This window comes from Paenibacillus sp. FSL K6-2524, assembly GCF_038005525.1.
In the GTDB taxonomy this organism is placed as follows: domain Bacteria; phylum Bacillota; class Bacilli; order Paenibacillales; family Paenibacillaceae; genus Fontibacillus; species Fontibacillus anaericanus.
In genome coordinates this window covers 408,186-465,856 of record NZ_JBBOSP010000001.1, presented here as the reverse complement: position 1 = coordinate 465,856, position 57,671 = coordinate 408,186, and the positions used below count along the sequence as shown (strand labels likewise).

Genomic DNA, 57,671 nt, shown 5'->3' with positions numbered 1-57,671 from the left:
CGCTGACATCCCTTCTACGAGAAATGTCAGCCGCACCAGCACCTTATGTTACCCGAAAGAAAAAGCTACCCTTTGAAACGGTTATGCAACTCTTGATCTCCATGGGTGGGAACAGCATGTATAAGGAACTCTTAGAATCGCAGGGCTATGACGTAAACACCGCGACCACTTCTGCTTTTGTCCAGCAGAGAAATAAAATCCTGCCTTCAGCTCTGGAATTCTTGTTTCACAAATTTACGCAAACCTATACGGATATCAAGCACTACCGAGGGTATCGATTACTTGCTGTTGACGGTTCCGATTTGCATATCGCAACAGACTCTGCGGATACGGACACCTATTTTCAAAGTCAGCCGAACACGAAAGGCTATAACCTTCTGCATTTGAATGCAGCCTATGATTTGTGCAGCAGACTTTACGTGGATGCCATTGTTCAGCCACGAAGGTTGTGTAACGAGAGAAGAGCACTAGCAGATATGGTTGACCGTTCCTCCATTAAAGACAAAACCATTGTTACTGCCGATAGAGGTTATGAAAGTTACAACAATTTTGCGCATATTGAACGCAAAGGGTGGAACTATGTTATTCGGGTAAAGGATTTAGATTCTAATGGTATTCTTTCAGGCTTGCGTTTGCCCTCTGGTGGAACGTTTGATATGGACGTTTATCTGACACTCACCAAAAAACAAACCAAAGAGATCAAGGCTCATCCCGAAATTTACAAGTTCGTCCCTTCCACGTCTACTTTTGATTTTTTGGATTTGCATGAGAACTTGTTTTATCCCATTTTTTTTCGGGTTGTTCGTTTCGTCCTGCCGAGTGGCGCTTATGAAACCGTCATTACGAATCTTTCTAGCACTGATTTCCCACCCGATGAACTCAGGTCTATTTATAACATGCGATGGGGTATAGAAACCTCTTTCAGGGCATTAAAATACACAGTCGGTCTGACGAGTTTTCACGCAAAGAAGCGAGAGTCCATCACCCAAGAGATTTTCGCAAGAATGATCATGTACAATTTCACTGAAATGATTACCTCGCACGTAGTCATTTCTCAAATGAATAAACGGCATCAATACCAAGTCAACTTCACGGTCGCCGTTCACGTTTGTAGACATTTCCTGCACTCAAGAGACAATGGATCCCCGCCCGATGTTGAAGGACTGATTCGCAAAAACATTTTGCCGATTCGACCCATTCGCCCAGGGCAGAAGAATACGCGCAAAATTCGCTATAAATCAGCTGTTAGCTTCGTTTACAGAGTAGCATAATTCGTTTCACATGAACATTTTTTAAGCGGGTATTTCATCCGCTTTGTTTGCTGTACGCTTTTTTTCTTGCTTGCGCAAAAAAAAACGGCACAGTTCTTTTACCCATGCCGTTTCGGATTTCATTTTTATTCTCGGTTTTGTTTTGAGCTTATCTTAATGACATTGCCACGAAGGTGGTCTGTTTTCACTATGAAGCAACCTTTGCCATCAAAGAACGATATCTGCCGCACAACGAAAGCCAATATTTCCTGATGAGCTATCCGGTGTATTCTTGCTTCTGGCCGCCACCCGATAACGATTACAATAGGATTTATGGCATAAATATGAGCCTCCGCGCATGGACCGTGCCATTCCACTTGATGGCCCTCTTGGGTCTATGGATTCGGCTGACAAGCGATAACTCGGTGTAAACCAGTCCTGACACCATTCCCATACATTTCCTGACATATTGTAGAGGCCATACCCGTTTGGTAGATAAGACTTTACGGGAGCAGTACCTGAATAACCGTCACTAGCATGATCTTTGTCAGGAAATTTCCCTTGCCAAATGTTACATTGATGCTGCCCACCCAGTTTTAATTCATCTCCCCAGGGATATCGTTTCTGGATAAGACCGCCTCGTGCGGCATACTCCCATTCCGCTTCCGTCGGAAGACGTTTACTGGCCCAGCGACAATATGTGTCAGCATCATGCCAAGACATATGGATAACTGGATGATCAAGGCGTTCGTCCACATGAGAATCTGGACCTTCAGGATGACGCCAATTTGATCCCTCTACCACCCACCACCATGGAGTTTGAGAGGCCACTTGTGTCACCTTCTTGCCTGTCTCTTCAGAAATAAAGGAATGAAAAACGTAAGACCAGCCGAACCGTTCCGCATCTGTAACATAGTTTGTTGCCTCAATAAAAGCAGCGAACTGCTCATTTGTAACCGCCGTTGTATCCAGCAGAAAAGGAGAGACCGTCACGTTTCTAACGGGTCCTTCTCCATCGGATGGGAACCCTTCCTTGTCATCCGTCCCCATAAGAAAAGTGCCTCTAGGAATAAGGATCATCCCTGATAAATCTTTCTCACCTGTCAACCCTTGTACAGACTTACTATCTCTACATCCATCGATGTACCCTTTTCCCAGAACTTGATTACGGCTGGCTGAGCAGCAAGCATGTATATTCTCTGTCATGTGCAAATCTCCAATCTGGGGATAGTTCCTGCTCTGTTTAAAAAAATGCTACACCAAGAAATCCTGAAGCAACAATGATCGTAAGTGGATGCAGTTTATTTTTGATGAGACCATATAGAGAAGCGAATACAATGATTAGCGTACCTAGTGTCTGCCAAGTAAGGAAAGCGTGCTCCTTGCCCATAAATCCAAAACGAATCGCAGCATAAGCAATCAACCCCGTAATTACTGGACGCAAACCATAGAACAAAGTTTTAATCCACTTGCTGTCCCTCACCCGGTAAAAGAATATGGAAATAATAATGATGAGAATAAATGAAGGTAGAACCATGCCTAACGTCGAAGCCATCGCTCCTTCAATTCCGGCTACACGATATCCGATCAAAGTTGCACTGTTGGTCGCAACAGGACCAGGTGCCATCCCTGCGATCGATACAACCTCCTGAAATTCCATTTCAGATAACCACTCGCCAGTCATGGCTTCATGCTGAATCATCGGGATTATCGCGTACCCTCCTCCAAAGGAGAGAAATCCTATTTTCATAAAGGTCAACAGTAAATTCCAAATCACGACGTGTCCTCCCTAGATGTAATACTCCGGATACTTTGACTCTTCATCAGAGTAATCCAAGCACTCCTTTTCCGTCCGTACCTGGAGCCCTAACAACTGCTTTACTTGCAAATATACAAATCCAATAAGTAAACCAAATGCGATCACATAGATTGGGTTAATACCGGTTACAAGTAACACGACCAGTACGACCATAGCCGTTGCAGCGGTTGTCTTGTCGAATATAGCATTTTTGGCCATTCGATATGCAGCTACCAGGATTAAGGCAATGACCGCACCATGGATACCCTTCATTGCGGCATCGACCTTCGGTTGATCGGCTAATTGCGAGTAGACTGAACTAAGTAAACAAACAATGATGAAGGTTGGAATCGTAATTCCTGCTATAGCTGCAATAGCCCCAAATACTCCCCCGCGCCTATAACCAATAAATGCCGCGGCGTTCACTCCAACACCACCTGGTGCGGAACCGGCCAGAGAGAGGATATCATCCATCTCCGCTTCACTCATCCATTTTCGTTTAACTGTAATTTCTCGCTCTATCATCGGGATCATCGCATAACCTCCCCCGAAGGTAACGGGACCAATTCGTAAAAAGGCCCAAAACAATTGGAACAGTAGGTCAACCCTTGCATGTGCAGTTGTCTTTGCGCTTGTCTTTGAACTTGTCTTTGCAGTCACATTTGTTATCATAAACATTCACCCTTAATTCTGTATTACACTCATTATAACACTTTTTCTCAAAATGGAATTAAGTTTTTTTCACTATAAATTACATTTAATTCAATATGGGTTATACTGGATTTACTCTTAATTATTAAAAATTATTTGGGGGTATATTGTGGACAAGCGCTCGACACTCATTCTATCGCCAAAGAAACTCCTATATGACCGAATCGCAGAACAAGGTACCGTATCCAAATTAGACCTTCTAGAAGCATTTTCACTTACCAAGAGCACCATGACCCGATTATTGGAAGAGATGACCGGCGAAGGATTGCTGATAGAATCCGGCTTTGGGCAATCTAGCGGAGGCAGAAGGCCTATTCTCTACCAGATTAATCCGTCATACGGTTACATATTGGGCTTGGAAATCTCAAGGGTATACTCCTCCATTGGATTATTTGATATGCAAATGAACCCAAAATCAATTGTTCATTGGCGAATGGACGAAGCATTCACACCAGAGAAATTTTTGGAGCATATAAGTAGTCAGATACGTGGCTTCCTCAGGGACCACCAGTTGGTAGCTAGTCAGATTATCGGTATAGGAATTGGGGCTGTTGGTCCCCTTGACCGGGACAACGGCTTGATCCTAAGACCACTACACTTCCCTGCTGCAGGCTGGAACAACCTCCCTATATGCAAGCTTGTGGAGGAGCGGACAGGCTTCAAAGCTTTGCTGGACAACGGTGCTAATACAGCACTTCTTGGAGAGCGATGGTCCATCCGGCATGCCAGCATTCAGCATATGCTCTATGTACATGCTGGAGCAGGCCTCCGCTATGCGATGATGTCGCATGGAAGTATTGTTCATGGCACGATGGATATGGAAGATGCAATTGGTCAAATGATCATTCAGACAGACGGGTCCCGACTAGATAATGAAGGAAATTATGGAGCTCTGGAAGCATTCGTATCCGTGCAGGCGTTGGAACAACGTGCACGTTCTGAAGCAGAAATGGGCAAAGATCATATACTCAAGACGTATAAAGTGTCGGTAGAGAAGCTGACTTACGATGTATTGGTCCAAGCCTTTAGAGATGGCGATTCACATGCCCGTGAATTATTTACCCAAGCCGCTATTCACTTCGGAATTGGCTTGTCCAACGTGATCAACCTATTACATCCTGAGACCATCATCCTAGGCGGTGCGCTCATCCACTCTCACGAATCGTTCTTCCAAACGGCCGTGGAAGTAGCACAGAAAAATACTTACCGCTATCCCGAATACCAACCTCAGTTCTCCCTAGGTCAATTGAAAGAAGAAGCTGTGGTGACGGGTGCGGCAATTATGGTAAGAAATCATATGGCTCTCTAGCCTAGCAAAAAGGTTGTCCCCAAAACATATCCGCGTTTTGGGGACAACCTTTTCTATTAGAAATGAAAGATGCTGCTATAACAGCTGGCAGCAGTTCTTGAATTTCTTCCCGCTCCCGCAAAGGCATGATTCATTTCGACCTGGAAGCGGATGACCCATTCTTCTGTACTCCTGCATCTGCTCTGCTTTGAGCCGATTCGCCAGCACAATCATTCGCTCATAAGCATGTGAATAGAACATTTTATAACTTTGGCAGAAATAATCCACCTCGGTACGGTCGTTAACATCTAACCAATTCCGGTTGCGAGGACACCCCCCATGACAAAAGCTAAGGTATTCACAAGTCCGGCAGGCTTCATTCATATTTGGCTTCATCTGTAGAAAATCATCATACACCGAGCTTGTAAGCAGTGACTCTAAATCCGTTTGACCGATATTCCCTAACCTGTGCTCATCATCAATAAAAAAATCACAAGGGTAAGCATCGCCATTCGTCTCAAGCACCATCATCTTCGGACAGCATGAGCTGTGAATACACTGCTCCACCTGACGATGCATAAATACAAGTAGCATATTCTCAAAAATACGAATGGGCAGCTCGGGATAGCCCTCGTTATACCACAAGTCAAATGTACGACACAGAAATTGCCCATACTGTTCAGGTGTAATACGGAAACGCCCAGGCATATCGCTCTTCTGCGAGACAAAATCCATACAGGGGATAAACTGAATGTAAGGAAATTTCTGTTCTTGGTAAAATGTCATCAACTCGTCTGGCTTCGTCACGTTATCTTCATGAATCACCGACAGTATGTTATACTCCACACCGGCTTCCTGTAAATGGCGAATCCCACGCATGACCAGATCAAAACTGCCTTTCCCCGACCCCGTTACCCGGTGTGCATCATGAATAGGCTTAGGACCGTCCAGACTAATCCCAATCAGAAAGTTATACCGTTTAAAAAATTGTGCCCAATTTTCATTAATAAGAGTTCCATTAGTTTGTAACGCATTACTAATCGTCGTATGTGGTGGTGCATACCTAGCCTGCATCGAAATTACTTGTTCAAAATACGGAAGTCCCGCCAACAGTGGCTCCCCTCCCTGCCAAGAGAAGGTAGCTAAACCTGATGACCTATCCATGTACTGATAGATAAACCGCTCCAGAAGAGCCGTATCCATCACTCGGATCGGTTGATGAGGATGACCCCCAGCTGTACTGTAATAGCAATAATCACAGGCTAGGTTACAATCCTCGGAGACCGTTTTCCACATGACATGAAGGTTTTGTGGACTCGAAGTCTGCACGCATGTGCTCATCGGGCTCTACCCTTCCATTGCAGATAATCCCTTGCATGAAGGAGGCCGTCAGATGTGGCCTCTTCCGCAAATGTACTGACCGATAACGGTGGCAAGGAATCCATATCAAGATATGAAATACACATAATTATTTTCTCCTTTACTTAACTTAAGTGAAGTAAGCATACCCATATGATCAACAGGTTGAATAGTAAGCATGTCACTTCAACCCTCAAGTCTATCGTCAGCAAGATTTAGAGTTGTTTCTAAATGTCTATTTCTGAAACCTAGCTAATATAGATCAAAAAAGGGGACAAACGGTTAGTTTGTCCCCAGGCTGTCGAGAAAGTCTCGACAGCCTTCTTTATGAATTAATTATTTAAGACGACACCGCGTTAATGTTGTATAATATAGGTAACTATTATAGAACGGATGGTGTTCTGTATGCTACGTTCCAACCGAGAAAAACAACAAGTCTACGAGTTTGTTTCCATAGAAGATTTGGTCCCGCAAGATCATTTGCTGCGCAAAGTAGATAAACATATCGACTTTTCCTTTATCAATGAAAAAGTTCGGCCCTTGTACTGTGCGGATAATGGACGACCCGCGATTGACCCTGTTGTTTTGTTTAAGATGATATTTCTCGGATACTTTTATGGCATTCGTTCCGAACGCCAATTAGAACGTGAAATTCAGACCAATTTAGCTTACCGATGGTTTCTAGGCCTCGGATTAACAGATAAAGTGCCCGACCATACAACTATTAGCTGGAATCGGCGAACTCGGTTTAAAGGTACGAACATTTTTCAGGATATTTTCGATGAGATTGTCTTGCAGGGCATTTCCCACCGGATGGTTGGCGGACGTGTTCTGGTGAGTGACTCTACCCACGTGAAAGCAAATGCGAATAAACACCAGTACACAAAACAGCAAGTGCTGCAAAATACCAAAGATTACGTGGACGAGCTAAACGCCGCCGTTGCAGAAGACCGGAAAGAGCACGGAAAAAAGCCCTAAAACCTAGAGAGGAAGTGACTGAGGACAAAGAAATTAAAGTAAGCAAGACGGATCCGGACAGCGGATATATGATTCGGGATGGCAAACCAGAGGGCTTCTTTTATCTGGACCACCGCACGGTGGATACAAAGTACAATTTTATTACGGACGTGCATGTCACACCGGGAAATGTCCATGATTCTGTTCCCTATTTGTCGCGTTTGGACCGTCAGCGAGAACGTTTTAAATTTGAGGTCGAAGCTGTTGCATTAGATTCAGGTTATTTAACTACGCCAATTTGTCGAGGTTTACAAAGCAGAAATATTTTCGCGGTAATTGCTCACCGAAGATTTCATCCGAAGCAAGGTTTGTTTCCGAAATGGAAATTCACGTTTGATGCAGAGCGAAATATTTACGTCTGCCCTGCAAGCCATGAATTGGGTTACCGAACCACAGATCGCAAGGGTTATCGGCAGTACGCGTCCGATCCAGAGCATTGCAAGAACTGTCCCTTGCTGGACCAATGTACGCAATCCCGAAACCACCGGAAGGTGGTAACCCGACATGTTTGGGAAGACAGCAAGGACTGGGTACGGAATAACCGGCTCAGCAAGTCCGGCAAACAGTTATACCGTAAACGAAAAGAAACGATAGAGCGAAGCTTCGCGGATGCTAAAGAGCTCCATGGGTTTCGCTATTGCCGTTTGCGAGGGCTACCAAACGTCAGAGAACAAGCACTGATGACGGCAGCCGTACAGAATATGAAGAAGATGGCGATCCACCTGGATCGCCTGGAGTACCGGGTTTAAACCCCTAGTTTCCCGATTTTATATCTGCCAAAATAAAAAGAGAAACCCGATGTCATGAAAATGACTGGGTTTCTCGACAAGCTGGGGACAAACGGTTAGTTTGTCCCTTTTACGTCCAGCCTTTAAATAAAATACTATTCGGGTCTCATATGAGATAAAACGGCAACTGGTTTGCGACCAACAACTAGACTGTCGTCTTGTACATATCCTTCTTCACGACCCTTAAGCTCATGAACTAGTGCCGAACGCCAATATTGAATACGTTCTTGCAACTCAGAATGATGAATTACATTGTGTAGTTCACTAGGATCCGCTACTAAATCGAAGAATTGCTCCTCACCTGTTTGCGAGTACCAAATATACTTTTCCTCGCCATTCGTTACCCAATGATTAGAATTAATACCTTGCTCATGCTCACCATGTAGATATTCACGCCATGGATTTTCTAGTAATTCCTTATTAGCTCGTGCTAATTTCCATATACTTTCCCCTTCTATTGAACCTGGGATTTCTGTGGAAGCAGCATCTAATAGAGAAGGCATAATATCGCGTAATTCAATAACCTCCGAAACTACAGAACCTTCCGCTAGATCTAGGTGACCTCCCAAATCATTCACAATAAACGGAATATGAGCGCTTCCTTCATAGGGTAATGATTTTCTAAATAAATGATGATCCCCTAGCAATTCGCCATGGTCAGAAGTAAACATAATAATCGTATTCTCTCGTTCACCATATTCATTTAGCACCTGTAGAAAACGACCAATTTGATGATCGATATGTGTAATTAAGGCATAATATGCAGCCATGGCCATTTTCATTCGACGCTTCGGAACAATGCCTCGCGTAGTAACAGGATTAAATCCATTCAACCCTGGGTCTTCCTTCATCGCCCATTCTCCGACAGGGGGATCGGGAAAGTCTACATCTTTATACATATCAAAATAGGTTTGTGGTGGATCAAGTGGAGAATGCGGACGTACGAATGACATCCACAGGAAAAACGGCTTACTCGGATCCCTACGGCGCAAGAAATCGATCGACTGACTAACCGTCCAATTCGTTGGATGCAGGTGTTCTGGAAGTGTCCACGGTCTTGCAACTGTAGATGCATTACAGTCAAGTCCTAGATCAAGTAGGTCTGCTCCTGGTACTTGTCCACGTAGCCATTGCAAGTAATCATCCGTTTCATCATAGTGTTCTTGAACGGCAACATTGTGTTTATTGCGGCTATAGTGTAAATAACCATCGTGCAACACAACATTATGGAATCCAAGCAGACTACGTGCTGGATATACATGCATCTTACCAACACATTGCGTGTGATAACCAGACTTGGCCAATTCTCCTGGTAACGTGGTTTCGTAGTTCCACGGTACACGTTCCTGATAGCCGACACGTCCGTGAGAAGCCTGCTTTAGCCCTGTGAAAATAGCTGCACGAGCCGGTACACATGTTGGCGTTGCAGAATAAGCATGGTCAAATCGCACTCCAGTTCGAGCTAATTCATCCAAATTAGGTGTTTCTACTACGGGATGACCTAAAATACTAAGACAATCAAATCGCATTTGGTCTACTGTTATCAGTAGAATGTTGGGACGCTTAGACTCCGTTGTTGGATTCATATCGTTCGCCTCCTCTTGATGCCATACTAAACTAATCAAACGATAGCTTCAATAATATTCCACTAAGTAATATTATGTTTAGATTTCGTACCACTTGATCTCATTCGCTTCCAGCTTGAGTGAGAAGCTAGAGCCGTCTCCATGATAAACGATAGTTTCCTGTGGCTCATAAGTGTTGTTCACGACGCAGTATTTGCCGTTCTTAACATAGGCATGAACCTCAACGTTGTAGTTTTCACTGAACCAACGGTTTAACTCATGGTCACTGTTAGCGCTCCAGAGAATAGCACGGTAAAGTAGGCGACTGTTCTCGAAGCTGTATGGCAAACCACTTATATATACGCCTCGTCCGCTGCCGAATTCGTTGGTAGCGAGTTGGACTTCTTTGTCGATGTGACGGAGAATGGTGGTGCCTTCTAGTGCAAAGATATTTTTCTTGCCCTCACCAAAGTCGATTTCCTTGTTTCCATCACTGTTTGTTTTGCAGTCTGCAGTAATAAAATGATCATGCTCATCCCAGTTATACTTATCATAACCTAGGGTAAAGCCTCGTTCTTCCTCTACGCCGAGGATATTCGCCAGTTGAAAATATCGGCCATTGGCTTGATGCGCTGTTGGCTCACCAACACCGATGAATCCACCGCCCTCATGAACAAATTTTTTCACTGCGGTAACGATATCTGTATCCAGCCACCATTCTCCGCCTGTATAGGCCGTATCCGCATCACCAATATTCAATATAACGTCAATTCCATCCAGAATGGAGGCATCTTGCTTGATATCATCAAAGCTAATGAACTTTACATCGAAAGGTGCACCGGAGAGTGCTTCAATAATGCCAGCATAGCTGTAATTTTGCTTATAATATAGTGCATGATGGACCATATGAGTGCCCCATGCCCGCATTTTACCCCAACAGTTAAGCACCGCTACAGTTTTAACACAATAAGGTGTTGTTCCCTGTACGTTGTCGTAGAGAGTACGGAACTCATCCGTCACGCTTTCTACATAGTCGATAAACTCTGGGAAATCTAGTGCAAGCTTGAGATATCCACCATAGCCAATCCGGTCAATCGGTTTGCGCAGGATAGCCCGACGTGCGGTAACCCAGTTCACTTTGGCTTCTTTAACAGGATCTCCACCTTCGTGGAAGGTATCTGGGAAGAAATAAGGTAAGAAACGACCTTCTGTGTATTTAACACCTGGAATGTCACTGATCAGTCTTAGTGTCGAACCATTACCAACACTACCAACTACAGCATCAAGACCAATCGTAGCAAATTCCTCCATGAAAGGCTCTGTACCAATCCAGTGATCGCCCAAGAACATCATGGCTTCCTTACCACATTCATGGGTAATATCGACCATTTCCTTGGCAAGCTTCGCAACTTCACGGCGCTGGAAGGCTTGGAAATCGCGGAACTCCTTGGTAGGTATCCGATAGTTATTATTGTAGTAACCTTGATCGATAATAAACTCAGCTCTGAACTTATAGCCAACCTCTTCTTCAAACTGTTCAAGGATATAAGGGCTAACAGATGCAGAATATCCGTACCAGTCCACGTATTTTTCACGAGCAAGTTCATCGAAGACCAGGGTGAATTGATGGAAGAAAGTTGTATAGCGAATCACATTAACATAAGGATGATCTTTGATAAATTTACGGATACGCTCCATCGTGTAGGCACGGGTTTTCGGTTGACGAACATCAAAGGTAATTTGATGCTCAACATCTTTCCATTCATTTACAACAGCATTATACATATGAACAGGATCCCACATAATATAAGCCAAGAAACTAACGGTGTAGTCATGGAAAGGGACTGTAGCAATGGTTACATCACCTGTTGTGTCGTCATAGCTCCATTGTTCAGTCGGGACAACCTCTCCTGTTGTGCGATCGATGACCTCCCACCAGCGTTTGATATCATCACGGCAGTTCACTGTGAGCATATCGGGATATAGCCCCTTCATTAAGGTGATGGACAGGCTTGAGCCTTCAGCCGTGTAAATCGGAGTCATTAGATACATTTGTTGAATCTCATCAGGATTCGCATTTGCCCATACGTTATCCTTCCGAGTTGTATAATAAGTCGAATAGACTTTAGCATCGATTTCCTGTAGTTCCGTGGGAAAGTCAGTACCATCACAGTCACGTACGGCGTCCGCTCCCCAGCGTTTCATTACCTCATGGGTTTGGGAAATGACGTCCAAATCAGTCGGTATCGTGACGCGTCCTCTAGTTTTACTCATGGATGAAAATCTCCTTTATTTATATTTACGATTATAGAACCATAGCAGACCGATCAGCATGGTGAGCCCAAGTAGCATAAGCCCAAGTCCGGGGGCACCAATGTGTTTTTGCCCGACAATAACAAGTGCCATGCCGACGATAAATATGATCAGCATCAGTACATTGCGAATAAAATTCTCCATCGAATCATTCATATTAGCACCTTAACCTTTCAGCCCGCCCATAGTCATACCTTGGGTTAGCTTCTTTTGTACTAGAATATATAGAATAAGGGTTGGAAGCATGACTAATACTAGACCTGCGTACATCTGACCGTATTCAACAGCAGATTTTTGTGCTGCCATTAGGTTCATTAAGCCCACCGGTAACGTTTTAAATCCTGGTTTGGGTAGTAGTGTCATGGAAACGATATATTCGTTCCAGAAAGATAGGAAGTTGAATAGAATAACGGTTACGATGCTGGGCTTGGCCATAGGCATAATGACTTGCACCATGGTGCGGAAATATCCTGCGCCATCCACGGAAGCAGCTTCCTCGTATTCTTTTGGTAGTGATTTGAAATAACCCGACATAAGATAGATCGTGAAAGAAAGTGACATAGAAGCATAGACGATCGCTAGTATGAACAAATTGTTCAGTAGGATAGGGTGCCCAAAAATGCTGCGAACCACCTTGTCCCCGTTGTTAAGCATAAGGAAGATGGGAACGACGATGTAGTTAACATTGATAAACAAGCCCGCCATGAACATCATGTTCCAAAAACCGTTTCCTTTAAATTTAAACCGTGAAAGTACATAGGATGCGGGCAATGCAATAGCGAGTAGAAGCCCTAGTGCCATTGCTGTCACAGCAACAGAGTTAAGCATGTAGCTACCCATTTTTGCCTTTAGCCATGCATCAGCAAAGTTCTGCAGATAGATCCCTTCTGGAAGCGCCCATGGACTGCCATAGAACTCACCATCTTGTTTGATGGAGGACATGAACGCCCATAGTACAGGGACTATGATGATTACGGCCAAAGCGATCAGCACCACGTAAATGAAGCCTTTATAGAACTTATCGCTACCGCTATTCTGTGTGAGTTTATCTTTATTCATTTTGTCCCCTCCTTAATATTCCAAATGATCTCGTTTGGTAACTATATTCAAGATCGCAGCAAGCGCAAACGAGAATAGGAACACAACAACACCGATTGCCATTCCGTATCCATACGAGGAGTTGGTATAAGCTTCTTTGTACATATAGCTTAGGAACACCTCAGTGGAACCGTCCGGACCGCCGCTCGTCATAGCCATTACGAACAGGAAGCTCATATTAATAGTGCTGATGATGAAAAAGGTGAGGGTGGTGCGTATGTTCGTCCAGATCAATGGGATGGTGATAGAGAAAAACTGAGTCATTCGTCCAGCACCCTCGAGCCCAGCTGATTCATATAAACTCTCAGGAACGTTGGCCATACTTGCCATATACATCACCATGTAATAGCCAATCGCCTGCCAAATCATCGCGCCCCCAAGGCTGAAAATAACGATTTTCTGATCTCCGAGCCATAGAATTGGATCGGATCCTGCTCCACGGAACAAATTCAATATGGAGTTCAAAAGCCCGCTGTTTGGATCAAAGATCGCAGAGAAGATCGCACTGATTACAACAACAGACAGGATATTCGGAATATAGAAAATGACGCGTAATAGATTTTGGCCTTTCAGTTTTTCACGAGAGAGCATTGATGCAAATATGAGTGCGAGACCAAAGGTCACGACCGTGACTACAACAATAAGTAGCACACTATTTTGGAAAGTCTGATAGAACTTGTCACTTTGAAAAAGCTTAGTGAAATTTTGCATCCCTACAAAGGTTTTGTTATCTGTATAGCCGCCCCACTTGTAAAGTGACATCCGAAATACATCAAATGTGGGGATAATCAAGAAAATGACGAACAGGAGAACGGCGGGTGCTAGACAGAGGAATATAAAACGTCCTCTTCCTTTGTTGATTTCCATTGGCAATCTCTCCTTCTTAAGGTCAGAATAATGGTGGACAGCTTATGCTGACCACCATTATTCTCAGGCTCTCTTTAGATCCCTTCATTGATGGGAAATCCTTAGAAATCCGCTTTATTATTTTTTCATTGCTCCGCGCAGGGCATCGCTTGCTTTAGTGATTGCTTCAACCCATTGTGCCTGAGTCTTATCACCTGTTACTAGTGAATCGATCGAGCGGAATACAGTATCGGAAATATTTACGCCTTCGACTGGATCAGTCGTTGCAAATGCGCCCATAGATGCTTTTGCACCCGTGTCATAGATACTGTAGAAGAGTTTGTTGTCACCATCGAGCTTGCTAGACATGTCTTTAATTGGTTGAACCGCACCGACTTTTGCGAAAATAGCTGCTGCTTCATCTGAATAAAGGTAAGCGATAAATTGTTTTGCTAGATCAGCATTTTCAGCTTTTGCAGGAACCCAAATTTGCTCAAAGAAAGTGTAAGAGTAGCGGTCGCCGCCATCTTTTACTGCCGGTAGAGCAGTGAAGCCCCATTTGAAGCCCTCTGCACGAGGAGCTTTACCCATTTCGCCAACTACCCAGGTGCCGTTAGGCATAAAAAGTGCTTTGTTATCTAAAATAAGTTGTTGGTTTTTAGTAAAGTTATCTTTATTAGCATTCGCTGGAACCGTTTTTTCTGTGTACGTAGCTAGTTTAGTCATGATATCGAATACTTGTGTAGCTTCAGGAGTTTGCCAAATACCTTCCGTGTAGTTCGTTGCTTTGGTGAAGAAATCCGCACCACCTACTTCGTTAAGTAATGCATAGAAGAAAGAATCAAAGTAACCAGCCATTGGGTAGGAGAACAGTGCGATGCCCTCAGCCTTAGCCTTATCACCTAGAGCCCACATTTCATCCCAAGTAGTAGGAACTTCCCATCCTTTTTCCTCCAACAAGCCTGCATTGTAGAATAGACCAGTAGGACTATAGAACATAGGCATCAAGAAGGTTTTTCCATCGCCATAAGGGTTTGTAATCGTTGTATCGGTGAATCCTGGGATAAGTTTGTCTTTAACGGTAACGCTTTCACCAGGAATAGTCATAGACAGCACATCAGTAAGGTCGGTTAAGTTATTATCTTTTACAAAGGTTTCAGTCAAACCTTTTAACTGGCCTGTTGCTAAATGGATGACATCTGGGAAATCGCCAGATTTCATACCCGGTCCAATTACATCTTCAATACTTTTGTCGATTGTAGTTTCGACCTTCACGCCAGGGGTAGCCTTTTCAAATGCTGCTGTTATCTCTTTCCATACATCAGCACCGTAAGCGGTTTCCAAAGCGGCTAACTTAAGAGTGCGAGTTTCAGTAGACGGAGTAGAATTCGCTGGTGTGTTTGATGAATCTGTTGGTGCGGGACTCGAACTATTTCCCGAATTACTGCCACAGGCTGCAAGGCTAAGAGTCAAGGCTGCTGTAACTGCGAGGCTAAGAATTTTTTTCATAATACCCCTCCGAATTTATCTTTTTTTTGTGTATTGTGTAACCGTATACAAGAGCTTTCTTACTCCTCTACCTTATCCCATCTGGTCATTTTATTTCAACAGACATGTTGCCGTTCATTTTATATATCTTGCTTTTATTATAAATTTATAAATTAGCTAACATGGAATGTTAAAACTCACTTGATTGTGTCCAAATCAGGAGTTTAGTATAATTCTATAGTATATCCCTTATGAATCGCATCTGCTGAATAAATGTAAACATTAATGAGAAAATAGTAGGTTAAGCTTATATAGATTAGGAAAGGACGGGCTGAATTTGGGAAATGTACGCTATTGGCTTCCAGGGGAGAGACGTGGAGAGATTCCCGCTAGATTGCTCTATGTCAGTTCGTCCATTTATGAAGGTGATTGGTTCAGCTTACGTCATTCCCATAATTTTTCCGAGTTGTTTTATGTCCGAAGCGGGCGTGGGAATTTTATTGTAGAGGATGAAATTTTTCCGGTGAAGCAGGATGATCTTGTCATCGTGAACCCGAATGTGGAGCATACCGAGGTATCTATTAGCAGTGATCCTCTGGAATATGTTGTGCTGGGGGTTGAGGGGATGAGCTTTGACTTTGGGGATCGAAGTGGCAGCCGTAATCATGAGATCATCAATTATCGGAATCAGCGGGATGAGCTGTTGTTCTATTTCAATGCCTTGCTACGGGAAACGGAAAATAAAGATGAAAACTATGAGGCCATCTGTCAAAACTTACTCGAGGTTGTAGTTATTAGCTTGATGCGTAGCTCTGGCCATCCATTCTCCGTCGTGGCTACCCAAAGGGCTAACAAGATATGCAGCCGGATCAAGCGGTATATCGACTCAAACTATGCAGAGGAGATCTCACTCGACTCCCTCGCAGAAAAGGCACATCTTAGTAAGTATTATCTGGTACATACCTTCGCTAAATATTATGATATGTCGCCCATCAATTATTTAAATGAAGTCAGGCTTCGTGCGAGCAAGGAGCTACTAGAGACCACGGATCTTTCCATTTCACAAGTTGCGGAATCCACTGGTTTCTCCTCTCAAAGCTACTTCTCACAAAGTTTCCGCCGGAGCTGTGGCCTCACTCCAAGCGATTACAGGGTTCAGACGAAAAAACAAGTTAAATGATAGACGCAGCACAAGAACTATAAAATATTCATAACGAAAATCAAAAACAGACCATCCCAAGGGGTGGTCTGTTCTTCACTCTGAGGCGACTTTTGCCGTCAAAGGACAACAACAGCAGTCGTACGCACTTATTTCTCCTTACTAGTTGGCTGCCCCTAAGTTCAACCCTTAATCGAGCCCGCCACCATGCCCTTCATAATTTGATCTTGGAGAATCAAATAGACAAGAATCGTAGGTATAACGGCGATAGCCATTGCCCCCATCGTCAAGCTATAATCCGTTCCAAAACCATCTGAGAATAGGGCTAAACTCAGCGGTAGCGTCTTGAGTTCCTGTGAATTAATGAATACAAGGGCGAAAGAAAAGTCATTCCAGAACCGTAGAAACGCTAAGATTGAAATGGTAGCAACGATTGGAGTGCAGAGTGGAACGATAATCCGTCCAAAGATTCCCCACCAACCGTTCCCGTCAATCATTGCCGCTTCCTCAACCTCTTTCGGAATCGAGGCCATGTACCCCATAGCCAAGAAGATGGCGATTGGAAGTTCAAACGCCGTATACGGTAGGATAAGTGCTCCATACGTATTTAATAGGTTCATCTGTTTCATCATTAGAAATAATGGAACCAGCGTACTATGAATCGGAATGAGTAGTCCTGCCATGAATAAGGCCACGGCCACCTTTTTAAATTTGAATTGAAACCGTGACAATACGTAACCTGCCAGAAGACCAAAGGCAAGTGTGAGAACGACTGAAGATAACGTCACGAACGTTGAATTCAGCATCGCCCTTCCCATGCCTCCGAGCTCCCACGCTCGAAAGATATTCTCTTTCATCCAGACCAGCGGCAAGGCGTAGGGACGTTTGAAGAAATCCTCATTCGTCTTAAATGCACTAATAAACAACCAATATAAAGGATAAAGTGTAAACACAGCATATCCGATGAGAATCAGCTTTCCTAGACCGGAAAGTCCTCTTCTTACAAGTTTCCTATTAGGGGAATCCATTGTGGTTCCAGTGGCCCGAGTTGTTCTGAGTTCCACACTCCTTCCTCCTTCTCGTTATTCCGCTTTCCTACGTGTCAGGAGATAATTAATCCCGATCAGTAAGGCGCTAATGATCATGATGATAGTTGACACGGCAGATCCATATCCATAACGGTAAACACGAAACGTATTATTGTACATATAAGTGGCTAATAGCTCAGTTGATTGCGCCGGTCCGCCGTGCGTCATCACCATAACATGATCGAACGCCTTCAAACTTCCCGAGATACAGAGCACCATGGTTACAATCACCGTACTCCAGATCATGGGTAGTGTTACATAGACCAGCTTCTTGCCCCCATGAGCTCCATCGATATTAGCTGCGTCGTCAATTTCAGGCGATATATTCTGTAGTGCTGCAATAAAGATGATCATATAGGGCCCGATATTACTCCAGTTAATCGGAATCGTGATCGCAAGTATGTTGATATGAGGTTCAGAGAGCCACGCCCGAGTCCAAGACTCTAAGCCGATAGCCTCTAAGACCGTATTAACCAATCCGAACTGCGGATGGTAGATATATCCCCAGATGAGCCCTACAACAACGGTTGAAAGCACCATCGGCATGAACACCGCAGAACGAATGAATCGAGAGAAAAAGGAATTCTTGAGTAACACTAAAGCTAACAGAAGCGCAATAGGGATTTGCCCCAAGATCGCTGAGATCACCAGAATCAAGTTATTCTTAAGCGCTCTCCAAAAAATAGGGTCTTGTAGTATTTCACTATAGTTGCCAAAGCCAATAAATCTAGATGCTCCGATGCCTTTCCATTCAAACACTCCATAATAGGCGGACCAAAAAATCGGAATGATGACAAAGACCACAAACAGTAGTAGCGCCGGAAGCAGGGCTAGTGCAATAAATCCTTTACTCCGTAGAGCGGTAGGCATGATAAGTCTCCCTCCTTATGTCTACTCAGGTTGACCTCGTTATGGGGTAATTGATCTTGCCTGTGCGTCTTGAAGTTTCTTCGCAACGCTCTCTGGAGTACCGCCTACCATAATTTCCTGTAGTCCGTTGTTGATCACTTCGCCCGCTTCAGCAGATAGATAAGCATCATAGACTGGTGTGATGTTGGTCTTCTTCACTAAATTGAACGCTTTATAGTAGAGCGAACTTACCTTAGCTTGATCAATCTCTGTATCGTACATGACCATAGAATTACTCTCAGCAATGGCTTTCTGAGCCTCTGGACCACTAACTGCATAAATGAGCTTAAGTGCTGCTTCTTTCACTGCACCTTCTGAACGCTTGCTTAATGCCATACCCCCACCTGCACCACCGGAAATCGTGTTCGGATCCCCTTTACCACCTGGAATGGACGGAAGCACAGTGACATCTACAACTTTCATTTGTTCTTCACTAGCAGATGCTGCCAAATTCGTAAGCGTCCATGCGCCGCTGACCATCATAGCTGCATTCCCTTGGATGAAATATTGCTCTGCTTGCGTATTATCGATACTGTTGGCGCCCTCTTGGAAAGCCTTATTATCAACAAGTTGTTTAAAGTAACCTAGTGCTTCGATAAACTCAGGATCCGTGAATTTTGCTCCCTTTTGAGCAGATGCACTCTTAAACCATTCTGTTCCCGTGACACGGTCAGCAAGTGAGCCTATGATCGTCGATTGCGCCACCCATGGTGCTTTGTTCCCTAGTGCAATCGGTGTAATTTTATTATCATTAAAAACCTTAACCGCAGTCATCAATTCATCCCATGTCGTTGGAACCTTAACGCTGTATTTCTCGAACAAGGACGTGTTGTAGTAAAGAATAGATGTTGCTGACATACCTATAGGAGCTGTGTAAATCTTGTCTGGCTCAAATGTATAAGGATCAAAGGCACCTGGTAGAAAGTTATCCTTCCACTCTGGATTCGCATCTACAACTTCTGTAATCGGTTGCAATAATCCGGCCTTATAAAGTTCAGTGGAATGACTGCCCGCGTAGACGAAAAATAAATCCGGCAACTCGTTACCTGCTGCAACTGTGCTTAAGCGTTGACGGTAGCCATCCGGTGGTATCGCCTGTGCATCAAGCTCTATATTTGGATTATCTTGAGCGAACTTCTCGATAAGTCCTCTTACTGTTTTCGCACGCAAGTCGTCTCCGGCAAAGTTATGCCAAATGGACAACTTTACTTTCTCATCTTTATTCGTGACTTCTTCTCCAGCCTTGTTATTGCTGCCGCTGCTGCTTCCACAAGCCGCAAGGATAAAGGCCATAACCAGTAGCATAAGACTCATTTTGCGTATTGATTTCATTGTTAATCCCCCTTTAGTTATACAGAGTGAACCAAGAAGTAATTCACCCTGGGATAATGAATACCTTAAGTATAAAGAGGAGGGCAATGGATCCATAGGGGCTATAATTCAGTTGATAGAGGGACAAATTTCAGCTTTTGCCCCGATACTCCGAGGGGGTTTGACCTGTGAATTTTTTGAACAAACGATTAAAATGCTTGATATCTTCATATCCAATTTGATTGGCCACTTCGCTGATTTTAGCCGGTGTCTCGCTTAAGAGAGACATCGCTTTGCGCATTTTAGCCTGTGTAACGAATTCAATATAGTTCTGCCCGGTCTCCCGTTTGAATACTTCGCTAAAATAGTTCGGGTTCATATGGACATGCTTGGCCACTTGGCTTAATGATAGGCTTTGATCCAAATGATCGTGAATGTAGGCAACGGCTCGTTGAACCGGGCTTATACCAGAAACCATAAGGCCGTATTGCTTCATCATCGATTCAAAATGGTGCATCAACGTCTGCTCCGGTCTTTTCGCCAGTTCTAACTTATCCACTTCTTCCCCATTCGTGAGCAAGTTTGAATACCCGATGGAAGACGCTGCACGTTCCAGCCAGCGATGACCCGCAATGAGCAAAGAGTTCAGGTAAGCCTGCACAGAGCTTGGCGTTGCCTGCCCATCCTGCTTAATCCGCTCTATGATATTCCTAATTTCCACCTGTAATCCATCCGTACTACCTGCTCGCAATAAGGAGGAAAGTGTGACTTCTTCTTCCAACGTACAGACCACTCGGAGCCCTTTGCGTTCACCAAGTTCTTCATAGCGTACAATCTTCTCATGACTTAACAACCATGCGTAGGAGTTCGCCTGTACAGCTGTGTCCACCGCTTCACGTAACTGGTGTGCACTTTCTATACTCCTTCCACAAGCAGCGAAAATCTGACAATTTAGCACTTGGCCCGCTTTTTGAACTGCCCATTCTACGGCGTCCCAACCATTATTTTCGGCGTCCACCCTCACTAGTAGTAACAACGACTCATTCCATGGTAGCCACTCGCATGGCAATAATTCTGTTAACATTTCACCCAGTGTGCCATAGAGTGCTTCAGCTTTGCCTGTATCTCCTAGTTCCTCATTCTGTGTAGAGATGACCCAAGCCTGTAGCAGCTGTTTGCCTTTAATCACTCGTAAATTCGGATATCTATTCCATAACTCGGTTATGGTTGGCTCATTTGGATGGGAAGAAGAAGTAATCATTTTCCTTAGAAAACTCCGATTCACTACGGTTTCATTGGCTCTCCCTTGCTCTCCCTCATATCTTCGCTGTTCGAGTCGTTCCTTTGCCCGAAGGGCAGCTCCAATAATCTCATCAGGGCGGCTGGTTTTGAGCAGATAATCACTGACTCCCTCACGTAAGGCCTGTTGAGCATAAGCAAACTCATCATATCCTGAGATGATGATCATTTCCGTGTCTGGATATTCCTTCTTCACTTCATGAGCCATCTCTAGCCCACTTTTCCCCGTCATCTGAATGTCCGTAAAAATAATTTCTGGTCGTTCAGTAGGAATACGTAATAGAGCCTCTTCAGCTGAAGCAGCCGGTTCCAGTACAGTAAACCCACTATCCTCCCAATTGATTACGGTGCTTAGACCCGTACGAATGATTACTTCATCATCTACAATCAGTACTTTCATACTCCACATCCCCTTCGCTACATTCCTTATTTGTTGTCCGATTTTGTGTCCTCTGTATTAGGGATGGTAAACATAACTCGGGTCCCCTCTCCCTCCGCACTTTCGACGATAAGACCTGCGTCCTTGCCATAATGCAGCACAAGCCGATTATGAACATTACGCAATCCATATCCCCCTTTTGTGGGGCGCCCCATCTCGTGAGGAGCCGGATGCTCAGACAACTGGGTACGTAGCCAGTTCAATCGCTCGGGTGCAATCCCAATCCCATCGTCTGCTACGGTAAAATGAATCCCTTGTTCATCGCACTCAGCGTAAATCGTAATAGAACCTTCTCCTTCCCGTTTCAATATGCCATGTAACATCGCATTCTCGACCAGCGGTTGCAACAGAAGTTTCAATGTGAATTTCTCCTGTATGCTACTAGCTACGTTTACCTGAAATACAAATTTATCAGGGTACCGAATAGATTGAATACTCACATAATTTTTGACATGGATGATCTCCTGTTCAATGGAGCAATATTCTTGGCCGTTATTTAAACTGAATCTTAGGAAATCACTGAGCGACCCTACCATCTCAGCAATCTTCGTATCACGGTTCATAAGTGCTAACCAATGAATAGAAGATAAAGTATTATACAGAAAATGAGGGTTCATCTGGATTTGTAGGGCCTGCATGTCGGCTTCCTTCTTCAGTGATTCATTCCATTTCACTTCATCGGTCAGTTTGACGATCCGAGAGCTTAACTTGTTGTAGCTAACAATAAGCTGGCCCACTTCATCTATGGACTTTACAGGAATAGCCGGCATCGGCTCATCAGGACTTGTATTCTTGAGAAACTTAGTTAGTGCAGATAGGGGGTTCGTTATTTTTTGAATGAGAAAAATAACAAAAATAATGACGAAAAGAATAGCAACCGAGACAGCCACCGCTGTCAGGGTAAGGAAATAACGGTTTTGAGAACGATATTCTTCCGACGGAATGATCCCAACCAATTTCCAATTTCCACTATCCATTGTTTTATAGAGAATGGTTTTCTTGTCTGCCCCTTCACCGTAGTCCAGAAACCCACTTACTCCATCAAATGTCCCTATATCTGGGTAATAGTGTGAGAGTGGAAGATTTGTCGTCCAGTCGGTAGGACCCGCGAGAATTCGATTCTGCTCATCAAGAAGTAACACAAATCCGCTCTTCTCTAACACGGCTTGCGTAATTTGCTCAGCGATCACAGCTTGATCGAGATTGATTTGCTCCTTCCCGATCAATTTATATTTATCTGTGCTACGTATGGGTCTGGCAAGCGTAATTACCTTACGAACCCCTTCGAAGGTCCATTGTTGATGGACAGAGGACCACCAATTAGGCTGCTGATCATAGTAATTAGGAAAGGATTCGGTAACATCCGTGAAATCGGACCCTACTAAGGATTTAAATGAAATAGGTGTTTTTTCTCCCAAGGGTTCAATAATAATGTTCGCAATATAGTCTTTAGAAAAGGCTAGATTAGTTAGAAAGTTGATGATTGTAGTCTGCTGGACATAATTATTTGCAGGCGATTTTAAATACTCCTGTACGCCATTATGTCCGATTAGAAATAAGGACATGTTCTCCACGTCCTTGACCATCGTATCCAAATAGGCTTCAAGCTGACGGAGCGTATTCATCCCCGATATCTTAGCTTTCTCCTCGGTAAGTCCCGCAGCAATGTTATAAGAGAATATGCCGAGAAACAGCAAAGGAACAAGGGCAACGACAATGATTAATAGCGATAATTTATGCTTGAGGGATCTCCCCAGCCACTTTTTCATACTCCACCTCGATTGTAGTTACACCAAGCGAAATGAGGATCGCCACTTTTGTGTAACCGTTTGCAAATACAAAAATACCTATTATGGGCTCATGTTCCACTTGGGGATATGGTAACATATTCCTTGTGAGGGGTATACACTCAGCATTAGCATATAAGTGATATAACTATTTGGGGGGTAAGATCATGGTAATCAAGATTTTTGAGGTTTTTATGGTATTTGTATTCATGACTCCCTTATTTGGAGTATTAATTTGGACTTATTTTTGTCCTGAGGAAAGTTTATTATGGGGAAAACGATGGATGTACAAAGAAGAACCTGAACTAACTGAAGGAGCCATTCGTTATACAAAGATAGCCTCGTTGATAGCTATTGTAGTATTGACTATTATATTTGGAGCTCTAGTATTTTCGCTGTTTGCTGATTGAAAAACGAACGGACGAAAGAGATTGTCTCTTGGGTCTTGATCCAATACAAAAAGGAACCCATAGTATAAACTGGTACCCATAGACTGGACACTTTGAAAAAAAGGTGTCTAGGCTGTGGGTACTTTTGTATACTAGAGTAAGCATGGGGGGATGACATGAGTAAGAAACTTTTTAGTGAAGCAGATCAAATACTTTTACTTAAGAATAACTATGTAAGCAAAATTAGTGAAAGATCAATTACCTTTACAGACGAGTTTAAGCGGTTATTCATAGAAGAGCTTATGATAGGTAAATTGCCAAGAGAGATCTTTGAGTGCCATTGTCTTCCTGTCCATATCATTGGTATGACACGCGTGGAGCAGAGTGCAGATCGATGGAAAAAGGCATATAGCCGGGATGGGATTATCGGGTTATTAGATAACCGAAAGGGTGCTTCTGGTCGTCCTCTTCAAAGAGAACTAACCTCGGAAGAAGTGATTGCGAAACAAGAGGCACGAATCAATCTGCTCGAGTCTCAAATTGAACTGTTAAAAAAGTTAGACAAGAACGAAAGGAGGCTGTTACTCAGCGGAATAAAGCGAAGCATAAGCGTTAAGTTTGAACTCATCAAGAACACGGTAGATAAGGGATTTAGTAGACTGACGGGATATCTATGCGAGCTCCTTCAGGTTTCTCGTTCAGGGTACTACAACTATCTCGCATCCACAAATGCACGTCTAGAACGTGCTAAACGTGATGAAGAAGCCGGAAAACTCGTAAAAAAAGCATTCAACCGTCGTGGATTCAAAAAGGGTGCACGCTCGATTAAGATGGTCTTAAAGCAAGACTTTAAGGTCACTTATAGCTTGAAGCGAATTAGCAGACTTATGAAAAAATTCAATTTGGTATGTCCTCACCGTAAGCCTAACCCGTATAAACGCATTGCTAAAGCCACGAAGGAACACCGGACGCTGCCTAATCTCCTACAACGAGATTTCAGAAAAGAGATTCCTGGACTGGTTCTACTCACCGATATTACTTACCTTCCTTATGGCCGCTCTGAGATGGCCTATTTGTCTACCCTGCTAGATGCATCGACAGGAGAGGTGTTAGCTTATAACCTATCCGATCGGATCACGCTCGACATTGCCACAGATACGGTAGATGGTCTTTTAAAGCAACGAAATGTAAAACTGCATACGGATGCATTCATTCACTCCGATCAAGGAAGTCACTATACCAGCCCAGTCTACCAAAAACTGTTGAGAGATCATGGTCTAGGACAGTCTATGTCTAGACGCGGAAACTGTTGGGATAACGCTCCTCAAGAATCCTTTTTTGGTCACATGAAGGACCATGTGGATCATCGAAGTTGCTCCTCCTTCCTTGAACTTCAACGTCAAGTGAATCGATATATTCGTTATTACAACCATCACAGATATCAGTGGGGAAGACAAAAGATGACTCCTGTACAGTACAGGAATCATCTTTTGTCAGCCTCTTAAACATCAATAGCTCTTTCTTTTTTAAGTGTCCTTGACAAGGGGTACAGTTTAAGTATGGGTTCCTTTTTGTATTGCTGCAGCCTCATTTCGTTACCAGTTCGTTTTACGTTCCGGGAGTGGATCTTGATTTTGGATGAGCCGGTGAATCAGTATCTCCATCAAATTCAGTTTTACCTCACGTGACACATGATCAAAAAACAAATTGCAGCGCTCGTCCGGGTCCTCCAGTAGGTCATACAGTTCACCGTACTCCTCGCCAGCGAACACAACCAGCTTGTAACGGTTCGTCCGTAAGCATTTCGCTTGAATCCCACGATCGTGTGCATCATACGATGTAATAGCAGAATCTCTTATATATTCCTTCTTTCCAGTGAGTACTTCCAATTGCGATAATCCTTGCACTCCATATGGTCGTTCCAAACCTATGGCATCCAGCAGCGTCGGTAAGATATCGACATGTTCCATCATGGCGTTGGTTCTTTGTCCCTGTGCGATTCCAGGACCCCGAATAATCATGGGAATACGTGTCAACCCTTCGTAGAACCACGGTCCTTTGTACATCAATCCGTGATCGCCGAGCAACTCTCCATGGTCACTCGTAAACACGATCAGAACATCATCATACATGTCTCTTTGCTGCCAGGCTTTCATGATACGTCCAATTTGCTCATCGATAAACGTAATCATCCCATAATAATTGCGGATTACCCTACCAAGATGCTCATCGGAATACGGATGAGGCTCTCCTCCTCCTGGCCAATAACCATTTAAGCCCTGATAAAGTAGGTGATCCGGCCGAAGTCTTAACTCAGCAGGATCAGAGTGCGGAATCGCAATATCTGCATCTTCATATAGCTTGGCATAGGCTTTAGGCGGATTAAATGGATGATGTGGATCTACGAAGCTTGTCCATAGGAAAAGTGGTTGTTCCGTATCATGCGCCATTATTGTGTCAATACTCTTCTCTGCCGTCCAATACGTCTGGTGCAGCTCCTCCGGCATGTCACTCTCCCAAACATCATGCTCGGCATCCTCCGAACGATAATGATCTAGTTCAAAACGATCTGCTACCCGTGGATTACGTTCTCGAAGCCAGTCTAGATACTTACCCAGTAAGTTATCCTCGGAAATGTGATGTTCATCCAAGCCATAATAAGTGTTGTCCTTCTCCCTACCGCGGTCACGAATGGCCACATCCTCTGACTCCGTGGAAAAGTCAGTCTTGCACTGCGGGCGAAAATGCATTTTCCCCACACCAACTGTCCGATAGTTCTCCTGCTTCAAATAATCACCAAGCGTTACCTCGTCCTCATCAAGCGATACACCGATATTCCAAGCACCATGCACATGAGGGTATCGGCCTGTGAAAATGGAAGCTCGGGACGGTGTGCATACAGGACTCGCACAGTAAGCATTCGTCATTACCGTTCCTTCCGAGGCCAACTTATCGAGTACGGGGGTCCGAACTGTTTCATTCTCGGTACCAATAGCATCGGCACGCATCTGGTCTGTCGTAATGAGCCAAATGTGGGTTTTATTTTTTTTCATTATTTTTCATCCTCTCTCATCATTTTTTGAGGATTCATACCAACCGATAACGGTTACTTCGACCAAGCGAAAAGGTTGTCCCAATAATGATTTTTGGGACAACCTTGTTTACTTAAAAAGAAAGATGCACTTAAGCGAGACAAAATTCATACAAGGGATAAACTGAAATAATTTACTTTATCCGAAATCCGGTTTATCCACAAAAGTAACGACAGGCTCCATTACACCATGTAATTCGAACAGGATTAGTTCGTTTTCACCTTGACGGAGAAGCGGCGCCGGCAAGTACAGCGTTTTTGTCGGACCCTTCTCCCAATAACGACCTAAATTAAAGCCGTTAATAAAAACTTGTCCTTTACTCCATCCGTCCAGTCTCAAGAAAGTATCCGTTAGCTCGCTGACTTGAAAGCTCCCCCGATAGAAACTTGGCTGAAGACGTTCTTCGCCATCCATTGGAGCGAATGACAATCCATTAAGATCTGTTAACGGCAGAGAGCGAATGTTCCAATCGTGTAAGAATTGATAGCCGAGCCTTACGCCGCACGTTATGCCTTTCGGATCACGAAGCTGTGGGCCATAATTCACGCGTCCCATGTTTTCTACAAGAATGTCGATTTGTAATCCCTCGGCAGGTACCTCCATTGGAATTCCTCTCGGATCCCAGCGTTCTACAGTACCGGCAAAAGTTCCATTGGCGAAGACTAACGCACGGTCGCGTACTTCTTGCAGAACGAGCTCCATGCCGATGCGTGGTCCAGTGATCTTCGTCGAATACAAGATGAACCCATAAGACTGACCGAGTTTTTCCATTGGCTCCGGACATGCTTTACGTACAGGATGAGACAATGCGTCTAACTGGGTGAACAAGGGCGCTGATTCTGTCATCTGCAATTTGCCGTAAGCCCCTGACTTAATGAATGGAGGCAATTCCAGCGGTGGTAACTCTACATATTTCTCGATAATTTTTCGAACTGCGTAGAATTTTGCCGTCGGCTTACCTGACTCGTCCAGTAGCGTATCATAATCGTAGCTGGTTACGATAGGTTCATATTTATCAAAAAGATTCGCACCATTCATAAATCCAAAATTCGTTCCTCCATGGAACATATAGAAGTTAACGGAGGCCCCTAAAGTCAGCATCTCGTCCAAAGTCTCCGCCACTTCAAATTCGGGACGGGTGTGATGCGGCTTCATCCAATGGTCAAACCATCCATTCCAAAATTCCATGCACATTAGCGGCCCCGTAGGCTGATATTCACGCAGTTTAGCGAAGGATTCCTTTGCCCGCGAACCGAAATTTACCGTGGCGAATACCCCGTCGATCATACCTCCTTGCAGCATATGATCTTCAGCTCCATCTGAGGTGAACAGCAAAACATCCATGCCGCGGGCGATCATACCTTCTTTCAGATAATTTAGATAAGCTTTGTCACTTCCAAAGCTTCCATATTCATTCTCTACCTGAAGGGCAAGCACGGGTCCTCCATGGGTGCTTAGCAAAGGTTGCAAACGTGGAAGTAGCTCGTCGAAGTACGCATCCAGCTTGGATAAATAAGCCTTATCTTCACAACGCAACTGCATGTTATCATCCGCAAGCAGCCATGCAGGCAATCCGCCGAATTCCCATTCAGCACAAATAAAAGGACTTGGACGCAAAATCACATGCAAGCCAAGTTCTCCGGCAAGCTGAACAAAAGCCTCGATGTTTGCAATGCCTTCGAAATAGAAGCGACCTTCCTCCGGTTCATGTAAATTCCAAGGGATATAAGTTTCAATGGTGTTCATTCCACAAGCCTTCAGCTTTAGCAAACGATCCCGCCAATATTCCGGTACGATCCGGAAATAATGAAGAGCACCAGAAAGTAGCTGTAATGGCTGGCCATCCAATAGAAAGTGATCACCTGATATGGATAATTTCCGCATAATATTCTCCTCCAACATTGCAATTGACATAAGATTAGGTTGAAAGATGCACTTACAACGATTGGCAGCAGCTCTTGAACTTTTTCCCGCTCCCGCAAAGGCATGATTCATTTCGACCTGGAAGCGGATGACCCATTCTTCTGTACTCCTGCATCTGCTCCGCTTTGAGCCGGTTCGCGAGCGAAATCATCCGTTTATAAGCATGTGAATAGAACATTTTGTAGCTTTGGCAGAAATAATCCACCTCGGTACGATCGTTAACATCTAACCAATTCCGGTTGCGGGGACACCCTCCGTTGCAAAATCTAAGGTATTCACAAGTCCGGCAGGCTTCATTCATTTGTGGCTTCATCCGCAAAAAGTCATCATACACAGGGCTTGTAAGCAGTGACTCCAGGTCCGTTTGACCGATATTCCCTAACCTGTGCTCTTCATCAATAAAGAAATCACAAGGGTAGGCATCGCCATTCGTCTCAAGCACCATCATCTTCGGACAGCATGAGCTGTGAACGCACAGCTCCGCCTGACGATGCATAAATACAAGCAGCATATTCTCAAAAATACGTATGGGCAGCTCAGGATAACCTTCGTTATACCACAAGTCAAATGTGCGACACAGAAATTGCCCGTACTGTTCAGGTGTAATCCGGAATCGTCCAGGCATACCGCTCTTCTGCGAAACAAAATCCATACAAGGGATAAACTGAATATAAGGAAATTGTTGTTCTTGGTAAAATGCCATCAACTCATCCGGCTTCGTCACGTTATCTTCATGAATCACCGACAAAATGTTATACTCCACACCGGCATCCTGTAAATGGCGAATCCCACGCATGACCAGATCAAAACTGCCTTTCCCCGACCCCGTTACCCGGTGTGCATCATGAATAGGCTTAGGACCGTCCAGACTAATCCCGATCAGAAAGTTATACCGTTTAAAAAATTGCGCCCAATTTTCATTAATAAGAGTTCCATTAGTTTGTAACGCATTACTAATCGTCGTATGTGGTGGTGCATACCTTGCTTGCGCAGAAATCACTTGCTCAAAATACGGAAGTCCCGCCAATAAAGGCTCGCCCCCCTGCCAAGAGAAAGTAGCTAAACCTGATGACCTATCCATGTACTGAGAGATAAACCGCTCCAGAAGGGCCGTATCCATCACTCGAATCGGTTGATGAGGATGACCTCCTGCTGTGCTGTAATAGCAATAATCGCAGGCTAGATTACAATCCTCGGAGACTGTTTTCCACATGACATGCAGGTTTTGTGGCCACGAGGTCTGTGCACATGCACTCATCGTGCATGGCTTCTCCATTGCAAATAGTCCCTTGCATGAAGAGGGCCCCCTTCTTTCATAACTACCCAAAGCGGATCCTCGGTATATGGCATCGTGTTCATCATTTGATCATGCCACTCATTTAACAGATAAACGGCCTCTCGGCATAGTTCTGGATGCGTTTCAGCAAGATTATTCTGTTCATGTGGGTCCTGCTTCAGGTTAAACAACATCTCATTCTGAATGTCAAAATGTCCTGTATGGTACGTCCGGATATACAAATAATCTCCAAAACGGATACCTCGTTGGCAGACATGCGCACACTGCGTAATAACTAGATAAGGCTGAGGGCAATTTTCTCCCCTTAGGATACCGGGTGCAAGACTGGACCCGTCCCAAGAGGCCGCAGCAGGCTTACTCATTAATTCCGCAAGGGTAGGAGCGAGATCCAGTTGATAGTGTAAGTCTTCATCCACATGGCCCTGCTTGCAACCTGGCCACCTAATGATCATCGGTACGCGGCAGGTTGCATGATCAGCCGTACCATGCTCGCAATAGATGCCAAGCTCCCCCAAATTCTCCCCATGATCTGCACTAATAATGATGGCCAGATCATCCATTACACCTTCATTTCTGAGCGCATCAAACAGCATCCCAATATGGCTGTCCATGTAGCGGACTGCACAATCATAGCCGTCAATAATACGGTGAACGCCTTCCATATCGTGAACCTTATCAGGCTGTCTCGGATATCCTGGCCTAACAAACATATCAATATTGCCAAGGCTGCAGGGGCCATCCTTCTCTAGATGAGAGCTCACGACTTCCTCTGACAGCCAGGATGGCAATGCCTCATTCTCAAACGGATTACCAAATTCTTCAGGAGCACGATAGGGTGTATGCGGATCCCAATAATTGATATGTAGGAACCAGTTGTCTTGTTTGGCATTTCTACTAATCCAATCTAGCACAACAGGGGTTACCTCTTCCGCAGACTCCAATCCACATCTACCTGTGTTGTATACTTCCGAAAAACCAGCGTTAAAGGTCCAAGCCCCATGTCTTTCCGCAAATGGACTGATCGATACCGTTCGCATTCCTGCTTTTTTAAGAAACGCCGGCAGACTTTCCTGTCCAAGGATATCGTGAAATCCACGACTCACACCTTCTCTTCGCATGTCGGCAGCCGTTCCACCGTGGGCGTTAACACCTGTATGAATCCCAAACCTACCTGACATTACCGCTGTTCTAGAAGGCAAACATGGAGCGTCAGAAGTGTAACAGTTATCGAATCTCACTCCCTCTGCAGCAATAGAATCAATATTGGGAGATGTGTTCCGGTGATACCCATAAGCTCCCAGATGATCCGGTCGTAATGCATCCAGATCCAGATATAAAATTCGCATCATCATTCTCTCCTTTACTTAGCGGCTGTTCCAACTTTTTATACACCTGCGATAACCGAAGTCGTCGCAATTGTATGCCATAAGTTCGCGCTCATAGCCACCGTGGTACCATCTTCTTTACGGCCATCAAAATATAAGCGCTCCTGTTCTAATTCTTCCAAGTTTGGAATCACACCGTTCAGATACATATCCAACCTCCAGCTCGTCGACTCCAGCCGTTGCATTAATCCGCCCATGCGAAGATCGAATACGTCTAATCCGAAAATTTTATTCTCACTCATCCATTGGGCTCGGTACGCTGATATGAACCGTACAGCTCGACTTTTCAGCTCGGGTAGTATTTCATGTGCATACCTCTTCAACGTGGTTCGATCTCCGTTTAAATAAGCGTTTCGTAGGTTAATCCCCGCATCAACTTTCAACTCTAGCAGTAGGCAAAGCGCATACTGCGTCTCGAAGACCATCTTCCACTGAAGGTTTCGCTCGCCCGCCTCCTTCAGCATTGGGGCAGCCTGCCGATAATGCTCCGCGTAAATCTCAGGTATAACATGCTTATCGAATATTCCCACACAGAATATCCTGATATAGCAAATATTTAGGGGGATTAACAGAAGAACCTCCTGGAGCAGGGTTGTCTGGAACCAGGCCCGCGATGTCCAGATTCATAAAATCATCATAGACACCTCCGGTACAAGTCATGAACCGCTTACTAAGGTGTTCTTCATCTGACCGGTTCGTATAACTGAGCTCCGCCCAAAGTTGTAGTGATGGAAGAATTGCAAATAGCGAGTTTTCCGCACCATTATCTCCCCACCCCGTCACCAGTACATCCTTAATTCCATTCTCTACGCAACTGTTATGTGCCATGACACCAATATGGTGGCTAAATTGATTGTTAGGTGTAAAGCCCATCCACTTCCATGCCCCACCCGCGAAAACAATTTTGTCGCTGAGTTGTTTATGTTTCTTCAGCATGGCATCATATTTCGCTTGTTCCTCCGAATAATAATCCCAATAGACCAAGCTGATATCTTCCGGAATCATTTCTACGATATCTGTCCGTATCTGACTATCAGCATCGTAATACTCGCCCGAACTTGCTAGCCTAAAGAACATGTCGCTCCACATCATAGGCTTGTAGCCATATCGTCTAGCGATTTCCATAACCTTCCCGAAGTGTCTCAGCATTAACTTAGACCGATCCTGATAACCATGCTTGTCTAGGTATTTGCCTAGCCCCATCATATGAGCTTCATCCATCCCAATATTGATATTCCGGCTCGTCAAATTCTCGGACATGGTAGCAAACATCTCTTCAATTAATTCATAGGTGTGAGGGTCATCGATCAACAAAATATCATTGCAATCCACTAGATGTGCATGCTCTTGCCATCTCAGTGTAGTACCCAAATGGGCTAAGGTCTGAATACAAGGTACAAGCTCAATACCGAACATGGCCGCATAGCGATCCATCTCTCTAAGTTCTTCCCCGGTGTAACGACCTCTCATATAACCGAAGTATGGGTAATCCTTCAATTCATAAGTATCTTCTGTATACAATTGAATTGTTGAATACCCCATCAACGCCAATCGACGAACCAACTCCTGATAAGCCTGGGCATGAAGCACCGCATTCCGCGAGCAATCTACCATAACTCCCAAGCTATCATAGGCGGGGAGTTCATGAATATCGAAGACCACTTCTTGCTTGATTCGCTCTCTCCACAATCCAATCGCACGGATCAATTGATGTGCTTCTCCATACGTAATACACCCTTGACTATCGTCATTTCGGATATGAATTCCTGTGCCCGTTTGCTCTATATGCATAGGAAAGCCTACATCATCCAGCTGGATATCCAGAAGCTGCGCTACCTGCGATACAGCTAACAAATGCAGGTCATTTAATCCTGTTATGGTTATGTTCATCTCTTCATCACCTCATAGATGTGCTAGTATATGCCCTTCTATTTCTGCTATATACGAAGGCAACTCCCTGAAAGTAAGAACCTTCAGGAAGTTGCCTCTTAACTATTTATTACTTCATACCTTCTTCTGCGGCTTTAGCGTTGACTTCTTCGATCATCTTATCTAAGCCCTTCGCTCGGTAGTCCTTCATAATTTTTTCCCACGCCTGCTCAACAGGTTCACTGGATAACATAACCTTCAAAAGATCATCATGATCCAAGATGGAGAACTTATCCTTGGTCGGTGTGGACATATAAGTTAAACGAATATTATAATCTGGAACTTTGGTATTCTCCAGAATCCAATTAATATACTCAACGGCATCCTTACGAATATTTTCGTTAGAAATGGATGGGTTATTCATATCGTAGCTGTCAGAAGTTTCGTAGGAAACAAGGTTTTTAAAGAACATTCTCGTTGGATATTTCTCATCAAGCGATGTCGTTCCAATCATTACCTTCTTGTCACCCTCAACCTTATAATCCACATCCAGCTTTCCATAAGTCAGAAGGTCCTTCCCTTCAGGGGAAAGAACGTAATCGTACAGTGCCATAATCCGATCCATTTTCTCGTCGCTTACATCAGCACTGAAATAACTCTCTGACCAGTAGGTCTTGAAGATTGCGTGGTTGCGTTCGCCATCCGGCCCAATCAACGGCTTAAGCACTTTGACGTTATCCGTAATTTCCGTATCTGGGTAAGCTTCTTTCCAACGTTTTAAGTAAATATCCTTATTATAGTTAACATAACCGCCACCGATTAGAATCGCAGCTGCTTTACCCGAAGCGAACTTGTCATATGCTACATCTGGTTTAGTAAGGGCAATATCTGGATCAATTAGATTGTTATCATACATGTCTCTCATATTCTGTAGAGCCGGGAGCGCTTTCTTCGAGAATACGGCAGGAATTAACTTTCCATCTTCCTCAACCCATTTGAAATCGCCTCCACTTCCGTCACTAGTGGCAAGAGGATTACCATACAACCAGAACAGACCGCCAATCATTTTCACCTGTCCTGCTGTAAGACCTGTAACTTTCTTTCCTTCTGCATCCTGTTTTACGATAGCATCAAGCATGGCTTTGAACTCATCCCATGTCTCAGGCTCTTTGGTAATTCCAGCTTTCTGAGCCAAGTCCCATCTGTACAGAACAGATCTATCAAGCGCACTCCAGTCTACACTAGGAAACATCCGCCGCGGAACCGTATAGTGCTTGCCTTCGACGCTTAGCCCTGCGATGTCGGGCGTTTCAAAGAATTTCGCCAGACTCGGATATTTGGTTAGATCTGGAAGATCCTTGACAACGCCCTGATCAACCCATTTCCTCTGATACTGAGTTCCAAGTGCATCAATAGCAAAGATATCAGGGAGCTGACCGGAAGAAGCCCACATCTGAATCTTCTGGGCATAATCATCCCATGTGGTATTGACTGGCTTGATCTTAATGTTAAACTTATTTAAAATTTCTTGGGCAATCGGATCCTGATCAATCTTGGAAATCTCGGAATCAATATCCCAAAATGCTATGGAGATCTCCATAGGTTCCTTATACGGATTGTCCGAATCTACGCTCGAACTGACTTCTGAATTCTTTGATGCATTACCGCTTGTGCTTCCTGCATTGTCGCTACTACCGCAGGCCGATAACAAGCTTGCTAGCAACGTGGTGCATGCTACGAGAGTGATTAACTTATTTCTCTTTACTTGCATTGATGAATCCTCCCTTTGTAATTGCATATTAGGATAAAAATAAAGATATATTTGTATTTCCTTATCCCTTAATGGAGCCAACCATGATTCCTTTGTTAAAATGCTTTTGTAGGAAAGGGTATACCACGATAATAGGGACACAGGTAATCACAATGGTGGCCATTTGCAGCGCCGGGGTATAAACCTTAGCTGAATTGCCCTTTGCAGCCATATCCATGGCCATGGTGTTTAGTAATGAATTCGATGTAATTAAAGTCTCTCGAAGATAGATTTGCAATGGTGCCTTCGAAGAATCACTAATGAAGATCAACGCATACCACCATTCATTCCATCTTTCCACCGCATAGAACAGACCAAATGTAGCTATGAATGGTGCTGATATCGGTAAGATGATTTTAAGCAAAATATACATATCATTTGCTCCGTCCAGCTTGGCTGATTCTTCAAGACTCTCAGGGATCGTACCAAAATAATTCTTCATTATAATGAGATAGAAGGTATTGAGTCCCGCCGGTATAATCATGACAAGGATGTTGTTAACCAGGCCGAGTTCCTTCACAACAAGGTAAAACGGGATTAAACCTCCGTTAAAAAACATCGTGAAAAGGATCAAACTAAGCATTCCGTTTCTACCCGGCATCCCTTTTTTAGATAGGGCATACGCACCTGCAACGGATAGGCACATACTAAAAGCCACACCTGCTACCAGCACAATGACAGAGTTCATGAACGAAGTCCAAAACTTCAAATCCGACATAATAAGCTTATAAGCAGATAGATCGAATGACTTAGGTAAGATATATAAATTGCTCTTACTTATAACATCGAACCTCGCAACCGAGACAATAAGTACGTTATAGAATGGAAAGAATGTGATCAGGGTGAGTAGCCCTAGAACGATGTAGGCTACGATGTCAAAAGTACTCCATTTTTTTCTTTTCTTCTTCATCACGGCACCCAATTTGGTATCCCCCTTATTCTGTTTAATACAAGCCTTCCTCACCGAGCTTCTTCACAATCTTATTGGCTGTTACCAACAGCAATACGCTAATAAATGACTTCATAATCCCTACTGCTGTGGTATATCCAAAGTCCCCGCCGGTTGTAAACGATGTTCGATAGATATAAGTGTCGATGGTATCCGCAACGGAATATACAGGCGAGCTATAGAGATTGAAGATTTGATCAAAGCTTGCACCTTGCGACATCAGTTGACCAACGTTAAGAATCAGGAGAATGGCTACCGTACTCTTAAGGCCAGGCCATGAGATATGTAATAACCTTTTAAATCGATTCGCCCCATCCATTTCGGCTGCCTCATATAACTCGGGATTGATTCCCGCAAGCGCTGCCAGATAAATGATAGAGTCCCAACCAATTTCCCGCCAGATATGCGTAATATATAAAATGGGCCGAAATGCATTTTCATCTACCAGAGGGGATATCGCTTCTCCACCAAACATCACGATCAACTGATTGAATATTCCCTCTCTGCTCATAAGATTGACGATGATACCCGACAAAACAACCCATGAGATAAAATGTGGAAAGGTTAAAATCGTCTGGAAAACACGTCTTGCTACGGTTCGCGAAAATTCATAGAGGATAATAGCCAAGATGATCGGTGTCGGGAAGTGAGTCACTAGCTTCACCAGACTGATCAGAATCGTATTAAAAAAGGCACGTCTTAATTCCAGATCAGTCAGAATAGTTTGGAAATGCTCCAAACCTATCCATGGACTTCCAAAGATACCCTCTCTATAGTTAAATGTCTTGAATGCCAGCGTGACCCCATACATCGGAGCGTAACTGAATATTGCGTACCAGATCAAAATAGGTAAAACCATAATATAAAAGTACTTATATTGGAGGATCGTTTTCCATAAGCTCTTTTTATGTACCTGATTCGTCATTTTAGCCATCCGTTTTTCGCCGCCTTTCGCTATTATTTATAAATTGATTCTGCATCGTGGGGGCTATGTGTTAAATTATAGGTACATTACGAATAGGCGGGTATGGACAAATAATTCTTATCATTTGGATTTTTCAATGAAAGTGCTTTCAGTTTTGTAATATCTGAGTTTTATACATATAAATCGTAGTTTAGTCTATACCAATCATGTCCTACCACTATTAGGATCGACTTATGGGTATCGTTTACAACAAGGGGGGTGGCAACATGTATAAAGCTATCGTTGTCGATGATGAGAAGTGGATAGTCGAAGGAATCAAGGCTGGTGTGAACTGGGGAAAATACGGGTTCGAGGTCATCGGCCAAGCAGATAATGGGTTGGATGCGCTCCAATTGATCAAGACCCTGCATCCAGATCTTGTACTCACAGATATTAAGATGCCGGAGATGAATGGCCTAGAGCTAATTAAGAATGGACGGGTTGCCTCACCAGAAACCTTATTCGTGGTGTTGAGCGGCCATGCTGAGTTTGCATATGCACAGAGGGGCCTTAAACTATGGCACCTTCGGTTACTGCCTGAAACCCTTCGAGATCGAAGAAATTCACAGCATGTTAGCAAGGGTGGCTGATTCTTTAGAAGAAAAGTTGAAAGCGTCATCACCCTCATTTTCCGTAGACATGTACGAGGCTATCTGTTCAGGGAATACAGTAAGGATGAACCAACTCCTTGTAGATTACGAGATGCCCCTTCATCACAAATCCCAAATTACGCCGATTGTAGTACAAGGTGCTGATCTCGTATCAGCTAGCCAAGACGTAAAGCAACTCAGCTTTTTCATGAACCACCGCCGCCAAGGCTACCTTGTCCGCAATGAACATAAAGAAGCTTTCCTTCATAAATGGAGTCTTGCACATCCAAGCGGTTCCTTTAGTACAGGTGTGGGCTATCCCATATCGGATGTTGCAGAATTGGAAGCTTCACTCGAAGCCGCTTCACTCGCCGCATATGGCATATTCACTACGGGTAAGACTGGTATCTATAGAGCTACCCATCAAACCAGTGGTCCTATCAACGAAACTATCAAGCAAATTAACTACGCCCTTGATCACAAAGACCGGATCCAATTTGTCGAAATTCTGGAGTCCTCAAGAGACTTGTTCCACAATCTAACCTTTACAATTAAAGATGCTTATTTGATTTATACGGCGGCGATGTATCTCTTTTTTCGCGAGGGCAACCAAATGAATAGCCGTTTTTTCGAAGGATACGAACAGATGTATACGCATTACGGAAATGTTGATGTCATGATCGACGAAATGATCAAGGAAACGCATGGTCATTTCACAGAGGAAGTATCAGCTTACGTGGTGAAAGTGGCCCACAAGAAGGTAAAAGAAATCGTATTTCACCTCCACGAAAACTTTACCCAAGAAATAACAATCCAAGGCCTAGCAAGCAAATTTTATCTAAGTCCCAATTACTTATGTCAATTGTTCAAGAAGGAAGTTGGAGAAACCATCGTGGAGTATGTGTCCCGTCTGCGGATTGAATATGCCTGCAAGCTTTTGAAAGAAACTGACTACACCATCCAGCAGGTGGGAGAAAAATGCGGCTTCCAGGACTATTTCTACTTTACAAGAATTTTCAAACGATATAATAAAATTACACCTACACAATACAGGGTGACAAAATGAAATCCTTCAAAAAGCTATCCATTCGATCGCAGGTCATGATTATTGGCTTTGTGATCATCGCAATGATTCCCTTCGTTATTATTAGGGTCTATCAGCAAGCCAGCATGACAATCATCAATCAGAATACACAATACAATACGGAGCTTGTATCCTTGCTGAAGCAAAAGCTGTCTGCAAACTATGCTAATGCTTCCAATTTAATGATGAATCTTGGCTACGATACAACCGTACAGACTTTATTAATCGAGACTGATAAACTCAAGATGTATAACCTTTCAAAGAATGTCGAGAGTCTGATAGGTGTGGTGAAAAATACAAATAAAGATATTCTTGATATTGCTATCTTAGGGCGTTTGAATACGCAGACGCCCTTTTCCGGAAAAATGAATGATATAAATAAGGTCATGGAGCAGGCTGAAGATGATGGGGCCGTCCACTATATCGGATATCGTAAAGAAGATAATAAAATACCAAAGGATAACTTCTTGTTTGGCATGAATATTTATTCCTATGGTGATACTTCCCTATATGGAGAAAAAGTAGGCTTCATCGCTATCGCACTGGATGTTAAGTCTATTAACACGGAGCTGGAACGTTATCCCCGCCTGGCGGACACAACCTTCATCATGATGGATAATCAAGAGATTGTATATACCAAGAGCAAAGAGGATAATCAACTGATCGATCAATTCAAACAGGCAGGATTGCAGGCAAGTAGTGATAAAGCTTATATGGCCAGCATCGATGGTAAGAAATATGCAATTCAATCTTTTGATCTGCCGGAAATTTCGGGAAGCATAGTTACAGCCGTACCGATACACAGCTTGATAAAGGAGCTGGATACTTTAAGGAGAACCAGTTATATATTACTGGTGGTTACACTGCTCTTGTTCACCGTTCCCTATACCGTACTCATGATGAATATTCTTAAACCGCTTACCAAGCTGATGCGCTTCATGGTAAGGCTAAAGTCCGAAAATCTGGATGTCCTGCATTCCAAAGTTTCCCTTGAAGGTTATGCGGAGATTGAGGTCATATCCAACGAGTTTAATACCATGCTCGAGAGAATCAATGATCTGACCGGGCGCTTGATTGAAACCACGACTAGGTTATATCAAGTGGATTTGGAAAAGCAACGAGCGGAATACGCCTATCTGCAAAGTCAGATCAATCCGCATTTTCTGAGCAATACACTCGATTCAATTAAAGGAATCGCCATCGTCAGGGGCAATCAGGAAATTTATGAAATGACAAATGCGTTAAGCACGATGCTCCGGTACATTATCAAAGAGAAGGATGAAGTAAGTTTAGGAGAGGAACTCAAGATTGCAGAAGCCTGCGTCAAAATTCACCAAGGCCGGTTCCCAGATAAAATGACGTTCGAGTTCTATTGCCCTGATGACTTGCTCCCTATTCCCGTACCTAAAATGTTCATCCAACCCATTCTGGAGAACGCGCTCAGTCACGGGCTAGAGCCTCGTGGCAAGGGAGGCTCACTCCTACTCCGTGTGGAGAGGTGTGACAAGAGCCGCCTTGTCATTACTATTACTGATAATGGAGTAGGCATCGCCCCCTATCGCCTTTACGAATTAATAGAAAGATTAAATAGTAAGAATGTTACTTCAACTGAGCATATTGGCGTACAGAATGTACATAATCGGATATGGCTGAAATATGGCGATCCCTATGGAGTCAACATCCACAGCATTGAGGGACAAGGCACAACCGTTGTTATTCAGCTCCCTATTTCCCCTGAGGAGCAACAGATATATTCCATCTAGTACTTTCAAATAAATCCATCGTATGAATAGGTCAGCCAGAAATTTCTGGTTGGTCTATTTTTTAAGTTTAATTGAACGAAGGTAATGGGGAAAATGCAATTGCTTGATCATAGAGCAAAAAATACTAGGCAAACATTCTTTCAAATTTCACTTCTTTTTTTATAAAACTAACATAGCCTATATCATCGCAAACGTTTGCACTTACCAATAAACATGCAAAGGGGAATAGGCAATGAGAAAATCAAGAAATTTAACCCTCATATTTGCACTAGTCATTACTGTAGTACTTGCTGGGTGTGGAGGAAACAACAACCAGGTAGGAAATGCTAGTAAGACTACAGACACAACTCAGACGGAACAAACGACGAGTCCTGAACAGTCCGTTAACAATGCAACAACTACTCCTACTGAGCCAGAAATTGAAAAAGATGCCAAGCTCCTTGTATGGGATAATGGTGGCTCGGATGAGGATTGGGCGAAAATGGTTGCAGAAGAATTTACGAAGAAATATAACATCCCTGTTGAAGTTCAGGTCGTATCTCAAGGTGATGCACCCACAAAGCTACAAACAGATGGACCTGCGCTGCTTGGAGCAGACGTGTTCCTAGCACCACACGACAAGATCGGTGGACTCATCTCGGCAGGGTTGGTATTGGAGAATTTCTACCCTGATGAATATAAAAGTGAGTTTATGGAGGCAGCGATTACTGGTACTTCCATAGATGGAGTTCTATATGGTTATCCAACTGCAATAGATACGTATGCATTATTTTATAATAAAGATTTGGTTAAGACGGTCCCAGCAACCATGGATGAACTCATCGAACAATCGAAAGCGTTTACAGACAAATCAAAAGAAAAATATGGATTCATGATGTTGGTTAATGACTTCTATTTCCTACATGCCATCCTTGGCGGATATGGTGGTTATGTATTCGGAGATAAGAACACGAACAGTAGTGACATCGGTCTTAATAATGAAGGGGCCGTCCAAGCAGGACAATTTATGCAGCGGCTACACAAAGAAGTACTCCCTTTATCAAGTGCAGATATTAATGCCGCAGTTAAAGAAACTCTGTTTATTAATAATAATTTGTTGTTTGATATTAACGGTCCTTGGGCAGTTGCAGCCTTGCAGGAAGCCAAAGTGAACTTCGGTGTTGCTCCCCTTCCTAAACTTGATAATGGAAAGTCGCCAACCAGCTTCTCAGGAATTCGGGCATATTACGTAAATTCGTACACCAAATATCCGGAAGCCGCGTCGTTATATGCTAAATTTGCGACAAGTGAAGAAATGCTGATGAAAAAATTCGAAATCTCCGGCCAAATGCCTCCACGTACTCGTTTGCTTGAAAATGAGAAAATTAAAGACAATGAGATCATTAAAGGTTTCCTTGATCAAGCCACCGTATCCGTACCGATGCCAAATATTCCTGAGATGGCCCCGGTATGGGGAGCAATGGGTAATGCCTTTACTGTTATTTGGGATGATAATGCAGATCCGAAAGAAACATTGGACAAAGCTGTTACCCAAATCAATGAGGGAATCACCTTATTGAATCAGTAGTTGAAGGGAGACGCATATGAAATTGCTAATCGCTCCGGATGATAGAGAAATTTCAAGCAATAAACCAAAAATAAGTTTGTTTCTATCCTTACTGTTCATGGGTCTTGGACAATTATATAATCGCCAATTTGCTAAAGGTATTTTACTGTTCTTGTTGGAAATTTACGTCCTTATTTTCTGGAGCAAGCCGATTGGGAAAGGGATATGGGGATTAATTACGTTAGGGGATCAACTGCAAGTACGTCAACGGGGACGGGTTCTTGAACAAGGTGATCATTCCATCTTCCTTATGGTTGAAGGGATTATCTACTTGTTGGCAATACTCCTGCTCATTTGCTTCTATATCTTCAACATCGGAGACGCCTATAAAGTTAGAAAGGGGATACTATCCGGTATCCCCGTCCATGATATTCGGCATTCACTTAAAAATGCCTGGGAACGGGGATATGTGTATTTCTTATTAGCACCAGCAATTATATTTACAATGTTTCTAACGATCCTTCCTCTTCTGTTCGGAATATTAATTGCCTTTACTAACTATTCTGGTCCAAATCATCTGCCGCCAAAACATTTGGTGGATTGGATTGGACTGAAGACTTTCTCTAATCTGTTCAATCTGAGAAATTGGAGTCATACATTCCTCGGTGTAGTGAAATGGACACTTCTATGGGCTGTACTAGCAACAATAACAACCTATTTCACGGGATTATTCTATGCCTTAATCATCAATGTCAAAGCAGTGAAGTTTAAACGCATGTGGAGAACAGTCTATATTTTACCATGGGCCATCCCCGCCTTCGTATCCATATTAATATTCCGCAATTTCTTCAATGCCGAATTTGGACCACTTAACGAATACTTAGGTTTGCTCGGAATAGAGAAGATCCCTTGGCTTGCAAATCCACACTGGGCAAAAGTCTCGCTTGTATTCGTAAATACTTGGTTGGGGTTCCCCTTTTGGCTTGCCCTAATGTCAGGGGTACTTACGAATATAGATAAAGATATGTACGAAGCGGCTGAAATTGATGGGGCAAGTCCTTGGCAGCGATTCAGCACGATTACATTCCCACTTGTGTTATTCGCAACAGCACCTTTATTAATTATGAGTTTTGCTAATAATCTCAATAACTTTAATATTATTTACTTATTTACTGAGGGCGGCCCAGTCAATATGGATTACAGCTTTGCAGGCTCTACAGATATTCTCATCTCATGGATCTTTAAATTGACATTACAGCAGAATCAATTCAACACAGCTTCTGCGATTTCGATACTAATCTTCATTATCATTGCCGTGTTCTCCATTTGGAACTTCAGGCAGACACGAGCCTTTAAGGAAGAGGATATGATCCAATGAAGCCGAACCAACTGATTCTTAAGCCGTCCATTCGTCAGTCGCTGAAACATAAATTTATATTATTTTTGATATATTCCATTCTTATTATCACTGCAATCGCCGTACTTCATCCTGTTCTGTGGGTAATCCTAGGTTCCTTCAATCCAGGAGATACGATTAGTGCTACTTCTTATATTCCAAACAATCTTACACTTGTTCATTATATCAACTTATTTACTGAGACCAATTACTTCATATGGTACAAAAATACGTTGTTCATTGCGGTCATGAATATGATCCTCTCAACATTATTGATCGTGTCAGCGGCGTATGCATTCTCACGCTTTCGTTTCCCTGGGCGTAAACAAGGACTGATGGTCATGCTCATACTGCAAATGTTCCCCTCGTTTATGGGGATGATCGCTATCTATATTCTCCTCCTGCAATTGAACCTGTTAGATAACCTATGGGGACTCATTCTCGTTTATGCTGGAGGATCGATTCCGTTCGGAACATGGCTTGTCAAAGGATTTTTCGACGGGTTACCCCGCAGCTTGGAAGAGGCAGCCAAGATTGATGGAGCCTCTCATACAACGATATTTGTCCGAGTGATGATGCCACTGTCCGTACCGATGTTTACGTTCATTGCAGTCTCTAATTTTATCGGCCCATGGATGGATTTCATATTCGCACGACTCGTCATTCTATCCGATCGCAACAAAACGCTCGCCGTTGGATTGTTTGAAATGATCACAGGTCGAGCAAACAATCAGTTCACAACCTTTGCAGCAGGAGCAGTTCTTGTTGCCGTTCCAATTACGATTCTGTTCCTAGTGTTGCAAAAATATATTATTGAAGGCCTAAAGGCAGGAGCAAATAAAGGTTGATAGGCTAATAAAACAACAACTTAACTTGAAGATGTGACTAACGGCTCTCAAAGAGAAAATGAGGGCTTTTTTTTATCCTCTTCTCCATCTTATTATACCAAGCTTATGACGGATACATCTCTGTTCGCAGGACTCACGTTACGCTAGTGCGTTTAATTCATTATTAAAATCGAATATAATAACTAGATAATATCTATATTTACACATCACTCCCTTAGGAGAATCAATAATGAACCCAAATTATACGCTGGACGATACAGGGTGGCAGGCGCTTATTCATACTGTTGGTGAGAAATTCAATGACCTTACGATAAAGCGTGGATTTCAATATTTTAAACAGGAACGTGTTCGTCCCTTAAAAATTTCTGATACCGGACATGTTGAAGCCCTTGTTGAAGGTAATGATGATGATCACTATCGTGTCGATATCAATCTGGACTCCTTATCCGCAAGTCACTGTACTTGTCCTGTTCCATCACATTGCAAACATATGATTGCCGTCCTGCTTGAGTACGTCAGCTTGCAAGGGCGATCTGTTCATGCGCTTGTCAATGCCAATTCAACAGCTACCTTCAAACAGCCTGTGAAGTCTTCAAGCTATGATAATTCTAGCTACACAAATAAGATGGCAATAGATCAAAAGGCAGCTCTCTCCACTAAATTGCAGGAACAAGCCAGCAAGATACCTAGCATGAGTATTTTTCAATGGCATGAAGTATTCAAACTTAGTATTTCGCCTATTGGATTTAACAGTCCTAATGCTCAATATGCCAAGAACGCCTTAGCGTCGATATATACGATACAACCACAACTATCACCGGCACTGGAACAGTTATTTGAGCTGCATGCTCACCTCTTTGTGCTTGAGAGACTAGTCAAACCATCACAGCATATTCCATCAAACGCTCCAATGTATATGGGCTATTACACACAGATTGCTGCAGATGATATGCAAGGAGAGATTAAGCGGATATTTACCAAGGATCTTGCCATTTCGGATGAATCTGAGCATTGGATCCGCATTACTGAAACCTTATCCTACGCACGCAGTCTCATGCTACAGGAATCCAAGAGTCTCAAATACTTCGCCGAGGTCTATGATCAGCTCTGGTTAAATTGGATTGGGCCCAACCTCAAGGATAAGACGATGTATTTAGAAGAATTGCATCATCTGAAATCGTCTGAAGATGCGCTCGGAAACACACTTTCACGGCTTCCTTGGTTATTAGCTCAGAGCCAAATGTACTTCTATTTAAATCAAGATGAACAAGCATGGGAACTGTTGCAATCAGCTAACAAAGGATCGATCATTCCTCCGAGTCGGTTACTCCATTTCTTACATGCTCTTGCTACAGCTGAAGAATGGTCTAGATTACAGGCTTGGCTCATCAACATCGGTCCTATGCTCAGTAGTCTTCGGGAGGAACATCTAACCGAGTATATGGAGTTTTGGGAGAAAGTGATTAGGCATTCACCTGACTCCGAGCAACATATGTGGAAGAGTCTCATCAGCATGTTACCTTATTCGAAGACCGTATATGAAGAAACGTTACTCGCCTATGGTAAATGGCAACAATGGATGGACTATCAACTTAGTACGGGGAAAGAACCACTAGAATTCCGTGTCAGTGTCATGCAACCCATAGACAAAAATGCACCCGAGCTACTACTTCCCTTTTATCATCAGGCTGTTGAAAGATATATTCTGCTCAAAAATAGAGTTAGCTATAAAGCAGCCGTTAAACTGTTAAAGCGGTTAGCTAAGCTATATAAAAAAATGAAGCAAGAGGAACGCTGGGAAGAATTCATCACCACGTTCGCCAGTCGTCATAGTCGTCTGCGTGCGCTGCAAGAGGAGCTTCGAAAGGGGAAACTGATATCATGAGCCAATACACAGAAGCCATCACAGTTCATATCAGTCTCAGCGCTTACGGGGATGCTCTTATTTACGGATCTACGCAAGCGGGTAATTACGTAACTGGACTGAACTTGAAACAACGTTTGTTCGCTTGGCATGAGGCTTCTTTCTATGGAACAGAGCTAGAGATTCAACAAATTCAAGAGGTTGAACTTGTCCTTCTTCCCTCCGAGCATGTTATCCCTTTCTTCGCAGATCGCAAACTTCTGGAGCATATCGATTGGTTGTGGGATGAAGCGTCCGAACCATTGATTCAGCTTGCCCCTGCGTTAGCTAGTTGCATAGAAGAGAAGCAATTTATCCCTAGCTTAATTGCCTTTCAGGGAGGAAAGCTTCAATGGATTTGGGATGAGGGAAGTTTGGATACTGAGGCAAAAAAGGCCCTATCACAGATAGGTAGCGTCAATTCTGATTTCATCAAGGGACTACATGCCGCCTTCTCATCTGCTGTATTTCAACGCTGCTATGGAACAGAAATTAACGCTGCAGATTTACGAAGCGAATATCCGCTACTCTTTGCTAAGGACGGCGCAGTTGCAGGTTTGGATGAGCAAGGATGGCTTATTTCGATTGGCTGGAAAGCCGACACAGCACCTTTTCGCACTCTTTTGCAATTGCTTGAACCCGATGATGAAGAGCCATTTTGGCGCCTTAATTTGGTACTGCAGGACAAGCTTGATCCTGTGGTACTTGTTCCAATTCGGCTTGCTGAAGATGGTCATGTATCTGGTCTATGGCCGGATTCTTGGTCAAGCCATATTAGTGAACGCTCCGCTGGATGGCTAGAGCATTTACGTGCCAGTCTCCCAGCGGAGCAATGGGCCGAGCATAGCGAAGATGTACTTAGCAAACCACTATCCGATGAAGCAGCATGGCAATTCTTGACGGTAGACAGCCGCCGTTTGCTCGAAGCAGGCTGGCAAGTGCTGCTTCCTGCTTGGTGGGAAGCAGCTAGCCGCAAAAAGCCAAAGCTGCGTGCTAAGGTTCGTGCGGGGGAAGCTAGCGAGGGCAGCCAAGGAAGCAAAGGGAGCTCTTTGTTCGGACTTAACTCCATTGTCCAATTCGATTGGCGCATTGCCATTGGAGAGACACAGCTCACCGAGGCTGAATTTGCCGAGCTAGTCGCTCGCAATGAACGCTTAGTCCAATTTCGGGGACAATGGATTCCACTTGATCCGGTCCTACTGGCACAAATCCGTCAAGCTATGGATGGCGTGGACAGTTCGCAGGGACTATCCTTTCAGGACATTTTGCATCTACATCTGTTGGATAACAGCAATGTATCTTACGGCGGCAGATCACCTGACCAACCTGAGGAAGAGGAGGAGGAATCCTCACGGCGCATCCAACTTGGGGTTGAGTTAAATGAACATCTGATCAAACTTATCAGTCAACTTAGCAGACAGTCTGAATGGCCTAAACTTGATGAACCCCTTGGATTAAAGGCGGATCTACGGACTTATCAATATGACGGATATTCCTGGCTGGTCTTTTTACGGCGTTTTGGTCTAGGTGCGTGCCTTGCAGATGATATGGGGCTTGGAAAGACTGTGCAGTTCATTGCTTATTTATTGCATCTAAAAGAGACACTCAAGGATGCCGATACTAAATTGCCTTCTCTCTTGATCTGCCCCACTTCAGTACTCGGGAATTGGCAGAAGGAATTGAGTCGATTTGCGCCTTCACTTAAGGTCATGCTCCATTATGGAAGTGGACGCTCTAACGAAAAAACTTTTCATGAAGAAATTAGCCAAGCAGATATCATCCTAACCTCTTATGCCACAGCAACTCTTGATCAAGAGTTACTGAAGGAATTTACATGGGAATCGCTATGTCTAGACGAAGCTCAAAATATCAAAAATGCGCAAACCAAACAGTCATCTGCCGTACGTAGTTTTCCCGCCAACCATCGTATTGTGCTTACTGGGACACCTATAGAAAATCGGCTTTCAGAGCTTTGGTCTCTATATGACTTCATTAACCCAGGCTATCTGGGTAGTGCGCGGGCATTTAATACTCGGTTCATTCAAGCGATTGAGAAAGACCACGATGAGGAAAGAACGATCCAGCTACAGAAGCTGGTGAAGCCGTTTATGCTTCGTCGCAAGAAAAAGGATCCTGCCATCCAACTCGATTTGCCTGATAAGAATGAAATGAAAACCTACATTCAACTTACAGTCGAGCAAGGTACGCTCTATGATCAAACCGTGAATGACTTATTGAATAAAATGAAGGAGTTAGAGGGGATCGAAAGAAAGGGAGCAATCTTAGCAACCCTTACTCGTCTTAAGCAACTTTGCGATCATCCGGTCCTGTTAACGAAGGAGTCCTTACCTGATATTCAAGGGGATGAGGATAGCTCATTAGTCACCGAAATGTTAATTAGTCGTTCGTCCAAACTGGAACGCTTGCTCGAAATGGTCAAAGAGCTGCGAGATGAGGGTGAACGTTGCCTTATCTTTACACAATATATCGGTATGGGAGAGATCCTGAAGCATGTCCTCCAGCGGGAGCTTGAGGAACCTGTACTCTACCTGAATGGAAGTACTTCCAAGACCGCACGTGACCGCATGATTGATCAGTTTCAATCACAGACACTGCCACCTGCTGAACAACCGAATGTATTTATTCTTTCGATTAAAGCAGGAGGCGTAGGCCTGAATCTTACAGCAGCCAATCATGTTTTCCACTTTGACCGCTGGTGGAATCCAGCCGTAGAGAATCAGGCTACGGACCGCGCCTACCGAATGGGACAGACCAAAGATGTGCAGGTACACAAGTTCATCTCGCTGGGTACGCTGGAGGAGCGCATTGACGAAATGCTTGAGAATAAGCAGCAGCTCAGCGACAATGTCATATCCAGTACCGAGAACTGGATTACCGAACTGTCAACCGATGCACTCAAAGACCTGTTCACATTACGACGTGATTTTGTCGGTTGAGTACCACAATGCTTTGGTAAAGCGGAGATTTGAAGTTGTCATTGATGCTCAATTAGTAAATTCTAACTGATCTCACGTAAAAGAAGAGCCCCATTTCTGGGGCTCTTCCCTTTCAATACGTTGTGGTTGGACTTAGCGGATAGAATAGTGATAACTTCATCTCAATGCGCGTACCAACAGCGAACATGTATTCACCCGAATTTTATTATTTAAGGCGACGGGTCAATACCCAGAATAGAAGAGCCAAAGCACTGACAATTGCACCTAACAAGCACACTCCATTCCAGCCTGAGTAAACATAGATACTGGTAGATGCGATTGACCCGGTGGCGCTACCAATGGAATAGAAAATCATGTAACCAGCAGTAAGCCTACTGCGTGCCTCAGGGCGCAAAGTAAGGATCATGCTTTGGTTGGTGACATGTACGGCTTGTACTGCCAGGTCAAGAAGGACAATACCGACGACTAATGCGAGAAGCGAATGTTGAGTATAACTTATTGGCAACCATGATATAAGCAACAGAATCAATGCCACGCCTGTGGTCCTCTGCCCTAAACCTCGATCAGCAAGACGACCTGCTCGCGCTGCTGCTAACGCTCCAGCAACTCCAGCAAGACCAAACGCTCCAATCGCAGTATGTGAAAGAGAAAGCGGCGGAGCGCTGAGAGGCAGCACTAGGGAAGTCCAGAATATACTGAAAGCGGTAAAAATCATCAAAGCTAATGCAGCACGGATTCGCAGGATTCGTTCTTGTGCGAACAATGTGAGCAGTGAATGAAGCAACTGTAGGTATGATAATGATTCTCTTTTCTGCTCATAATGCGGCAGTACCCTAAACAATACACATGCCATGATTAGCGTTAATACCGCAGAGACAAGGTAGACAGATCGCCAACCGGCTAAATCCGTTAATACGCCAGCGAAGGTTCGCGCCAGTAGAATACCAATTACGATTCCACTTGTCACAACACCCACGGTACGCCCACGTTCGGCTGGGGCAGCCAAAGTTGCCGCGAATGCAACGAGCGTCTGTGTCACTACAGCAAGCAATCCAACCGCAGCTATGCCTATAAATAACACCATGCTGGTGGGGGCGGTGCCAACCACGATCAAAGCCAGCACGGATACTAACATCTGTCCAGCGATCAGCCAACGTCGATTTAATAAATCGCCGAGGGGCACTAGCAATAGCAGTCCAAGTGCGTAACAAACTTGAGTGATTGTAATAACAATGCCGACGGATGAATGAGTAATACCGAACTCGTTTGAAATAGCGTCCAGCAAGGGTTGCGCGTAATATATGTTGGCGACTGCCAGTCCGCAAGCGATCGCAAATAAGAGTGCAACATTGCGAGATATTAAAGATGCGGGCGCTGATTCTGATGATATAAGCGCCTCTTGAGCTGGTTCAACGTGTTTGCCTATATAATCCACGGTAATGACTTTCGGTTCTTCAACAAACTTCCCCAAAGATAACGACTCCTTAAAATTATGTTTATCAGATTTGTAAAATAAAATACTGATTGGTATGAAATATTGCCTGATAAATATAACTCTAAAAAAAGATAACTGTCAAGAGATTACTGTAGAGGACAGCTGAACTGGAGCGAGAACTCTTTTTATTCTGATAATATATAGGATTTAAGAGATGTAAAAGCTTAATCTTATTGACAGGATACTCTTCACATAATAAAATTATAATATACCGTTCGATATGAAAAGAGGGAGTTACTATGGCTCGACGACGCGAATTTGATGAGGAAAAGGCATTGGATGCAGCTATGCAACTATTTTGGGAAAAAGGGTTCGAAGCTACCTCTTTAAGCGACTTGACATCAAGAATGGGCATTCAGCGTCCAAGCATATACTCCACCTTTGGAGACAAAAAAGGATTATTTGAAGCAGCGTTGCGAAAATATACGAGTTCCCATGCTGCCTATGTTCGCGCCAATCTTCAAAACAATTCTTCTGTTAAAGGGGCATTCTGTGCCTTTTTTGAAAATATGGTGGCAAAAGAATATGAAAAAAGTCCGAACTGGGGATGCTTTTGCATCAATTCGATGGTGGAACTTGCGCCTCATGATGAGAAATTTGAAATCCTAACAAGAGAACATCAGATGTATCTCTCGGTAATATTCCAAGAAACGATTGAACGAGGTTTGCGCTCAGGTGAGCTTGATAGCGGTATTAACGCAAAGGGTTTAGCGCAGACACTAGTCATATCGTTAATAGGACTTACTGTGTTCATGAAATCTCGTCCTGAACGAGTATTTGTTGATAATTGTGTGAAAGAAATACTTACATTGTTAAGATAGAATCAAAAAATATGGGAGTGCCATTATGATATCAGCAGAAGTAGTGCGCTATTTTTTGGAGAAGGTTCGTTCTGCTCGGGAGTTGGACGGTACACAGGTTGATGGCAGACCGTGTGCTTACCCATCAGATCACTTCAGAAATTGAGGTGACCGTAGAAAGGACTCCTTCTAGCTATGCGGATCATGTCCGTGAGATGATTGAGGCATACGGATCGTTAGCCTAAGCATTCAAGAATTCCTAGTCCAAGATGATCAGGTCTATGTGCGTTGGAAACAAGTTGGTTACCATATCGGAGTATGCGGATTGTATCCCCTATCGCCGATCATTGCGTCTACGAGCTGATCCTTCTCGTATTTGGGTACAGGCGTGTGGAGTAAGTGGTATCTCCACACAGAGGACGATGACGAGAAGACGAAGCGTGTCCATACGCTCCAAAAAATCTATGAAATGAAGACCAGCCCTGCGCAGGGTTGACTCTAAAAAAGAACTCCGAAAACCCTGAATGTAGTGGGTTTTCGGAGTTTCTCTCATTACTCCCATTCGATCGTCGCCGGCGGCTTACTCGTGATGTCGTAGACGACGTGGGGCACTCCAGTCGGTGAATCGACAGTGGAATTATCAAACGTTTACGAGGTCACATCGGAAGCTCCGATGTACGTCATCGTCGCTGGAAACTTCCTGGATTCCTGCCGACATTTTGCCTTAACTTCTTGGACTTGAGCTTCAAGGCTGTAGCCCTGCAATGCTTGCTTCTCAGTGCTCACTCTGATGTAGATGACAGCTCATGGCTGCGCTAACCTGCCCGTTAGCTTATCGACACTATGCTTATTCTGTAATCATGCCATACGCGGTAATCTTCTTAATTCTACGTGCTACCAGCATCGATATTAGATACGAGAATGCAACAATGCCAATGCAAAGGATCACGATGGTCGGAACATGTACTTTAAATTGGCAGTTTGAGATGCCCATGCTACGAACTAATACAGAAAGCAGAGGATTGGTTCCGATACAGCCTAGCAATCCACCCACGGCCGTTCCCACAATGACAACAGGAGCAAAACTTAATGCAATTTGTGTCATCAGTTGATAGGTTGTGTACCCCATCGCTTTATAAATACCCAATTCCCGTTTGCGTTTTACGATCATCGTTTTGATCACGAGATACAGAATTAAACTAACGACAACTGCAGTTACGAGCAGTACGATCACCACGACTGAATTCATCGCGGAACCAAAGTTAGACAACTGTGCTTCTCCCAGTTCACGCAAGTTTTGGACTTGTACGAGCTGATCTCCAAAAGTAGCTTTTACTTGCTCTATAAATGCTTGACTTTCCGTACGTTCTGTAGGATTGAGATATACATTAATGGTTGACAAATGATAGTCAGGAATCAGCTTTTGCATACCCGCTAAAGTGATATAAGCTACCTTTCCGGAATTATTCATCGTCTGTGTCAGTCCAGTAATCAAGTATTTGTCAGTCGTATCACCCAACTTCACTTCAATGGAATCCCCTACCTCCTTGCTCAGCGTATCCGCCATAACCCCCGTAATCACAACCTCATTATCATATAAGGGTAATCTTCCTTTATAAGCGGATAGGTAATCCATTTTACTGTAATCATCCGACACAAAGGTTGCCATGTCTATTCCACCCATAATTAAGGCTGCAGAATCAATTTTTGATGTTTTTCTCACACCATCCATCGCCTCAAGCTGTTCAACTAAATCTTCCATATCAGTCGTCCCTTGTGCAGTCACGGCAGCATCCGATATTTCAATTCCAAGCATGTTATAAAAAGCAGTGTTGTCGACAGAAAAATTATAATAGCTAATCATAGCAAATGCAGACGCAAACGTGACACCAATAATAATCAATCCAATGATGATATTTTGTTTCATATGGGTAGCCATGGTTTTGCAAGCTAAAATCCACGTAAGTCCACCCTTTGCTTTGTTCAGCGGGAAATAATTTCGCTTAAAGCTGTGTGTAAGTATACCGCCGCGAAGCGCAACTACAGGTGGAAGTTTTATGATCTTGCGACTTGATATCAAAGTAACAATTAACAGCGATCCGATTACAAGCAGGATACTCACAAGATCCCTGCCCGGTTGAAAGCCACTCTGCCACACAATACCTGCTAAGCTAGATAGAGTCCCACTAAACAAAGGAGTTACAACATAAGACAGTACTACCCCGATGATTGCACCGATCATACCGATACAGGTGAATTGCAACACCATCGAAGCGATAATTTGTTTACTTGTATACCCCATTGCACCCAATGCCCCGATATTCGTCAGCGTATCATCAATACTGTTCACCACGCGGAATCGAATCACGATTAAGGATACAATGACAATAATTCCGGCAAAAGCAACTAATACCATAGAAATGATACTAATCATCATCATAGATGCCATGGCCATACCCGGCATATCCATATCATATGTATTACCAAACGATCCGATGGCAGACAGCTTTACATCGGTATTGTTCTTAAAGTCACGCAGCAATAGCGTAGATTGATCCACATCATCCAGTCTTATCGATAACAATTTACTGCTTGTCATCTCTCCGATAACATCATACATCCGCTGATACGCTGTATCCGGTAAGAAGTACTTCATAGCTGCTGCATTAATTGTCCCTAGCGTAGGTGACTCATAGAAACCCTCAATGGAATAATTAAATTCTTGCTCAAGATAGGTGAACTTTATAGAATCACCCAGCTCATACCCCCCATTTTTCATAGAGAGAGGCACATAAATGACATTGTCCTTCGCTATCTCTTTCCCTTCAACCAATTGAAATGGAGCCATGTTCCGTTCTTGATCAGCATTTAGAAATGCCCCACCTAGACCCATTTCGTTATCGCCAAATTTCATGCTCACATTGCCTAAATACATCATATCTTCCGTCTCAACTTCGTTTACTCTGGAATCACCCTGAAAAAAGTCTCCATATGCCTGCTTGTATTCCTTTTGATTCAAAATAACGATGGCATGTGGACTATGGCCTTCTTCGATTTTATCAAGGTAGAACGTATCCACCTTTGTATAAATACCCAGTCCTATGTTTAACAGAAGTGTGGCAATTAAGATCAATAGGCCAAGCGAACAAGCCGCACTTTTACTTCTCTTTATGTTGGCTAAGGCAAGATTAAGAAGATTCATCTTACCACCCCATTTCAGCCAAAAAGGACTGTAGCTGTTCATTTCGTGCATGATAATCCTGGGCATCGAATGCGCTTAGTCTCAACTCTCCGCACATAATACCATCTCGTAAGTAAAGGATTCGATTCCCTCTTAATGCTGTTTTCATATCATGAGTAACCATGACGATACTTTGTCCATTACGATTCACTTCAGTCATGACATCCAACACGCTAGTACTAGCGGCAGAATTGAGTGCACCCGTTGGCTCGTCTGCAAACACGATTTTGGGACTATTCATTAATGCTCGAACAATACCTGCACGTTGAGCTTCGCCGCCAGAAAGCTGGCTTGGAAATTTACCCCACGACATTTCTGCTAAGCCCACCTGCTGTAGCAACTTTTTGGCTTTCTCCGTCATTTCCCGTTTGTTCTTGCTCACCAGTAGGCCACTCGCCAAAGCATTATCTAGCACGCTCATGTTATCCAGCAGGTGGACCTGTTGAAATATAAATCCACAATGATTTCTTCTAAAGATGGCTAGCTGATCGTTATTCAATTTTGCGATTTGCTTACCCTCGAAATCGATTTCTCCCAATGTGGGTTTATCCATACCGGAAAGTGCATATAGTAAAGTTGATTTACCTGAGCCGGAGCTCCCCATAATGACTGTAAAATCTCCCTCAAATAGATCGATATCCAGGTTTTTCAGCACATGTTGTTGATGGCCCCCACTGGAGAAAGTTTTACACAATTTTTTAGTAGATAATAGAATTTTAGACATGATGACCGCATCCCTTATTATAAAATTTCAACGATGATATTAAATTAAAAAAGACTGTAACGTTGATTACAGTCCTATCATACGATGGAAACTCTTAATGGATCTTTGCCCAATTCTTAACCAATCCTTAATTATGAAAATACCTTTAAGAAAGAGGAATTTGTATCATAACGCTGAATCCGTCTGTCCGGTTATAACAGGTAATATAGCTTTCCATCTTCTCCATAAGATATTTAGAAATATATAGACCAAGCCCCGTACCTGATTGCCCCGTGACATCATGACCACGATAGAATTTATTGAATAAGAGCGGCAATTCATCCTCAGGAACACCCATTCCATAATCCATAATTATGACTTCTAAATAAGAGCTGGCGATCTTAAACGTAATCCGAACAGAGGTATTCGCATATTTGTATGAATTACTGAGGATGTTATCGAACACCTGTTGAAGACGAGCTGTATCCGTGTGAATAATACATTCTGGAATGTCATCCCATTCAATTTTTCCGTAATAATTACTACTTTCAATGAGTTTCTGTAGCGCACTACTATGCTCATCCACTACGGTTACTTTTAACTCTTCGAGCTCTTCTAAGGTCGCATGGAACATGTCTGTCACGAGTAGATCGATTTGCTCCGCTTTTGCATAGATGGTGTTAAGCTGTTTGCGTTCTTTCTCACTTGTGGTCAGCACCAGCATCAATTCACTCACAGCTTTGATGGATGCTACAGGGGTTTTGATATCATGGCTAAGACTTGCAACGAGTTCCTTTTTACTACGGTTTGCATGGTATTCGCTTTGACGTGCCGCCGCCAATTCCTCACGCATCATGTCAAAACTTTCGCTAAACGCACCAAACAGGTTGTTTTTATCTATGTCCAAAGGGATATCAAGATTGCCATTCGCTACATTTCGGGCGAAATCTTTGAGCTTGTGAAAAGGGCGTACAACGGTCCGATTTAAATACCTAACATAAGCGATACTTAGTAGCGCTACCGCCAAGAAGGCAGCTAATATCACGATGAGGAGCTCTTGCTGCCATTGTCGAAGGATATTATTACTGTTATTAGGTACAATCACTTTCCCGACTGTGGTTCCGTTAACCACCACATCGACGATTGTGTCTCTGTTCCTGATACCCTCATTTACGCTGCTAGCGAGATGATCTTCTGTTGTATAAAGTACCTTCTCTGTCAAATCCATGACTACAAATGGTTGACTTACGTTACTATAATCTCCCTGATCGATATACTCCCAATGGCTTTCAACTTGTTTCACAATGTTATTGATCGCAACCGTATCCACGTTGGTTTCTATTTGTCTATTCATCAACAACACTGACACGGTAATGCCTACCCCTAAAATAATAGCGATGAACCCGATCATCCACTTTGATTTCATACCTGTGGTTCCTCAAATACATAACCCGTTCCCCACACGGTTTTAATATACCTAGGCTCGTTAGGACTGACTTCTATTTTTTCGCGCAAATGACGAATATGTACGTTCAACGTTCCATCGCCTGTGATAGAATCACCCCACACCTCGCGGAACAATTCCTCTTTAGGTATAATGCGATTCTTGTTATTAACTAAGTAAGCTAACAACTTGAATTCCATAGATTTAAGCTTAATCTCTTCGCCATGAACATGGACACGACACAGATTTGCCTCAACAACAACAGGGCCACATGTTATCCTATCCGATGAAACGTTCTGTTGAAGCTGGCTTCTTTTCAATACCGCCTTTACTTTTGCAAGTAAGACGCTAAGCGTATAGGGCTTTTGGATGTAATCATCCCCACCGATATTGAGTGCAATAAGAATATCATCATCGCTGGAACGCGCACTTATGAACAAGATGGGGATTTGCGTCACCTGCCGCAGTCTTTTGCACAGATCAAAACCCGATGTTTGACCCAAATTAATGTCTAATAAAATCAAAGAGGTTTCGTTTTTTTCAAAAAACGACATACACCCTTCCGCACTGGTCACGTACGTGGACTCCACATCAAACATATTCAAGTATTCGCTTGTTGTCTCCGCTAGAGCTATTTCATCATCAACAATTAAGCAATCATACTTCATCCATATTCCCCATTCATATATGTAATGAAAAGCTTCCTCTAT

General features: G+C 43.5%; 48 protein-coding genes and 2 pseudogenes (2 of these 50 cut by a window edge). 17 read left to right on the top strand and 33 right to left on the bottom strand.

Features of this window, described 5'->3' with window-relative positions; genetic code table 11:
* Nucleotides 1–1,271, top strand: the 3' portion of a protein-coding gene (locus tag NST85_RS02015; protein WP_341188394.1) for an IS4 family transposase. 31 nt of this gene lie to the left of the window's left edge; only the last 1,271 of its 1,302 coding nucleotides appear in the window; its start codon lies off the left edge, out of view; the stop codon is at nucleotides 1,269–1,271.
* 207 nt (nucleotides 1,272–1,478) lie between these two features.
* Here NST85_RS02015 and NST85_RS02010 read toward each other — a convergent pair whose 3' ends face one another.
* Genes NST85_RS02010 through NST85_RS02000 form a run of 3 tightly spaced genes read right to left on the bottom strand, consistent with a single transcriptional unit; the run spans nucleotide 1,479 to nucleotide 3,720 of the window.
* Nucleotides 1,479–2,456, bottom strand: a complete 978-nt coding sequence (locus NST85_RS02010; RefSeq protein ID WP_341188393.1) for a formylglycine-generating enzyme family protein — start codon at nucleotides 2,454–2,456, stop codon at nucleotides 1,479–1,481.
* Nucleotides 2,457–2,493: 37 nt separating this feature from the next.
* Complete coding sequence (locus tag NST85_RS02005) at nucleotides 2,494–3,027, bottom strand: chromate transporter (protein ID WP_341188392.1); 534 nt, start codon at nucleotides 3,025–3,027, stop codon at nucleotides 2,494–2,496.
* 12 nt (nucleotides 3,028–3,039) lie between these two features.
* The gene (locus NST85_RS02000) at nucleotides 3,040–3,720 is read right to left on the bottom strand and encodes a chromate transporter (protein WP_341188391.1); all 681 of its coding nucleotides are present in this window, start codon (nucleotides 3,718–3,720) and stop codon (nucleotides 3,040–3,042) included.
* Nucleotides 3,721–3,868: 148 nt separating this feature from the next.
* Between NST85_RS02000 and NST85_RS01995 the strand changes: the two genes are divergently transcribed.
* The gene (locus tag NST85_RS01995) at nucleotides 3,869–5,068 is read left to right on the top strand and encodes an ROK family protein (protein ID WP_341188390.1); all 1,200 of its coding nucleotides are present in this window, start codon (nucleotides 3,869–3,871) and stop codon (nucleotides 5,066–5,068) included.
* Nucleotides 5,069–5,143: 75 nt separating this feature from the next.
* Here NST85_RS01995 and NST85_RS01990 read toward each other — a convergent pair whose 3' ends face one another.
* Entirely contained in the window at nucleotides 5,144–6,388 is a 1,245-nt protein-coding gene (locus tag NST85_RS01990; RefSeq protein ID WP_341188389.1) for an anaerobic sulfatase maturase, read from the bottom strand.
* Nucleotides 6,389–6,811: 423 nt separating this feature from the next.
* On the opposite strand from NST85_RS01990, the gene NST85_RS01985 reads away from it, so the two are divergent.
* A protein-coding gene (locus NST85_RS01985) for an IS1182 family transposase (RefSeq protein ID WP_341188322.1) occupies nucleotides 6,812–8,172 on the top strand; the annotation gives its coding sequence in 2 pieces (ribosomal slippage) (nucleotides 6,812–7,382 and nucleotides 7,382–8,172; 1,362 coding nt in all).
* Nucleotides 8,173–8,306: 134 nt separating this feature from the next.
* Here the strand turns inward: NST85_RS01985 and NST85_RS01980 are convergent.
* From NST85_RS01980 to NST85_RS01955, 6 genes are all read right to left on the bottom strand, one after another.
* A complete protein-coding gene (locus tag NST85_RS01980) occupies nucleotides 8,307–9,797 on the bottom strand; it encodes an arylsulfatase (protein WP_341188388.1) in 1,491 nt (496 codons plus the stop codon).
* A 78-nt stretch (nucleotides 9,798–9,875) separates the two neighbouring features.
* Nucleotides 9,876–12,050, bottom strand: a complete 2,175-nt coding sequence (gene gnpA / locus NST85_RS01975; RefSeq protein ID WP_341188387.1) for a 1,3-beta-galactosyl-N-acetylhexosamine phosphorylase — start codon at nucleotides 12,048–12,050, stop codon at nucleotides 9,876–9,878.
* 15 nt (nucleotides 12,051–12,065) lie between these two features.
* Complete coding sequence (locus tag NST85_RS01970; protein WP_341188386.1) at nucleotides 12,066–12,245, bottom strand: DUF6903 family protein; 180 nt, start codon at nucleotides 12,243–12,245, stop codon at nucleotides 12,066–12,068.
* Nucleotides 12,246–12,254: 9 nt separating this feature from the next.
* Entirely contained in the window at nucleotides 12,255–13,148 is an 894-nt protein-coding gene (locus tag NST85_RS01965) for a carbohydrate ABC transporter permease (protein WP_341188385.1), read from the bottom strand.
* Nucleotides 13,149–13,160: 12 nt separating this feature from the next.
* Complete coding sequence (locus NST85_RS01960; protein ID WP_341188384.1) at nucleotides 13,161–14,054, bottom strand: carbohydrate ABC transporter permease; 894 nt, start codon at nucleotides 14,052–14,054, stop codon at nucleotides 13,161–13,163.
* 117 nt (nucleotides 14,055–14,171) lie between these two features.
* Nucleotides 14,172–15,542: a carbohydrate ABC transporter substrate-binding protein gene (locus tag NST85_RS01955; protein WP_341188383.1), complete on the bottom strand. Its 1,371-nt coding sequence runs from the start codon at nucleotides 15,540–15,542 to the stop codon at nucleotides 14,172–14,174.
* A gap of 316 nt (nucleotides 15,543–15,858) precedes the next feature.
* Between NST85_RS01955 and NST85_RS01950 the strand changes: the two genes are divergently transcribed.
* The gene (locus tag NST85_RS01950; protein ID WP_127195157.1) at nucleotides 15,859–16,701 is read left to right on the top strand and encodes an AraC family transcriptional regulator; all 843 of its coding nucleotides are present in this window, start codon (nucleotides 15,859–15,861) and stop codon (nucleotides 16,699–16,701) included.
* 161 nt (nucleotides 16,702–16,862) lie between these two features.
* On the opposite strand, the gene NST85_RS01945 is transcribed toward NST85_RS01950, so the two are convergent.
* The 6 genes from NST85_RS01945 to NST85_RS01920 form a co-directional block, all read right to left on the bottom strand.
* Nucleotides 16,863–17,708 (bottom strand): carbohydrate ABC transporter permease, encoded by an 846-nt coding sequence (locus NST85_RS01945; RefSeq protein WP_370877691.1) that lies wholly within the window; start codon nucleotides 17,706–17,708, stop codon nucleotides 16,863–16,865.
* A gap of 54 nt (nucleotides 17,709–17,762) precedes the next feature.
* Nucleotides 17,763–18,638 carry a carbohydrate ABC transporter permease gene (locus NST85_RS01940; protein ID WP_127195159.1) on the bottom strand — a complete coding sequence of 292 codons (876 nt, stop codon included), beginning with the start codon at nucleotides 18,636–18,638 and terminating at the stop codon, nucleotides 17,763–17,765.
* A 39-nt stretch (nucleotides 18,639–18,677) separates the two neighbouring features.
* Complete coding sequence (locus NST85_RS01935; RefSeq protein ID WP_341188382.1) at nucleotides 18,678–20,009, bottom strand: extracellular solute-binding protein; 1,332 nt, start codon at nucleotides 20,007–20,009, stop codon at nucleotides 18,678–18,680.
* Between the two features lie 130 nt (nucleotides 20,010–20,139).
* Entirely contained in the window at nucleotides 20,140–21,687 is a 1,548-nt protein-coding gene (locus tag NST85_RS01930; RefSeq protein WP_341188381.1) for a response regulator transcription factor, read from the bottom strand.
* Nucleotides 21,688–21,713: 26 nt separating this feature from the next.
* Nucleotides 21,714–23,495, bottom strand: a complete 1,782-nt coding sequence (locus tag NST85_RS01925; protein ID WP_341188380.1) for a cache domain-containing sensor histidine kinase — start codon at nucleotides 23,493–23,495, stop codon at nucleotides 21,714–21,716.
* Nucleotides 23,461–23,613 carry a hypothetical protein gene (locus NST85_RS01920; RefSeq protein WP_341188379.1) on the bottom strand — a complete coding sequence of 51 codons (153 nt, stop codon included), beginning with the start codon at nucleotides 23,611–23,613 and terminating at the stop codon, nucleotides 23,461–23,463. The genes NST85_RS01925 and NST85_RS01920 overlap by 35 nt, the downstream gene beginning before the upstream one ends.
* A gap of 67 nt (nucleotides 23,614–23,680) precedes the next feature.
* Here NST85_RS01920 and NST85_RS01915 point away from each other — a divergent pair, with 67 nt between their 5' ends.
* Both NST85_RS01915 and NST85_RS01910 read left to right on the top strand, forming a co-directional pair.
* Nucleotides 23,681–23,923 (top strand): hypothetical protein, encoded by a 243-nt coding sequence (locus NST85_RS01915; RefSeq protein ID WP_341188378.1) that lies wholly within the window; start codon nucleotides 23,681–23,683, stop codon nucleotides 23,921–23,923.
* 155 nt (nucleotides 23,924–24,078) lie between these two features.
* Nucleotides 24,079–25,407 carry an IS3 family transposase gene (locus NST85_RS01910; RefSeq protein WP_341188377.1) on the top strand — a complete coding sequence of 443 codons (1,329 nt, stop codon included), beginning with the start codon at nucleotides 24,079–24,081 and terminating at the stop codon, nucleotides 25,405–25,407.
* A gap of 90 nt (nucleotides 25,408–25,497) precedes the next feature.
* Here NST85_RS01910 and NST85_RS01905 read toward each other — a convergent pair whose 3' ends face one another.
* The 9 genes from NST85_RS01905 to NST85_RS01865 all read right to left on the bottom strand — a co-directional run bounded on the left by NST85_RS01905 (nucleotide 25,498) and on the right by NST85_RS01865 (nucleotide 37,161).
* Nucleotides 25,498–26,955 (bottom strand): sulfatase family protein, encoded by a 1,458-nt coding sequence (locus NST85_RS01905; RefSeq protein ID WP_127195299.1) that lies wholly within the window; start codon nucleotides 26,953–26,955, stop codon nucleotides 25,498–25,500.
* Nucleotides 26,956–27,132: 177 nt separating this feature from the next.
* On the bottom strand, nucleotides 27,133–28,878 hold the full coding sequence (locus tag NST85_RS01900) for a glycoside hydrolase family 35 protein (protein ID WP_127195300.1): 1,746 nt from the start codon (nucleotides 28,876–28,878) through the stop codon (nucleotides 27,133–27,135).
* A 52-nt stretch (nucleotides 28,879–28,930) separates the two neighbouring features.
* A complete protein-coding gene (locus NST85_RS01895; RefSeq protein WP_341188376.1) occupies nucleotides 28,931–30,175 on the bottom strand; it encodes an anaerobic sulfatase maturase in 1,245 nt (414 codons plus the stop codon).
* Complete coding sequence (locus tag NST85_RS01890; RefSeq protein WP_127195054.1) at nucleotides 30,172–31,560, bottom strand: sulfatase; 1,389 nt, start codon at nucleotides 31,558–31,560, stop codon at nucleotides 30,172–30,174. The genes NST85_RS01895 and NST85_RS01890 overlap by 4 nt, the downstream gene beginning before the upstream one ends.
* A 38-nt stretch (nucleotides 31,561–31,598) precedes the next feature.
* Nucleotides 31,599–32,129: a hypothetical protein gene (locus tag NST85_RS01885; protein ID WP_341188374.1), complete on the bottom strand. Its 531-nt coding sequence runs from the start codon at nucleotides 32,127–32,129 to the stop codon at nucleotides 31,599–31,601.
* Nucleotides 32,113–33,489 (bottom strand): beta-N-acetylhexosaminidase, encoded by a 1,377-nt coding sequence (locus tag NST85_RS01880; RefSeq protein WP_341188373.1) that lies wholly within the window; start codon nucleotides 33,487–33,489, stop codon nucleotides 32,113–32,115. Before NST85_RS01880 ends, NST85_RS01885 begins: the two co-directional genes overlap by 17 nt.
* A gap of 109 nt (nucleotides 33,490–33,598) precedes the next feature.
* On the bottom strand, nucleotides 33,599–35,239 hold the full coding sequence (locus tag NST85_RS01875; protein WP_341188372.1) for an extracellular solute-binding protein: 1,641 nt from the start codon (nucleotides 35,237–35,239) through the stop codon (nucleotides 33,599–33,601).
* Nucleotides 35,240–35,300: 61 nt separating this feature from the next.
* Nucleotides 35,301–36,200, bottom strand: coding sequence for a carbohydrate ABC transporter permease (locus NST85_RS01870; RefSeq protein ID WP_341188371.1), 900 nt, complete (start codon nucleotides 36,198–36,200; stop codon nucleotides 35,301–35,303).
* A gap of 22 nt (nucleotides 36,201–36,222) precedes the next feature.
* Nucleotides 36,223–37,161 carry an ABC transporter permease gene (locus NST85_RS01865; protein WP_127195046.1) on the bottom strand — a complete coding sequence of 313 codons (939 nt, stop codon included), beginning with the start codon at nucleotides 37,159–37,161 and terminating at the stop codon, nucleotides 36,223–36,225.
* A gap of 257 nt (nucleotides 37,162–37,418) precedes the next feature.
* On the opposite strand from NST85_RS01865, the gene NST85_RS01860 reads away from it, so the two are divergent.
* The 8 genes from NST85_RS01860 to NST85_RS01825 all read left to right on the top strand — a co-directional run bounded on the left by NST85_RS01860 (nucleotide 37,419) and on the right by NST85_RS01825 (nucleotide 49,278).
* Nucleotides 37,419–37,781 carry a response regulator gene (locus NST85_RS01860; protein ID WP_341188370.1) on the top strand — a complete coding sequence of 121 codons (363 nt, stop codon included), beginning with the start codon at nucleotides 37,419–37,421 and terminating at the stop codon, nucleotides 37,779–37,781.
* Nucleotides 37,762–38,847 carry a helix-turn-helix transcriptional regulator gene (locus NST85_RS01855; RefSeq protein WP_341188369.1) on the top strand — a complete coding sequence of 362 codons (1,086 nt, stop codon included), beginning with the start codon at nucleotides 37,762–37,764 and terminating at the stop codon, nucleotides 38,845–38,847. The genes NST85_RS01860 and NST85_RS01855 overlap by 20 nt, the downstream gene beginning before the upstream one ends.
* A complete protein-coding gene (locus tag NST85_RS01850; protein WP_127195048.1) occupies nucleotides 38,844–40,628 on the top strand; it encodes a sensor histidine kinase in 1,785 nt (594 codons plus the stop codon). Before NST85_RS01855 ends, NST85_RS01850 begins: the two co-directional genes overlap by 4 nt.
* A 232-nt stretch (nucleotides 40,629–40,860) precedes the next feature.
* Nucleotides 40,861–42,195: a sugar ABC transporter substrate-binding protein gene (locus tag NST85_RS01845; RefSeq protein ID WP_127195049.1), complete on the top strand. Its 1,335-nt coding sequence runs from the start codon at nucleotides 40,861–40,863 to the stop codon at nucleotides 42,193–42,195.
* A 16-nt stretch (nucleotides 42,196–42,211) separates the two neighbouring features.
* Entirely contained in the window at nucleotides 42,212–43,552 is a 1,341-nt protein-coding gene (locus NST85_RS01840; protein WP_127195050.1) for a carbohydrate ABC transporter permease, read from the top strand.
* Entirely contained in the window at nucleotides 43,549–44,418 is an 870-nt protein-coding gene (locus NST85_RS01835) for a sugar ABC transporter permease (RefSeq protein WP_127195051.1), read from the top strand. The genes NST85_RS01840 and NST85_RS01835 overlap by 4 nt, the downstream gene beginning before the upstream one ends.
* A 229-nt stretch (nucleotides 44,419–44,647) precedes the next feature.
* A complete protein-coding gene (locus tag NST85_RS01830) occupies nucleotides 44,648–46,303 on the top strand; it encodes an SWIM zinc finger family protein (protein WP_127195052.1) in 1,656 nt (551 codons plus the stop codon).
* On the top strand, nucleotides 46,300–49,278 hold the full coding sequence (locus NST85_RS01825) for a DEAD/DEAH box helicase (protein WP_127195053.1): 2,979 nt from the start codon (nucleotides 46,300–46,302) through the stop codon (nucleotides 49,276–49,278). The genes NST85_RS01830 and NST85_RS01825 overlap by 4 nt, the downstream gene beginning before the upstream one ends.
* A 205-nt stretch (nucleotides 49,279–49,483) precedes the next feature.
* Here NST85_RS01825 and NST85_RS01820 read toward each other — a convergent pair whose 3' ends face one another.
* On the bottom strand, nucleotides 49,484–50,668 hold the full coding sequence (locus tag NST85_RS01820) for an MFS transporter (RefSeq protein WP_246054402.1): 1,185 nt from the start codon (nucleotides 50,666–50,668) through the stop codon (nucleotides 49,484–49,486).
* A 344-nt stretch (nucleotides 50,669–51,012) separates the two neighbouring features.
* Between NST85_RS01820 and NST85_RS01815 the strand changes: the two genes are divergently transcribed.
* The 3 genes and pseudogenes from NST85_RS01815 to NST85_RS01805 all read left to right on the top strand — a co-directional run.
* Nucleotides 51,013–51,594 carry a TetR/AcrR family transcriptional regulator gene (locus tag NST85_RS01815; RefSeq protein ID WP_127194447.1) on the top strand — a complete coding sequence of 194 codons (582 nt, stop codon included), beginning with the start codon at nucleotides 51,013–51,015 and terminating at the stop codon, nucleotides 51,592–51,594.
* Nucleotides 51,595–51,692: 98 nt separating this feature from the next.
* Nucleotides 51,693–51,818: a hypothetical protein gene (locus tag NST85_RS29250; protein WP_425464366.1), complete on the top strand. Its 126-nt coding sequence runs from the start codon at nucleotides 51,693–51,695 to the stop codon at nucleotides 51,816–51,818.
* A gap of 63 nt (nucleotides 51,819–51,881) precedes the next feature.
* Nucleotides 51,882–52,069, top strand: a pseudogene (locus NST85_RS01805) (aminoglycoside phosphotransferase family protein); the annotation flags it as partial.
* Between the two features lie 56 nt (nucleotides 52,070–52,125).
* Here the strand turns inward: NST85_RS01805 and NST85_RS29245 are convergent.
* The 7 genes and pseudogenes from NST85_RS29245 to NST85_RS01775 all read right to left on the bottom strand — a co-directional run.
* A pseudogene (locus NST85_RS29245) lies at nucleotides 52,126–52,194 on the bottom strand (GMP synthase (glutamine-hydrolyzing)); the annotation flags it as partial.
* Between the two features lie 27 nt (nucleotides 52,195–52,221).
* Nucleotides 52,222–52,365 (bottom strand): hypothetical protein, encoded by a 144-nt coding sequence (locus NST85_RS01800; RefSeq protein WP_281278211.1) that lies wholly within the window; start codon nucleotides 52,363–52,365, stop codon nucleotides 52,222–52,224.
* A gap of 55 nt (nucleotides 52,366–52,420) precedes the next feature.
* A complete protein-coding gene (locus tag NST85_RS01795) occupies nucleotides 52,421–54,775 on the bottom strand; it encodes an ABC transporter permease (RefSeq protein WP_170220280.1) in 2,355 nt (784 codons plus the stop codon).
* A gap of 1 nt (nucleotide 54,776) precedes the next feature.
* Nucleotides 54,777–55,538, bottom strand: a complete 762-nt coding sequence (locus NST85_RS01790; RefSeq protein ID WP_127194449.1) for an ABC transporter ATP-binding protein — start codon at nucleotides 55,536–55,538, stop codon at nucleotides 54,777–54,779.
* 145 nt (nucleotides 55,539–55,683) lie between these two features.
* Entirely contained in the window at nucleotides 55,684–56,943 is a 1,260-nt protein-coding gene (locus tag NST85_RS01785; RefSeq protein ID WP_127194450.1) for a HAMP domain-containing sensor histidine kinase, read from the bottom strand.
* Nucleotides 56,940–57,629, bottom strand: a complete 690-nt coding sequence (locus NST85_RS01780) for a response regulator transcription factor (RefSeq protein WP_307398414.1) — start codon at nucleotides 57,627–57,629, stop codon at nucleotides 56,940–56,942. The genes NST85_RS01785 and NST85_RS01780 overlap by 4 nt, the downstream gene beginning before the upstream one ends.
* A gap of 38 nt (nucleotides 57,630–57,667) precedes the next feature.
* Nucleotides 57,668–57,671, bottom strand: partial view of a metallophosphoesterase family protein gene (locus tag NST85_RS01775; RefSeq protein ID WP_127194452.1) — the 3' end only. It continues 767 nt past the right edge of the window; only the last 4 of its 771 coding nucleotides appear in the window; its start codon lies off the right edge, out of view — the gene reads right to left on this strand; it ends in the stop codon at nucleotides 57,668–57,670.

What these genes read in the sequence shown, in the direction of transcription:
- NST85_RS01895 (WP_341188376.1), bottom strand. Translation starts at nt 30,175, where the DNA reads ATGAGTGCATGTGCACAGACCTCGTGGCCACAAAACCTGCATGTCATG.
- NST85_RS01830 (WP_127195052.1), top strand. Translation starts at nt 44,648, where the DNA reads ATGAACCCAAATTATACGCTGGACGATACAGGGTGGCAGGCGCTTATT.
- NST85_RS01815 (WP_127194447.1), top strand. Translation starts at nt 51,013, where the DNA reads ATGGCTCGACGACGCGAATTTGATGAGGAAAAGGCATTGGATGCAGCT.
- NST85_RS01780 (WP_307398414.1), bottom strand. Translation starts at nt 57,629, where the DNA reads ATGAAGTATGATTGCTTAATTGTTGATGATGAAATAGCTCTAGCGGAG.
- NST85_RS01980 (WP_341188388.1), bottom strand. Translation starts at nt 9,797, where the DNA reads ATGAATCCAACAACGGAGTCTAAGCGTCCCAACATTCTACTGATAACA.
- NST85_RS01845 (WP_127195049.1), top strand. Translation starts at nt 40,861, where the DNA reads ATGAGAAAATCAAGAAATTTAACCCTCATATTTGCACTAGTCATTACT.
- NST85_RS01915 (WP_341188378.1), top strand. Translation starts at nt 23,681, where the DNA reads ATGGTAATCAAGATTTTTGAGGTTTTTATGGTATTTGTATTCATGACT.
- NST85_RS01835 (WP_127195051.1), top strand. Translation starts at nt 43,549, where the DNA reads ATGAAGCCGAACCAACTGATTCTTAAGCCGTCCATTCGTCAGTCGCTG.
- NST85_RS01790 (WP_127194449.1), bottom strand. Translation starts at nt 55,538, where the DNA reads ATGTCTAAAATTCTATTATCTACTAAAAAATTGTGTAAAACTTTCTCC.
- NST85_RS02000 (WP_341188391.1), bottom strand. Translation starts at nt 3,720, where the DNA reads ATGATAACAAATGTGACTGCAAAGACAAGTTCAAAGACAAGCGCAAAG.
- NST85_RS01880 (WP_341188373.1), bottom strand. Translation starts at nt 33,489, where the DNA reads ATGAACATAACCATAACAGGATTAAATGACCTGCATTTGTTAGCTGTA.
- NST85_RS01850 (WP_127195048.1), top strand. Translation starts at nt 38,844, where the DNA reads ATGAAATCCTTCAAAAAGCTATCCATTCGATCGCAGGTCATGATTATT.
- NST85_RS01910 (WP_341188377.1), top strand. Translation starts at nt 24,079, where the DNA reads ATGAGTAAGAAACTTTTTAGTGAAGCAGATCAAATACTTTTACTTAAG.
- NST85_RS01890 (WP_127195054.1), bottom strand. Translation starts at nt 31,560, where the DNA reads ATGCGAATTTTATATCTGGATCTGGATGCATTACGACCGGATCATCTG.
- NST85_RS02010 (WP_341188393.1), bottom strand. Translation starts at nt 2,456, where the DNA reads ATGACAGAGAATATACATGCTTGCTGCTCAGCCAGCCGTAATCAAGTT.
- NST85_RS01940 (WP_127195159.1), bottom strand. Translation starts at nt 18,638, where the DNA reads ATGCCTACCGCTCTACGGAGTAAAGGATTTATTGCACTAGCCCTGCTT.
- NST85_RS01930 (WP_341188381.1), bottom strand. Translation starts at nt 21,687, where the DNA reads ATGAAAGTACTGATTGTAGATGATGAAGTAATCATTCGTACGGGTCTA.
- NST85_RS01925 (WP_341188380.1), bottom strand. Translation starts at nt 23,495, where the DNA reads ATGAAAAAGTGGCTGGGGAGATCCCTCAAGCATAAATTATCGCTATTA.
- gnpA (WP_341188387.1), bottom strand. Translation starts at nt 12,050, where the DNA reads ATGAGTAAAACTAGAGGACGCGTCACGATACCGACTGATTTGGACGTC.
- NST85_RS01970 (WP_341188386.1), bottom strand. Translation starts at nt 12,245, where the DNA reads ATGAATGATTCGATGGAGAATTTTATTCGCAATGTACTGATGCTGATC.
- NST85_RS01955 (WP_341188383.1), bottom strand. Translation starts at nt 15,542, where the DNA reads ATGAAAAAAATTCTTAGCCTCGCAGTTACAGCAGCCTTGACTCTTAGC.
- NST85_RS01960 (WP_341188384.1), bottom strand. Translation starts at nt 14,054, where the DNA reads ATGGAAATCAACAAAGGAAGAGGACGTTTTATATTCCTCTGTCTAGCA.
- NST85_RS01875 (WP_341188372.1), bottom strand. Translation starts at nt 35,239, where the DNA reads ATGCAAGTAAAGAGAAATAAGTTAATCACTCTCGTAGCATGCACCACG.
- NST85_RS01920 (WP_341188379.1), bottom strand. Translation starts at nt 23,613, where the DNA reads ATGTTACCATATCCCCAAGTGGAACATGAGCCCATAATAGGTATTTTT.
- NST85_RS01900 (WP_127195300.1), bottom strand. Translation starts at nt 28,878, where the DNA reads ATGCGGAAATTATCCATATCAGGTGATCACTTTCTATTGGATGGCCAG.
- NST85_RS01785 (WP_127194450.1), bottom strand. Translation starts at nt 56,943, where the DNA reads ATGAAATCAAAGTGGATGATCGGGTTCATCGCTATTATTTTAGGGGTA.
- NST85_RS01840 (WP_127195050.1), top strand. Translation starts at nt 42,212, where the DNA reads ATGAAATTGCTAATCGCTCCGGATGATAGAGAAATTTCAAGCAATAAA.
- NST85_RS01990 (WP_341188389.1), bottom strand. Translation starts at nt 6,388, where the DNA reads ATGAGCACATGCGTGCAGACTTCGAGTCCACAAAACCTTCATGTCATG.
- NST85_RS01965 (WP_341188385.1), bottom strand. Translation starts at nt 13,148, where the DNA reads ATGAATAAAGATAAACTCACACAGAATAGCGGTAGCGATAAGTTCTAT.
- NST85_RS01865 (WP_127195046.1), bottom strand. Translation starts at nt 37,161, where the DNA reads ATGGCTAAAATGACGAATCAGGTACATAAAAAGAGCTTATGGAAAACG.
- NST85_RS01855 (WP_341188369.1), top strand. Translation starts at nt 37,762, where the DNA reads ATGTTAGCAAGGGTGGCTGATTCTTTAGAAGAAAAGTTGAAAGCGTCA.
- NST85_RS01935 (WP_341188382.1), bottom strand. Translation starts at nt 20,009, where the DNA reads ATGAAATCAATACGCAAAATGAGTCTTATGCTACTGGTTATGGCCTTT.
- NST85_RS01795 (WP_170220280.1), bottom strand. Translation starts at nt 54,775, where the DNA reads ATGAATCTTCTTAATCTTGCCTTAGCCAACATAAAGAGAAGTAAAAGT.
- NST85_RS01860 (WP_341188370.1), top strand. Translation starts at nt 37,419, where the DNA reads ATGTATAAAGCTATCGTTGTCGATGATGAGAAGTGGATAGTCGAAGGA.
- NST85_RS01825 (WP_127195053.1), top strand. Translation starts at nt 46,300, where the DNA reads ATGAGCCAATACACAGAAGCCATCACAGTTCATATCAGTCTCAGCGCT.
- NST85_RS01945 (WP_370877691.1), bottom strand. Translation starts at nt 17,708, where the DNA reads ATGGATTCCCCTAATAGGAAACTTGTAAGAAGAGGACTTTCCGGTCTA.
- NST85_RS01905 (WP_127195299.1), bottom strand. Translation starts at nt 26,955, where the DNA reads ATGAAAAAAAATAAAACCCACATTTGGCTCATTACGACAGACCAGATG.